Genomic DNA, 57,671 nt, shown 5'->3' on the forward strand with positions numbered 1-57,671 from the left:
CCTAGTCACGAGTCCGGGAAACGACCCCCCTCTGTGTTTCCACCCCCCCTTCCGTTCCTTTAGTTCCGCCCCCCCTGGAGCCCCCCCCCCACGGCTGGGCGGGGGCGCGGGCGCGGCACGGGCGCGGCACGGGCGGGGCCCGTCATGGGCACGGGGTGTCGCGGGCGCGAGGCGTCACGGGCGCGGGGCGTAGCCGATCCGGAAGGTGGCGGCGTCCAGTCGCTCCGGGGTGAGCCGGACGTCGGTCAGCCGCTCGGCGAGTGCGAACGCGGCCTCGGTGTGCTGCGCGTACTCCTCCGTCTCCAGGTCGAAACCACAGGCGGTCAGCAACTCGGGGATGCCGCGGGCTTCGGCGTCCGAGCCGTCCCGCTGGCCGGGGAAGAGCGGCTCGAAGTGCAGTCGCCGGACGCCGTGTTCCCACCAGTGGAAGTGGTCCACGGCGTTGACGTTGCGGAAGTGCGAGACCAGCCGGGTGCCCTCGCCGAGCCGCGGGATCACCGTGTCCAGGGTGCCGAGGTAGCCGTTCGGCTCGATCGCGAGGGCCCAGCCGTCGAGTTCGGTGACCGCGACGAGCAGCCGGTCCTCGGCAGGGTCGAACAGCGCCCCGTCCCCCTCGTCCCCGCCGGCCCCTTCCTCGTACTCCTCGTCCTCGTCCTCGTCGTCGTCCTCGTCCGCTCCGTCCTGGTAGGCGTCCCAGCGGGCCATAACCGCCGTCAGGCCGACGGCGTCGCTCGCCGGCAGCGCGTCGAAGCGGCGCAGCAGCTCGTCGGCCGCGAGGCCCTGGACCTGGGTGAGGCAGTAGGCCTCGCCCAGGTCGGGGTAGCGGTCCTCGAACCAGGTGTAGTCGGTGGCGTGTGCGGTCATGACGGCGATGCTGTCAGACGCCTCGGACAGCGCTCGCCCGGGGCCGTCAGAGCCAGACCGGTTCGTCCGTCCCCCAGCGCCCCGGCGGGCGCGACCAGTCGGCGGGCGCCCCCTCGTACCCGATCGGCGGCAGGGCGTGGCGCAGCCGCCCGTACGCGGAGTCGGTCTCGACCAGCCACCGGGAGGGGTCGTACGGCTCGGGCGAGGCCCCCTGCGGGGTTTCCGGTTCGATGCCGTGCAGCAGCCAGGAGGCCGTGCCGGCGAGGGAGAAGCGCAGGTGGCGGCCGCCGGGGCGGCGGGTGCGCTGGTCGGTGAGGGCGCGCAGGACGGCGGCGGCGATGAGGTAGCCGGTGCCGTGGTCGAGGGCCTGGGCGGGCAGCACGCCGGGACGGCTGCCGGGGGTGGCCTCGTGCCCGGAGCCGGAGCCGGAGCCGGATGCTGAGTCCGAGGCGGCGGTGGCGGACTCGTGGGCGGCGATGCCGACGCCCGCCTGGACCAGGCTGTCGAAGCCGCGCCGTCCGGCCCAGGGGCCGGTCCAGCCCCAGGCGCAGAGCTGGACAAGGATCAGGTCCGGGCGGCGGGCGAACAGCGCGTCGGGGCCGAGGCCGTGGGCGTCCAGGGCGCCGGGGCGGTAGGCCGTGACGACGACGTCGGCGGTGGCGAGCAGCTCCTCGAAGACCTCACGGTCGGCCGGCACGGCGAGGTCGAGCCTGGTTGAGCGCTTGCCGAAGCCGGTGTCGGCGTGGGCGTCGTCGACCTCCGGCAGGCGGGGCGAGTCGACGCGCAGGACGTCGGCACCGAGCAGGGCGAGGGTGCGGGTGGCGACCGGCCCGGCGATCACCCGGGTGAGGTCGAGGACCCGGACCCCGGCGGCGGGCCGGTCCACGGGGGCCTCGCCGAGCGGACGGACCGGCGCGGTCCTGGCGGCGGCACCGATGTCCCCGTGCTCCACGAGGGGGTGCACGGCCGGGCTCACCGGCGCGACGGCAACCGCGAGCGCTCCCGCCTCGTACGCGCGCTCCTGGATCCGCTCGGCCGGCAGTCCACCGAGCGTCTCGGCGAGCTGCTCGGGCCCGGCATCGGCGGCGAGGCCGAGCGCGGAGAGCAGCCGGGTGCGGTGGTGCGGGTAGTTGGCGTGGGTGCGCACCCAGCCGTCGGCGGTGCGCCAGAAGCCGGAATGCGGGGCGAAGGTGACGGGCGTACGGCCGTCGACCGTCAGATGCCGCTCGCTGACGAAGGCGGTGGCGACCGCGCCCTGGTCGACCCGGACCGCGGGGACGGCCGGGACCGCCGGGGCGACCGGGACCGCCGCGCCGCCGCGGTGGGCGGCGAGCTCGGCGGCGGCCAGCGAGCAGACCGCCACGGTCGCACGGGCGAGCCGGCGCACCGGCAGACCGGAGGGCAGGACGTCGTCCGGCCCGTGGAAGGTCACCCGTTCCAGCAGTTCGGGCGGTCCGCCGAGAGCCTCCCAGGCATGGGCCGTGGGGCCGTCGACGGCACCGGGGGTTCCGGTGGTTCCCGTGGGTTCCGTGGGTTCCGTGGGCCCTGTGGGTTCCGTGGGTCTGGTGGATCCCATGGTTCCAGTGGGTCCGGTGGTTCCTGTTGGCAGCGGACGATCGGTCATGCCCCGCATTGTGCTCCGGTTTTCAGGCGGTCGCCGTGACGCCCGCCACCAACATCAGCAGGACCGCCGAGACCACGGTCATCCGGCGGGCCGCCTGCGGGGTGCCGCCGAACCGGCCGCCGAGCCGTCCACTGGCGTGCGCGACCAGCCCGTACACCACCGCGCAGGCCAGCACGTTGAGCGAGCCGAGCGCGAGCACCTGCCCGCCGACCGGCAGTGCGGCGCCCGGATCGACGAACTGCGGCACCAGGGAGAGGTAGAGCAGCAGGCCCTTGGGGTTGAGCAGCGCGGTCAGCATGCTCTGGCGCAGCACCGTCGCGGTGGGCTGCGGCTTGGGCGCGGCCAGGGCGGCGGCGCCCCCGCCCTTGCGCAGCGCCAGCAGCATCATGACGGCCAGCACCAGCAGGTAGGCGGCGCCGGTGAGGCGCAGCACCGGCAGGGCGGCCGGGACGGCGCGCAGCGCGGCGGCCAGGCCGGCGCTGGAGAGCAGGGTGTGGACGGCGTACCCGGCGCAGACCCCGCCGACCGCGATCAGCGCGGCGCGGCGTCCCTGGCCGAGGCCTCGGGCGGCGATGTAGAGCCAGTCGGGGCCCGGGGTGCAGACCAGCAGCAGGTCGACTCCGAGGAAGAGGAGGAGGGCGTGGGTGTCCATGGGCGTGGCGTGGCCTGTCGTGCTCGTCGCGGTGTGGGCCCGGTGGGTCGGCCGGGAGGTGCCCCGGCGATCGGCCGGGGTTGTTCCGGCGATCGACCGGAGGCCTCCCGGCGGTCGGCCGGAGTGCGCCGGAAGTGGGCCGGGAAGGCCCGGCGGCCGGTGCGGTCACTGAAGGTAGCCGGACGGGGCTGGCACGCGATGGCGACTTCCCGCTGGTCGGAGCCGCGTTTTGGCAGAATGTTGCGCCATGGACCGAATCGACCGCAGAATCCTCCGCGAGCTCCAGCAGGACGGGCGCCTGACCAACACCGAGCTGGCCTCCCGGGTGGACCTCACCCCCTCCCCCTGCCTGCGCAGAGTGCGCCAACTGGAGCAGGACGGCGTGATCCGCGGCTACCGGGCGGTGCTGGACGGCGCGGCGGTCGGGCGCGGATTCCAGCCCTTCGTGACGATCACCATGCGTCACGAGGACCAGGTGACGGTCGCCGAGTTCGAACGCCGGGTGGCCGAACTGCCGGAGGTGGTGGAGGCGCACCGGCTGTTCGGCGAGCCCGACTACCTGCTGCGGATCGCCGTGGCCGACATCGCCGCGTACGAGCGCTTCATCACCGACGTGCTCTCCGGCCTGCCGGGCATCGCGCAGGTCAACTCGCACCTGACGATGAAGCAGGTGAAGGCCGACCGGGGGCTGCCGGTCGGCGGGTAGGGTGCGAACCGGGGGGCCCGTGCGACCGTCCGTACGGGGCAGAGCGACGCACCGCGACATGGGGGCTGAATTGCGCGTGATCCGCCGTCTCGACCTGGGGTACTTCGTCCGGCCGGCCGCCGAGGCGGGCGGCCCGGAGCCGCGCGTGGAGCCGGTGCTCGCGTACCTGGTCCGGCGTCCGGAGGGGCTGCTGCTGTTCGACACCGGGATCGGTGGCGGCGAGCCGGAGACCGAGGCGCACTACCGCCCGGTCCGCCGCCCGCTGCCGGAGGCGCTCGCCGCGGCCGGGGTCGCCGTCGGCGACATCGACCTGGTGGTCAACTGCCACCTGCACTTCGACCACTGCGGCGGCAACCCGCTGTTCGCCGGCACCCCCGTCCTGGTCCAGGCGGAGGAGCTGGCCACCGCCCGGCGCGGCGGGTACACCATCGACGCGCTGGTCGACTTCCCCGGCGCCGAGTACCGCGAGCTCGGCGGCGAGGCCGAGGTCTGGCCGGGCGTGCGGGTGCTGCCCACACCCGGCCACACCGGGGGCCACCAGTCACTGCTGATCGACCGCCCGGGCGGCGGCCCGGTCCTGCTGGCCGGGCAGGCGTACGACTTCGCCTCCCAGTACGGGCAGGCGGTGCTCGCCCGGCGGGCGGCGCGCGAGGGCCTGGCCGCACCGCTGCCCGGGTACCGGGCCTGGCTCGACCGGATGGCGGAGCACGAGCCGCACCGCGTGCTGTTCGCGCACGACCACGCGGTCTGGGAGGCGACCGACTAGCCGGGTGCGGGAGCGCCGGCCGCCCCAGGGGGTCGGATCGATCGGAGGATTCGGGTCGAGCCGAAGGTCCAGGTCGGCCTGGAGGTCCAGGCCGACCTGACGGACGGGTCGGGGTCGCCCGGGGCTCAGAAGGTGAAGCGCAGCGAGCGGACCCGGTGGTCGAAGCTGGACGGCACGAGCTGCGGCTCGCCGACCGACCGCACCTCGGGCAGGCGGGTGAACAGCTCGCGGAACAGCGCCGTCATCTCCTGCCGGGCCAGGTGCGCGCCGAGGCAGTAGTGCGGACCGCCGCCGCCGAAGCCGAGGTGGGGGTTGGGCGTGCGCGTGATGTCGAAGGCGTCCGGGTCGGGGAAGACCTCCTCGTCGCGGTTGGCCGAGCCGTAGAACAGCGCGACCTTCTCGCCCGCGCGCAGCAGCGGCCCACCGGATCCGCCCAGTTCGTGGTCGACGGCGAGGGTCCGGTTGAACTGGATGATCGGCGTGGAGTGGCGGACCATCTCGTCCACCGCGCCGCCGAGCAGCCCGTCGAGGTCGGCGAGCAGCAGGGCGCGCTGCTCGGGATGGACGGTCAGCAGGTGCAGGCCGTGGGCCAGCGCGTTGCGGGTGGTCTCGACCCCGGCGACCAGCAGCAGGCTGAAGAAGGCGCCGAGCTCGCGTCCGGTGAGCCGACGGCCGTCCACGTCGGCGGTGACCAGCGCGGAGATCAGGTCCTCCTCCGGCCGGCGGCGGCGCCTGCGGCCGATCCCGGCGACGATGCCCTGCATCCGGGCGAGCGCCCGCAGCCCGCGCCCGGGCACCCGCAGGCGGCGGCGCAGCGGTCGGGCCACCCCGATGTCCTCGGAGGTGCGGTTGACCAGGTCGAGGATGGTGCGGCGCGACCTCTCCGGGATGCCCATCATGGTGCAGATCACCTGGAACGGGAGCTCGGCGGCGACCGCGGTCACGAAGTCCTCCGGCCGCTCCCGCTCGATCCGGTCGACCAGCTCGGTGCTGATCCGCCGGACGTCCTCCTCGACCCGGTCGAGCAGCCGCGGGGTGAACGCCCGCGAGACGATCCGGCGCAGCTGGGCGTGACGGGGATCGTCCAGGTTGACCATCGAGTCTCCGAACAGCAGCCGGACCCAGCGCGCCGGGACGGGGGTGGTCACGCCGGGACCGCTGAGGAAGACGGCGGGGGTGCGGCTGGCCTCGACCACGTCGGCGTGGCGGACCAGGGCGTGGAAGCCCCGGCCGGAGGCGCGGTCGCCGAAGAACACCGGGGCGGGGCGGCTGCGCAGCTCGGCGAAGGCGGCGGCACGGGCGGGGGCCGGCAACTGCCAGAAGCGGGCGTCGGCGAGATCTGTGGACCCGGGCGCGGCAACAGCCTCGGGCTGGGCCGGGGGCTCGGCCGCGTCCGCGGAGCCGGGCGGAGTGGAGGGCTCGGCCGAGTCGGCGGGGGCGGACGTGTCGGCGGAGTCGGCGGAGTCGGCGGCCTCCGGCGAGTCGGTCCGCTCGGCGGGGTCGGCGGGGTCGGCGGGTTCGCCGGGGGCAGCGGCCTCGGGCTGCTCGGCGGCTTCGGCCGGTTCGGCGGCCTCGTTCTGCTCGGCGGCCTCGGCGCGCTCGGCAGGTTCGGCTGGCTCAACGCGCTCGGCAGACTCGGTCGTCTCGGCGGGTGCGGCGGATTCGGCAGGTTCGGCGGTTGCGGCCGGCTCGGCGGCTTCGGTCGGCTCGGCGGGTTCCTCGGCTTCGGCCGGAGCCGCCTCGGTCGGCGCCGCCCCTCTCGGGGCCGTCGCCTGCTGCGGGACGGTCGGCTCCGTGGGGGCAGCGGACTCGGCACTGTCGGCAATGGGCGCCGAGGTATCCGTCGGGGTCTCCAAGGCCGGACCTCCCTGCTTCTGAACGACGTCGTCCCGATACGCACCGTACTGGGTGCTGCACATTAAGTGAGTATGGAATGCGCGCTGTCAAACCGCCCCGATGGTCGTACGAGTGATGGCTCGGTCCGGCGCGCCGGGCCGATGGGCCGGGTTGGGCGGCGGTCCGGGCGGCGGTCCGGCGGGCCGCGGGGCGGGCGGCCGGGCATGGTCTCACGGCACAGAACCGGCCATGACCGGAGGGTGCGGTACGGGCCGGGCAGGGCGGGTGCGACGATGAGTGCCATCGTGATGACCGACCGGATCCGCCTGCTGCGCGCCGTGGTCTTCGCCGCGCTGTGCGTAGCGATGGCCGCCACCGCGCACGTCGCCATGGCCGGGCCCGGGGTCTCGCCGAGGGTGCTGACCGGTGGGTTCGGGGCGGTCCTCGGGCTGACCTGGCTGCTCGCCGGAAAGCGGCGCGGACTCGGGGTGATCAGCCTCTGGATGGTCGTGGCGCAGACCGCGCTGCACCAGCTGTTCGAACAGGCCGGGGCGCTTTCCCGAGGGGGCGGCGGCCTCGACCGACTCGCCGCCACGGACTGGGCCGCCCTCCTGCTCTGCAACCCGGACCGGGCGCCCGGCGGGCTCTCCCCGGTCGAGCTGGCACGGATGGCCGGCATCGACCCGGACGTCCCGCCGCTCACCGGCAGCCTGCGGCCGACGGCGGGAACGCACCACGGGGCGCCGGGCCCGACGGCCGTGCACCCCGACCTGTCCAGGACGACCGGGATGGCAGGCACGACCGGCATGCCCGCAGGGCCGCACACGATGCCGGACGGAACGTTCCACGGTGACGGGTCGTACGACGCGGCGCAGGTTCTGGTCGGCGGTTCGACGCAGGGACCGGCGCACGACATGGCGCACGGGATGTCCCACGGCATGTCGCCGGGGATGACCGCCGCCCACGTGCTCGCCGCGCTGGCGTGTGCGCTCCTGCTCTGGCGCGGCGACGCGGCACTGGTCCGGCTCTTCGAGCTGCTCGGCGCGCTCGGCGCGGTGGTCGCGGGGGCCCTGCTGCTCCCGCTGCTGGCACTGTTCGCGCGCCCCTTCGGCCACCGGGCCCCGGCGCCGCCCCGCCCGGTCGACGACCGGGCCCGGCCGCCCCGGTCGGTGCTGCTCACGCATGCCGTGGTCCGGCGTGGGCCGCCGGCGTTCGCCCTCGCCTGCTGACGCGCCCGCCGCACCCCTTCTCACCCCGGCCGCCTCCCGGCCGTCGGGACTCTCGCGACGGGCAGGTCGCCCTGCCGTACGGCCAAGCCCTTGCGCCGTCGTGCCGCCAGGGCGCGGGCCCGCGTCCGCCGCCGCGCCCCCTCAGGGCCGGCGTGCCGCGCGGCTGCCCCCGGACGCCGACGGTGCCGCGCTGCGCGGTGCCGTCCCCGCCTTCCCCTCGGGACCTTCCCATGCCTCACTTCGACGGCGCACCGGCTCCGGCCGGCGCCCCCGTCCTGCCGTTCCCGCCCCTCCGGGCGCCCTGGCCGCGCCTACCGCTCGACGGCCTGCGGACCGTTCGGAGCACGATCTCCCGGCCGGTCCTCGCCGAGGCCGGCCAGCAGCCGGGCCGACCACTCGGGCGAGGGCCCGTCGGCAGCGCCCGCCCGAACCCGAGCGCGCAGCTGTTCGGCCCGGGCCAGCCACTCCCGGCAGCCGTGGCAGCGCGCGACGTGCTTGTCCAGCCGCACCTCCGGCAGGCCGCTCGGTTCGCCGTCGAGCCGGGCGGACAAAGCTGTCCGAAACTGCACGCATCTCATATGACCATCGTCCCGCACGGCCGTGATGCCGGGACCGGCCGGGTGGGGGGCCACCGTGGATGACGATCAGCTCACCGCGCTGGCACTGACCGCCCGCTCCGGACGGGCGGCCGACGTCGAGGCCTTCGTCCGGGCGACCCAGCGGGACGTCTGGCGCTTCGTCGCCCACCTGACCGACGTGCAGTCCGCCGACGACCTCGCCCAGGAGACGTTCCTGCGCGCCCTGCGCGGCCTGCCCGCGTTCGCGGGGCGCTCCTCGGCCCGGACCTGGCTGCTGTCGATCGCCCGGCGCACGGTGATCGACCGGTACCGGATGGCCGCCGCCCGGCCCCGCTGCGCGGCACTTCCGGACTGGCAGGAGGCGGCGGAGCGGCAGGGTGGCACACCGACGGCCGGGTTCGAGGACGGCATCGCGCTCGGCGATCTGCTCGACCGGGTGCCCGCCCAGCGGCGGGAGGCCTTCGTGCTGACGCAGGTGGTCGGCCTGAGCTATGCCGAGGCGGCCGAGGTCGCCGGCTGCCCCGTCGGAACGGTCCGTTCGCGAGTCGCCCGCGCCCGGGAGGAACTGGTGGCCCGCCTGCGCGCCGCCGAGGCCGGGGAGCTCGCGACCGCCTGCTGAGCGGCGGGAGGACGACGGGCCGTCGGCGGGCGGGCGGGCGGGCGGGCGAGCGAGCGAGCGAGCGGCGAACGATCGACAGCCGACGGCGAACAACCGACAGCGGACAGATGACAGCGAACAGATGACAGATTTCGAAATCTGTCATCTGTTCGCTGAAAGTTGTCACCTGCGCCGCACCTCCGCAAGAAATCCCCCAGGTGTTCGGAACCGGAGCCCCTGCGCCACCGACTGCTGTACCGGACCCCGCCGCCGAGGCGGCGTCCGGTCCGGCAGCACGGGAGACGGAGGGACTTCATGACAGTGCAACCACCCCCGACCACCCAAAATCTGACGAACCATCAGCACGAGCCGGTGGACCGCTGGAGCCTGGTGGTGGCCGCCGGCCTGCTGTCCTTCGTCGCGATGCTCGACATGAACGTGGTCAACCTCGCGCTCACCGACATCTCGGCCGGTCTGCACGTCTCCCCCGGGGTCGCCCAGTGGGCCGCCCTCGGGTACCAACTTCCGCTCGTCGCCCTGCTGTTGCCCGCCGGACGATGGCTGGACCAGGTCGGCACCCGCTCGGCCCTGCTGCTCGCCGTCGGCTGCTTCGCCCTGTGCAGCGTGCTGGCGGCCTGCGCCCCGTGGGCCGGGTGGCTGATCACGGCACGGCTGTTCCAGGGCGCCTTCGGGGCCGTGCTCTTCGTCCTGATGCCGGTGCTCGCCGCCACCTCCGTCCGGCCCGAGCTGCGCGGCCGGGCGATGAGCGTGCCCGCGACGCTCGGTCCGCTCGGCGCCGTCACCGGGCCGGTGCTCGGCGGGCTGCTGCTCGACCACCTGGGCTGGCGGGCGATCTTCCTCGTCAAGCTGCCGGTCTGCCTGGCCGCCGTCCTGATCGTGCGGCGCCACGCCCCGCGCCGCGGCGGGCTGCGACCGCCCGACCGGTCCTCGCTAGGCGACGCCGCGCTGATCGGCGCCGCCGTGGCCGCCACCCTGCTCGGGCTCACCCTGGCCCCGCGGACGCCGCTGTGGCTGCTGCTCGCCCTGCCCGCCGTACCGCTGGTGCTGCTCTGGCTTCGCCGCCCGGGCGGCCGGCCGGTGGCCGAGGTACTTCGGGCCGCCGGGACCGCCGGCGCCAACGCCTCGGTGCTGGCCCTCGCCGCCGGATTCGCGGCCTGCCACTACCTGCTCGCCCAGCACCTGCGCGGACCCCGGGGCGAGAGCGCCACCGCCACCGCACTCACCATGCTGGCGTTCCCGCTCGGCATGGTGCTGGCCGGCCGGGTCGGCGGCCGGCTGGCCGACCGCTGGGGCGCCCGCCCGACCGCGCTCACCGGTGCCGCCGTCACCGCCCTCGGCCTGGCCCTGCTCGCCCCGCTGGACCCGAGCTGGTCCGCCCTCGACATCGCCGCGCGACTCGCCCTCGCCGGCGCCGGGATGGGCCTCAACGGCGGCCCCACCCAGGCCCTGGTGATGTCCGCCTCCCCGCCCGGGAAGCTCGCCACCGCCGGCTCCGCCGTCCAACTCGCCCGCAGCCTCGGCTTCGCGCTCGGCCCGGCCCTCGGCACCGCCGCCGCGCTCGCCGCGCCCCACGACACCACCGGGACGCGCGCCGGGATCGCCCTGGCCGCCATGGTCGCGGCCACCGCCGTCGCCCTGCTCGCCCCGCACCGCCGCCCCGAGGCCTGAGCACCCCGCACCGCCCGCCCCGCATCGGCCCCCGCTCCGCCCCGCATCCACAACACGCCCCAACACACCGCATCGGCCCGCATCGCCCCGCATCGAAGGACCCCCCAGATGACCGACACGAGCCCCGCCTCGATTACCGACTCGATCACCGACACGGCCACCGCCCCGGCCGCCACCGCCGACGACGAAGCCCCGCGCTGCCCGTACGGGTACGACCGGCTCCCCTCCCCCGTCCCGCTGTACGGCCCGGCGTACAAGCGCGACCCGTACCCGCTCTACCGACGGATGCGCGAGGCCGGGCCGGTGCACCGGGTGGAGTTCCCGAGCGGCATCCACGCCTGGCTGGTCACCGGCCACCGGGCCGCCCACGCGGCCCTCAACGACCCCCGCCTTGGCAAGAACCACACCCTGGGCAACGACAATTGGCGCCGCCTCGCGTCGATCATGCCCGAGCCGCAGCACTCGCAGCTCCAGGTCCATCTGCTCCACCAGGACCCGCCCAAGCACACCTCGATGCGCCGGCTCGTGCTCGACGCCTTCGCCCCGCGCCGGGTGGAGTCGCTTCGCCCCCGGTTCCAGGAGCTGGCCGACGCGCTGGTGGACGAACTGCCGCAGTCCGGCGGCGCGGACCTGGTGGCGGGCTTCGCGGCCCACTACCCCTTCCGGGTGCTCGCCGAAGTCATCGGCCTGCCGCCTGAGTTGGCCGAGCGCTTCGACCGGGACTGGGGCAAGGTGGTCCAGCCGGTCGGCCCGCAGGACCCCGGCCGACCGGCGTACGAGGCACGGCTGCGCGGCCTCCAGACGTACATCGCCGATGTCGTCGCCCGCAAGCGCGTCGACTGTCGGGAGCCCGGCTGGGTGGCCCGGGAGGACCTGCTGGGCCGGCTCGTCCACGCCCATGACGCGGGCGAGTTGAGCCGCGCGGAGCTCGACTCGATGGTCTTCCAGCTGCTGGTCGCCGGGCAGGAGCCGGTCACCAACCAGATCACCACCATGCTGGTCACCCTGCTGCGCCGCCCCGAGCAGCTCGCCCGGCTGCGCGAGGGCGTCGACGAGCCCGACCGACTCGCCCGGGCGGTGGAGGAACTGCTGCGCCACGACGCCGCGTTCGAGCTCACCACCTGGCGGTTCTTCGCCGAGGACAGCGACCTGTTCGGCACCGTCGTCCCGGCCGGCGACTCCGTGATCGTCTCGCTCTGCGCCGCCAACCGCGACGGCGAGCAGTTCCCCGATCCCGACCGCCTCGACCTGGACCGCACCCCCAACGCCCACCTGGCCTTCGGCCACGGCATCCACTACTGCCCCGGCGCCGCACTCGCCCGGGCCGAGCTCCAGGTCGCCCTCGCCACCCTGCTCACCCGGCTGCCCGGCCTGCGCCCGGCCGAGGCGCCCGGCGACGGTCTGGCGGACCTGGCCTGGGTTCCCGCCGTCCTGGCGCGCGGAGTGAACCGGCTGCCGGTCGCCTACGACCAGCGCCGCTGACCCCCGGGCGCCTCGCACCCCCGGGGCACATCGCACCCCCGATCACACGCCCCCCGATCACGCACCCCCGATCACACACCCCGGCTCCGACCGCCCGGAGCCCGACACCTGACACCCGAAGCCGCACCGCACCACCTTCCGTGGAGGACCCCCATGCCGCCCGTCGGCACCGCCCCTGCCGCCATCACCCCTGTCACCGCCGTCTCCACCGCCACCGACCCCGCGGACCGCCCCTCGGACCGCCCCGCGGCCGAGCGGCTCGCCGCCCGCGTCCTCGGCCTGCTGCTGCCGCACCGCCGGGCCGCGGACCCGGAGCTCGACGCCCGCCCGGAGCACTTCCCGCTCCAGCTGGCCCAGTTGGCGGACTTCATCACCGCCGGCGAACCGATCGTCCTGACCCTGCCCGGCTTCCCCTGCAAGTCGCCGAACCCCGCGAAGGTGCTCGGCCACCTGCCGGACGAGGGCGAACGGCTGTCACTGACCTTCCTCGACGGGCTGTGCGCCGAGATCGGCCGTCTGTACGCGCCCGGCGCCCGGATCCTGATCTGCTCGGACGGGCACATCTTCGGCGACCTGATCGACGTCCCGGACGACCACATAGACGCCTACTCGGACGCCCTGACCGCCATGATCGCCCGCGATGGCCTGACCCGCCTCGACACCTTCGACCTGCGGGCCGTCCTCGGCGACCTCCCGTACGACGAGAAGCGCGCCCGGGTGCACGCCCGGTACGCGCCGAGCGTCGAGGAGTTGCGCGAACAGGTGCTGACCGAGGAGGAGACCCTGCGGCTCTACCGGGGCATCACCCGCTTCCTCACCGAGGACACCGTCGGCTTCACCGGCACCCGCTCCGCCCTCCAGCGGGAGTGCCGCCGCCGCGCCTACGGCGTGATCCAGCGCAGCCGCGCCTGGGGCGAGTTGATCGCCGAGCACCATCCGCGCGCCGTCCGGCTCTCCATCCACCCGCAGCCGGCCGGGGCGTCCAAGTTCGGCATCCGGCTGCTGGCGGCGGCCGACGCCTGGATCACGCCCTGGCACTCCGCTGTGCTCCACCGCGCCGGCGGCGAGCGCGAGTTGCTGCGCAGCGCGGAGGCCGCGCGGCTCGGCCGGCTGGTCCTGCGGGACGGTCGGCCGAGCCACTACGAGTGCCACTAGCAGGAGCGCCGGTACGGGCTACCGCCCCGGCACGGCCGCCTGCGCCGCTGCCGGGGACCGGTGGTCGAAGGCGATCAACGGATCGCCGGTGAGGGGGTGTTCGACCACTGCCGCCCGTACGCCGAAGACCTCGGCCAGCAGCTCGGCGGTCAGCACCTCGCGCGGTGTCCCGGAGGCCACCAGGGCGCCGCCGTGCAGGACGTGCAGCCGGTCGCAGACCGAGGCGGCGGCGTTGAGGTCGTGCAGGGCGACCAGGGTGGTGCGGCGCTGCTCCCGGAGCAGGGCGAGCAGCTCCACCTGGTGCCGGACGTCCAGATGGTTGGTCGGCTCGTCCAGCACCAGGACGTCCGGCTGCTGGGCGAGCGCCCGGGCCAGCAGCACCCGTTGCCGTTCACCGCCGGAGAGCTGGGCGAACCGTCGGTCGACGGCCTCGGCCATGCCGACCCTGGTCAGCGCCTCGGAGGTGATCCGGTGGTCCTCGGCGTCGTCGGCCGCGAAGGCCCGCTTGTACGGGGTGCGGCCCATCGCGACCACCTCGCGGACGCTCAACTCGAAGTCCCCGCCGCGCTCCTGGGGCAGTGCCCCGATGTGCCGGGCGGACTGCGCGGGCCGCAGCTCCGCGAGGTCCCGCCCGGCCAGCAGCACCCGGCCGGCGCTGGGCCGCAGGTGCCGGTAGACGGTGCGCAGCAGGCTGGACTTGCCACTGCCGTTGGGTCCGACCAGTCCGGCGATCTCCCCCTCCTCGGCGATCAGGTTGGCCCCGGCCAGCACCGTCCGGCCGGCCAGGGCGACGCTCAGGTCCTCGACGGCGATCCTCAACTGCGCTCCAGTCGTCGATCCAGCAGGTAGAGCAGGGTGGGGGCGCCGAGGACGGCGGTGACCACGCCGATCGGCAGTTCCTGGCCGTCCAGGGCGGTGCGGGCCACCGTGTCGACGACGACCAGCAGCAGCGCCCCGGTGAGCGCGGACAGCGGCAGCAGCCGCCGGTGGTCGCCGCCGACCAGCAGCCGGCACACGTGCGGCACCATCAGCCCGACGAAGCCGATCGCCCCGGAGACGGCGACCAGCACCCCGGTGAGCACACTGGTGACCACGAAGACCTCGCGGCGCAGCCGGGTGACGTCCACGCCGAGCCCGGCGGCCGTCTCGTCGCCCATCAGCATCGCGTTGAGCCCCCGGGCGCGGGCCTGGAGCAGGGCCAGTCCGAGCGCCACGGCGACGGCGGGGACGGCGAGTTGGGCCCACACGGCGCCGCCGAGGCTGCCCATCAGCCAGAACAGCACGCCCCTGGTCTGCTGCTCGTCGCGGGTCTGCAGGACCAGGTAGCTGGTGATGCCGCCGAGGAACTGGGCGATGCCGATGCCCGCGAGGACCAGCCGCAGCGGCGAGAAGCCGCCACCGCGCCGGGCCATCAGCCAGACCAGCGAGAACGCGGCGAGCGCGCCGGCGAACGCCGCCAGGGAGACGGTGAGGCCGAGCGCGCTGCCGAAGGAGAGCTGGAGCCCGAGGGTGGTGCCGAGGACGATGGCGGCGACCGCACCCAGCGAGGCGCCGGAGGAAATGCCGAGCAGGTAGGGGTCGGCGAGCGGGTTGCGGACCAGGGCCTGCACGGCGGTGCCGACCAGGCCGAGTCCGGCGCCCACCACGGCCGCCAACAGGGCGCGCGGGACGCGCAGTTGCCAGACGATGAGGTCGCGGGTGCCGGGTTCGGGGGCCCGGCCGGTGAGCCGGCGGGCGACCACCGACCAGACCTCGCCGGGCGGGACGTCCACCGAGCCGAGCGAGACGGCGACGGTCAGCGCGAGCACCAGGGCGACGGCGAGGGCGGCGGCCAGCGGCCCGGCCCGCAGGGTGCGGGCCGGGCGGGCTTCGCCGCGCTCGTTGCGAGCGATGGCCGATGTCACCGGCTACTGCCCGCTCTTAGCGGGGTCGGGGCTCTTCGCGGGGTCCGGGCTCTTCGCGGGGTCCGGGCTCTTGACGAGGTCCGGGTGGACGGTGGCGGCGATCTGCCGGACGGCCTCGGCGTTGCGCACCCCCGCGATGGTGGTCACCTCGGAGCCGAGCCGGACGAAGTGCCCCTCCTGGACGGCCTTCAGGCCCTGGGTCGCGGGGAAGCCCTTCAGGAAGGCCTCTGCCTCGTCGAAGGCCTTGCGGGTGGCCTCCTCGCTGCCCCGGTTGCGCACGGCCAGCTGGATCCAGTCGGGGTTCTTGGCGACCACGTCCTCCCAGGAGCCGGGCTTGAAGTCGGCGTCGCAGTCGGCGAACACGTTGCGCGCCCCGGCCTGGGTGATCACGGCGTTGGCGACCTGCCGGCCGCAGACCGCCACCGGCTGCTTGGTACCGGCGTCGAAGTCGAAGACGAAGTAGCTCGGCCGCTGCCCCTCCGGCACGGCGGCGAGCGCGGTGCGGACCTCGCCGAGCTGCTTCTCCATCCCGGCGACCAGTTCCTCCGCCCGCGCGGCGGTGCCGGTCACGGCGCCCAGCCGGCGGACGTCCTCCTCGATCCCGGCGAGGTCGGTGCGCGGCGCCTTGGCGGCCTTCGGCGTCCCGGCGCAGGCGGTGGAGAGCAGGTACACGTGCTGGATGCCGGCCGCCGCGTACTCCTCCTCGCTCGGCCCGGTGGCGCCACCGCCCATCATCGGCATCGCGCCGAAGGTGTCCACGTAGAGGTCGGCGCCGGAGCCGAGCAGCTTCTCCTTGGGTATGCCCTTGTCCCCGAGCACCGGCACCTTGGCGCCCTGCTCGGCGACGGCGGCGGGCAGGGTGCCCTTGCCGGGCGGGAAGCCGGTGCCGATAACCCGCTCGCCCGCGCCGAGTTGGAGCATCAGCTCCAGGCCGGCGGCGTTGCTGGTGACGATCCTGGCGGGCGCCTTGGCGATGCTGGTCTCCTTGCCCGCGCAGTCGGCGACCTTGACGGGGAAGCCACCGCCCGGGTCGTCCCGGACGGTGACGGAGGCGCTCGGCCCGCCCCCGGTCCCGCTTCCGCAGGCCGTGGCGAACAGGGCGACGGCGGCTGCGATTCCGCAGGCGACGCGAGGGCGCATGACAACTCTCTCCTGGTCGGTGACCGTGCTCGGTGACGGTGCTGGTGACCGCGCTGGTGACCGTGCTCGGTGCTTGTCGTGGGTGGTCGTGGGTGGTCGTGGGTGGGTCGTGGCTGGTCGTGCCGAAGGCCCGTACTGCGGACCCGGACCAGGTAGTCGGGCGGCCGGGCCGATGGGTTCCCCGCGATTCGCGACCGGTCGTCGTCGGCGCGCCCCCTCGCCCCGGAGCCGGACGTAGGCTGGCCGGATGGCCGCCCCCACCGTCCCGCGCGACGACCTCGACCTCCCCGTCCGGCTCGGGCCGCGTCCGCCCCGCCGGGTGGTCTCGCTGGTGCCCTCGCTGACCGAGGCGGTCGCCGCCACCGCGCCCGGGCTGCTGGTCGGCGCCACCGACTGGTGCAGCCACCCCGCCGACCTGTCCGTCACCCGGATCGGCGGCACCAAGAACCCGGACGTCCCGCGCATCCTCGCGCTCGCACCGGACGTCGTCCTCGCCAACGACGAGGAGAACCGGCGCCCCGACCTGGACGCGCTGCGGGCGGCCGGCGTCCCGGTCTGGGTCACCGACATCCGCACCCTGGACGACGCCCTCAGCTCCCTGCACCGGCTGCTGACCACCGCCTGCGGACTGCCCAGGCCGCCCTGGCTGGACGAGGCGGAGGCGGCCTGGGCCCCGGTCGGGAGCGGCGGAACTCCCGCGCTGGGCGACGGCCCGCGGACCGTCGTGCCGATCTGGCGCCGCCCGTGGATGGTCCTCGGCCGCGACACCTTCGCCGGGGACCTGCTGCGCCGCCTGGGCCTGCGGCTCGTCCACGCCGACCACCCCGAGCGCTACCCGGCCGTTCCGCTGCCCGAACTGCTCGCCTGCCGACCCGAGTTGGTCGTCCTGCCGGACGAGCCGTACCGCTTCACCGCCGAGGACGGCCCGGAGGCGTTCCCGGGCACGCCGGCGGCGCTGGTCAGCGGACGGCACCTGACCTGGTACGGCCCCTCGCTGGTGACCACCCCCGCCGTGCTGCGGCAGGCCCTCGACCACCCGTACGGTCCGGGCGGCGGAGCGGGCGCCTCGTAGGACGACCGCCACTCACCGACGGCCGCCGGTGACACCGGGCTACGAGGGTCGAGCGAGGGCGGGAGGAAAGCGCCGGCTGAGGGCGGGTGCCCCGGAACGTGACAGGGCCCGGGACGCGTGTTCGCGTCCCGGGCCCTGCGGCAGTGTGGCCTTGCCGGCTTGTTTCGTCAGCCGCGCGCGGCGGTGACGGCGGCGCCCAGCGCCTCCTTGATCCGGGGACCGAGGCGGGCGAAGCCCAGCTCCTTCATGGCCGCCCGCAGCAGTTCCTCGTCGGTCCGCTCGACGCCGTCGCCGTCCACCCACCGCACGACGGCGAGCAGCTCGTCGGCGGAGTAGGCGGTCACGGGGCGACCGGGCGTGAAGTCCGGCTTCACGGGACGGACGTCGGCCTCCGGCTCGGCGGCGGGGGCTTCGGCAGCGGCGACGGGCTCGGGCTCGGCCGCGACCTCAACGGCGGGCTCGGGCTCGGGCGCGACGGCAGGCTCCTCGGCCTCGACCACCGGCTCCGCCGCCTCCACGGCAACAGCCTCGGGCTCGGCCGCGACCTCAACGGCGGGCTCGGGCTCGGTGACCGGCTCGGGCTCGGCAGCCGCCTCGGCGACCACGGCCTCAGCCGTCTCGGCCTCGGCCTCGGCCTCGGCCTCAACGGCAGGCTCGTCCACCTCCGCGGCCGGCTCGTCGACGGTGGGCTCCACCGCGACAGCCACCGGCTCGACCTCGACCTCAGCCTCGGCCGCGACCTCGGCGGCACTCTCGGCAGTCTCGATCGCCGGCGCATCGGTCTCGGCGGCGGGCTCCTCCACCACGTTCGCCTCAGCCTCGACGACGTCGATGACCTCGGCGGTCGGCTCCTCGACGGCGGGCTCCGTCACCTCGGGCTCCGTCACGACGGGCTCAGGCTCGGTCTCGGCCACCGGCGCGACCTCGACCACGGTCTCAGCCTCGGCCGCAACCTCAGCGACCGGCTCCTCGGCCACGACCTCGGCGGCGGGCTCCTCGACCTCAACGGCCTCAACGACCTCGGCGGCCGGGTCGGCCTCCGGTTCCGTCTCCGCCGGGGTCTCGTCCACGGCCTCGGCCAGGGCGGCGGTCGCGGCCGCCACCAGGTCGTCGGCCGCCGGGGAGGGCGCCGGGAGGGTGACCACCGCGGCCTGGGCCTCCTCGTCGGCCTGCTCCGTCGCCGGCTCCTCGGCCACGACACCCGTGTCCGACGGCGTCTCCGCCTCGACCTCGGCCTCGACCTCGGCCTCTGCCTCAGCCTTGACCTCGGTCGCGGTCTCGGTCTCGACCTCAGGCTTGACCTCGGCCTCGACCTCGGCCTCTGCCTCAGCGGCCGCGGGCGCCGTGGCGGCCTCGTCGGCCTCCTCCGCCGGAGCGGTCGCCGGAGCCGGGGCCTTCTCTCCCAGCCCGTCCCGCTGCCCACCGGCCAGCGCCTGCAGGGCAGCCGCCTCGGCGTCAGCCAGGTCCGCCGACTCCTCGGTCCCGGCCTTCTCGGCCACAGCCTCCTCGGCACCGGCCTCGCCGTCGACCTCAGCAGCGGCCTCGGGAGCGACCTCGTCCGTCGCCTCGGCAGCGTCCTCGGCCTCGGGCTGCTCCTCGATCGCCGCGTCCCCCGTGGCGATGGCCTTCTCCCCGAGCCCGTCCCGCTGCCCGGCGACCAGCGCCTGGCGGGCCGTGTACGCGGCCTCGGCGGCGCGGCGGTCGGCCTTGGCTGCGGCGAGTTCGGCGAGCAGGTCGGCGAGGCCGGCCTCCTCCAGGCCGACCCGCAGGCCGCGGATGGTGGGCAGGCGGTAGAGGGTGCCCTCGTCGGCGGCGAGCCGCTCGACCAGGTCGATCAGCTCGGCGAAGGGCAGCCCGTCCAGGTCGTGGTCGGGCAGCAGGCGGGCGAGGCCGCGCAGGCCGGTGTTGATCGCCTCGAAGGCCTGGGCGGTGCGGTCGACCAGGGCGCCGTCGCCGGGCACTCGCGGGAGGGTGCCGGCCGGGGCGAGCGCGGCCCAGGCGCGGCGCTCGATCTCGGCGGAGGTGAGGGCCTCGTGCAGGTCCTCCCGGCGGATGCGGCGATCGGTGGCGAGTGCGACGGCCTGCTTGCGCAGCGAGCGGCCGCGCAGCCAGGAGAGCTTGACGCCGTTCTCGCGGCGCCAGGTGCTGTCGGCGGTGGCTGCGGCGAGGGCGCCGAGGTCGGCGTCGTACGCGGCGGGGAAGAGGGCCGTGGAGGTGCGGTGCACCCGCTGGAGCATCTCGACCAGCAGCACGGTCTTGGCGACGGTGTCGGGCTCGTCCAGCTTGACGTCGGCGGCGAGGGCGGTGACGGCCTCCCACGTCTGCTGGAGGTCGCTGCCGCGCAGTTCGGCGAGGGCCGTGGAGGCGGCGCGAGCGTCCTCGGGGGTGGCGACGGTGTCGACGGCCGCGTACCAGGCGTGGGTCTCGGCGGTGAGCGTGAAGGCCCCGAGCTCGGCGTAGCGGCCGAGGTCCTCGCGGAGGTCGGGCTCCGCGGCGGCGTCCTGGGGGTCCTTGACGTCTGCGGCGTCGGCGACGTCCGCCGGGTCGGCTGCGTCGGCGTTGCGCGAGTGAAGCACTGTCATGTGAGGTCCGGTTCTGGGCGACGACGGCGGGGCTGGCGGCGAGGGGGCGGCGGACCGGTTGCGCGGGGTCGCCCCTGAGGCGGGGCTGGGGGGCGCGCGGGCGGGCTGCCGGTTGTGGACGCCCAGAATACGGGTGCCCGTTCGAGGCTTGCACGCACCCACCGCCCCGACGGGCGGGTGTCGTGTGCCATACCGCCCGCCTGGCCGCCACTCGGGCGGTCCGCCCGGGTGGTCGGGCGTTGGTCCGGACGGGTGTCTCCGCTGCTCACGGCTCCTCCTCGCGACTCCTCCTCGCGGAACCCACCGCAGCTGTTCACCGCAGCTGTTCACTGCGGCTGTTCACTGCGGCTGTTCACCGTGGCTGTTCACCGTGGCTCCTCGCACGGCCCTCCGACAGGCGGCTCCGGCCGACGGCCGGTGCGGCCGCCGGTGCGGCCGTTGGCGCGGCCGTCGCGACGGCTGTCGGGAGGGCCCTCACGACGGCCCTCGGCCCGACGGTGGCCCCGGCGGAACCGCTCCATCGGCACCTCCCGGACGCCACGTCCCCGTACCGGGCCCGGCCGGCCGGGCGGCGGCCGGTAGCCGGCCCGGCCGAGGGCCCGCAGATCGACCGGCGCGAGGTATTCGCTGAGCGCGGTGCGGTGCCACCACGCGCCGGTTTCCCGCAGTTCGCGCCAATCGGTGAACCGGTAGAGGTAGAGGGTCGCCCGGACGTGGGTCGGCGGGGCGTCCGGGAAGGGGTTGTGGCGCAGCAGGCGCAGGGTGGCCCGGTCGCCGGACAGCAGGCGGGCGACGAAGGGGAGGAACCAGGGGCGGGCGTAGGCGGAGGAGATGCCGGCGAACCACATCAGCCAGTCGAGCCGCAGGTGGTAGGGCGCGAACTGGCGCGGGCGGCGGCGCACGTCGCCGGGCTTGCCCTTGAAGCCGTACTCGCGCCAGACGGTGTGCGGGGTGAGCACCGTCTCGTCGGTGCCCTCGACCACCACCTCCTGGCGGAACCGGTTGACACTGCCGAAGGCGCCGTAGGTGTTGACGAGGTGCAGGCGGTTGAAGGAGCGGTTCATGGCCTGGCCGCGGGAGATCATGTTGCGCACCGGCCAGTAGCTGAGCACCAGGACGGCGGCGGTCAGCGCGATCACCAGCACCTCGTACCAGACCGGGGTGCCGGGGTAGGCGCGGGCGTGGACGGGCAGGCCGAGGCGGGCCGGTTCGACGGCGGCGAGGGCGAGGGCGATGGTCAGCCAGTTGAGCCAGGCGAAGTTGCCGGACGCCACCAGCCAGAGCTGGGTGGCGATGACGGCGCAGGCCGCGCCGCTCGCGACCGGCTGCGGCAACAGCAGGCCGACCGGTACGACGAGTTGGACGAAGTGGTTGACGGCGGCCTCGACCCGGTGCAGCGGGGCGGGCAGGTGGTGGAAGAACCAGCTGAGCGGCCCGGGCATCGGCTGGGTCTCGTGGTGGTACTGGAGGCAGGTCAGGTCGCGCCAGCAGCTGTCGCCGCGCAGCTTGATCAGTCCGGCGCCGAACTCGACCCGGAAGGCCAGCCAGCGCATCAGCCACAGCACCAGGGTGGGCGGGGCGGTGTCGGCGTCGCCCAGGAAGGCGGCGAGGAAGCCTGCTTCGAGCAGCAGGGACTCCCAGCCGAAGGAGTACCAGGTCTGCCCGACGTTGACGATGGAGAGGTAGAGGGTCCAGAGCACCGCCCACAGCAGGATCGACGTCCAGAGCGGGACGGCGTCACCGAGCCCGGCCGCGACGGCTGCGGCGAGCGCGGCGCCGCTCCAGGCGACGGCGGCGAAGAACCGGTCGCTGTAGTGGAGGTGGAACAGGCCGGGCGACCGGCGGAACGGGACCCGGGCGGTGAAGCGGGGCACCGGCAGCATCCCGTCGGCGCCGATGAGCGCGCGGAACTGCCCGGCGGCGGCCAGGAATCCGATCAGGTAGAGGGCGGCGAGCAGGCGTTGGACGAGCAGCCGGCTCAGCCAGTAGTCGGGGGCGGCGAACCAGTCCATGCGGCCCATGCCTACCATCCGGTGCCCCGGGCACGGGCCCGGTCGGGGCGGCGGAGCGGGGAGGGTTCACCCGCTCGGCCCGGGCGGCGGGCCTCCGGCAGTGCCGGGCGGACACGGACGAGCACGGGAACGGCACCCGGCGGGCGCCCGGCGGGCTCCCGGCGCCGGACGGCGGGCTCCCGGCGCCGGACGGCAGCGTGACGGGGTCCTCTCCACGGGGGTGAGAGGCGCCCCGCCACGGTGGTGGACGGTCCGCACCCGGCCGGGGTTCAGACGGGCAGGCCGGGTCCGGCCCCGCCGGCGACGGCGGAGCGGCCGGGCACGGAGGCGCCGCTCTGCTGGAGCCGGTCGACGAGCAGGGCGGCCAGCGTGCCGAGCTCCTCCTCGGTGCGGGACTGGGCGGTGATGTCCATGCCGACGGTGAGGACGCCGTTGATCCGTCCGGTGAGCGCGGCCCGCAGCGGGGTGCAGGTGAAGCTGAACACCTGCCGTCCGCGTTGCGCGTCGGGACGGGCGGAATCGATCCGGACGCCGTCGAGGACGGCGGTGCGACCGGTGTGGTACGCCTCCACGACGGTCTGTTCGAGGCCGGCGGCGCCGAGCTGCGGGTAGGCGGCGCCGATCGTCCCGTAGGCCGTCGGCGCGCCGAAGGTGTCGGTGTGCTGGGCGTTGGCGTACCGGATCTCCTGGGCCGGGCCCTCGGTGAGCATGATGGGGAACGGCGAGCCGTCGAAGGCGGCGAACATCTCCTGGCGCTGGGCGAGCAGGCTGTCGCGCAGCCGGATCTCGGAGAGCAGCGCCTCGGCGAGGTGCTGGATGTCGCGCAGCCGCTCGCGCCCCCACTGCCGGGGTTCCCGGTCGAGGACGCAGACCGTGCCGATGACGGTGTTGGTGTCGTCGACGAGCGGGGCGCCGAGGTAGGCGCGGACGCCGAGTTCGTCCACCACCGGGTTCCCGGCGAACCGGGGGTAGGCGAGGATGTCATCGAGGGCGAGGGGGGAGCGCTGGGCGACGACGTGCGGGCAGAAGCCGTGGCTCAGCGGCATCTCGCGGGTGGGGAGGTCGAACGCGATGCCGCGGTCCGCCCAGGACGATCCGTCCTCGGCCCTGACATCGGTCGAACTTGGCGGAATGTAGAGCCCGCGGAACATCTGGCGTTCGTCATTGATGAAGTTGACCATCGCGATGGGAGCGCGCGTGATACTGGCTGCGAGGTGGGCGAAGCGGTCGAAGGCCTCGTCCGCGGACGGGTCGTTGAGCCCGAGGCCGCGCAGCCTGCGGGTTCGCGCGGACTCGCCGGAGGCACCCGGGAACTGGCCTTGAGTGCTCATCACATCAGTCATGGCGCACATGTAACCAGACATCAGAACAGCCGGACCGTCCCGATCGACCGTTCCTCAGCCTTGCCGATGGCCCGTCAAAACTGCACGTGAACGACCGGTCGACGGACCGTCACGGAAGCGAAGATCGATTCCCGGCCGGGGCCGGGGCGAAACCCCTCCGGACGGGGACGGGCCGAATCGCGCCAATCCAAGATCGACTCTGGGCTGCCCCGGCACCCCATACAACAATGAGCCCTGCCGAAGACACGGACGATGCCCGCCACCGGGACACCGCCCGGTGACGCATGCGCCGATCGCACCGGGGCGACCGGCCGGAACTCCCGCACACCCACCGCCCCCCGCGGGGTTGCCGGAGCGGCATCGACGGCACGAACGGAGGCACGGCACCGCACACACCGAGAGGACCGGAGCATGGCGATGGACTACTTCACCGACGACCGTCACGAGGAGCTTCGCGCCGAGGTCCGTGACTTCGCGGAGAAGGAGGTGCGTCCGCGGGTGGCCGGGATGGAGGCCGAGCGGAAGATCGAGTTCGAGCTGGCCCGGCAGATCGCCCGCCAGGGCTGGATCGGCGTGACGATCCCGCGGGAGTTCGGCGGCCTCGGCCTGGGGCACGTCGCCAAGACCGTGATCATCGAGGAGCTGGCCCGGGTCAGCGGGGCCGCCGGCTCGATCGCGCAGGCCTCCCAGCTGGGCGTGGCCAAGGTCCTCCACTACGGCTCCCAGGCCCAACGCCGCAAGTGGCTGCCGAAGTTCGCCTCCGGGGAGTGCCTGCCGACCATCGCCGTCACCGAACCGGAATCCGGCGGGCACGTGCTCGGGATGACCGGCACGGCGGTGCGCGACGGCGACGAGTACGTGCTCAACGGCCGCAAGTGGTTCGTCGGCAACTCCCACATCGGGGACGTGCACGGCGTGGTCCTGCGCACCGGCCAGGGCAGCCGGGGCCTGTCCGCCTTCCTGGTCGAGAGCGACCGGCCCGGGTTCCGCACCGGCTCCCCCGGGTCGCAGAGCGGGCTGCACGGCTTCAGCTTCGGCGAGATCCTCCTGGAGGACTGCCGCGTCCCGGCCGGCAACCGGCTCGGCCGGGAGGGACAGGGGCTGGACGTCGCCTACTCCTCCTCCACCCTCTACGGCCGGATCAACCTCGCCGCCGTCGCGCTCGGCATCCACACCGCGATCGTCGAGGACACCGTCCGGTTCGCCGGGGGACGCGTCCTGTACGGCCAGCCGCTCAGCCAACTCCCGAACATCATGCTCAAGCTGGGCGAGATGCAGTCCCGGCTGATGACCGCCAGGCTCGCCGCCTACCACGCCTCCCACCTGCTCGACCACGGCCGCGCCTGCGACGCCGAGCTGATGAACGCCAAGCTCATCAACACCGAGTACGCACTTGACTCCGCGCGCAACGCCATGGAGATCCACGCCGCCCGCGGCCTCCAGCCCGAGTTCGGCATCGAGCGCTACCTGCGGGACGCCACCCACGTCTACCCGCCGGCCGGCACCTCGGACGTCCAGCGGCTGCGGCTCGGGCAGTTCGCCTCCGGCACGTACGGCAAGCAGTGGTCGGCGGAGCTGTCCGACCTGACCAGCTGGGCCTGGAGCGAGCTCGCCGCCCAGCGGGAGGCCTCGGTGGAGAAGCCGCCGGGGAGGGGCGGACGGGTGCTGCCGATGCCACTGGCGGGCTGAGGCCCCGCCCGCCACAACGACACTTGACCTGTTCCTGGCGAATTCCCCGGGGGGCTGTCCCCGCCCTCCGGGAACCGTCGGCACCATCGGGGCGAGGGCCGCGAGCTGCGGCGATGCACCGGCGGACCCTCCGGCCCGAACCCCGTTCCGACGCCATCGGCCCATCGGGCCGGGCCAGTTGATATTGCGTCGACGCCGCCCGGGGCTGATAGCGTTCCGTGCCGTCGACGGCCGTGCTGCACCGCGCCGGAGCAGTGACAGCACGTCACCGGCTCCGGCACCCCCGGCCCCGACTCCCTGAAGCCCGGCCGCGCCGTACGGGATCGACCCCGCCGCTCGGACCCACCGGTCCGGACCGGCGTCCCGGTCCCGCGACTCGGCCCTGCAGCAAGGAATCAGATGCCAGGCATACCGGCCCCCCGCACGGGCCACCGCGCCGGCCGGTCCGGCTCGCTCCGCGGCCCGCTCCTCTCCCTCGTACTGGTCCCCGGCCTGGGCCTCGCCGCCGCCTGGGGCTACGCCGCCTACCTGCTGCGCGACTCCGGACAGCGCACCGCACTGCTGGCCGGCAGCGCGGCCGTCGCCCTGGTGCTGCTGATCAGCCTGGTCCGTGGCGTCCGGACCGCCTGGGCCCTGTCCGCGCGGCTGTCCGGCCTGCGGGCCGACACCTTCGCGCTCGCCGAGCAGGAGATCCCCGAGGTGGTCGGACGGCTGCGCGCCGGGGAGCAGGTGCCCGCCCCGGCCGTCTGGGCACCCTCCCGGCGGGCCGGCGACGACGTCCAGCAGACCTCGGAGGGCCTCGCCGCCGTCCGCCAGGCCGCGATCGCCGCCATCGTCCACCAGGCCCAGGGGCGCGAAGGGACGAAGAAGGTCTTCCTCAACATCGCCCGGCGCACCCAGATCCTGATCCACCGGCAGATCAGCATGCTGGACGCGCTCGAACGCGAGCACGAGGACCCGGAACTGCTGCGCGAACTGTTCGCGGTCGACCACCTGGCCACCCGGATGCGGCGCAACGCCGAGAACCTGGTCATCCTCGGCGGCGCCCTGCCCGCCCGGCGCTGGCGCAACGCCGTGCCCATGGTCAACGTGCTGCGCAGCGCCGTCTCGGAGACCGAGAGCTACTCCCGGGTCGTCGTCCACGGCGTGCCGCGCGTCTCGCTCGACGGGCAGGCCGTCGCCGACGTCATCCACCTGGTCGCCGAGCTGATCGAGAACGGCACCACCTTCTCCCCGCCGTACACCCAGGTGCAGGTCTCGGCTCAGGAGGTCGCGGAGGGCCTGGCGGTCGAGGTCGAGGACCGCGGGCTCGGCATGACCGAGCAGGAGTACCAGCGGTTCAACGCGTACCTGGCCGACCCGCCCGAGCTGGACGTCTCCGCGCTCGGCGACGACCTGCGGCTCGGCCTGTTCGTCGTCGCGCGCCTCGCCTCCCGGCACGAGGTCCGGGTCTCGCTGCGGCCGTCCCCGTACGGCGGCACCCGGGCGGTGGTGCTGGTGCCGTCGGCGCTGCTGGAGCAGGCCGGACACCCGGCCGCGGTGCCCGGGCTGCCGTCGGGGGCCCGGATCACCCGGGCTCCGGTGTCCGAGGGGCAGGCGGGGCAGGCGGGGCAGGCGGGGCAGGCGGGGCAGGCGGGGCAGGCGGGGCAGGCGGGGCAGGCGGGGGCCGAGGACGGCTCGGGTTCCGGTTCCGGTTCCGGCTCCGACGGCCAGTCCGGCTCCGGTTCAGGTCCCGGGCCCGGGCCCGACGGCCTCGGGCCAGGACCGTCGGACGCGGCGGCAGAGGGGCTCGGCGGGCCGCTGGGCGGGGTCCAGCAGGCTCCGGGGCCCTTCGGCCTCCCCGGGGCTCCCCCTGTCCCCTACGCCACGGACGGCCCCCGCACGGGCGCCGCAGGGCTCGGCGATGTCGCCGGTGCTGCTGGTGTCCCCGGTGCTCCCGGGGTCGCTGGTGTCGCCGGTGTCACCGGTGCCGTCCGCGCCGATGTGCCGCCCGCCAACGGGGGCTTGGCGGTCGGCGCCGAGATCCCCGGGCTGCCCGGCGCCGTGGTCGTGCCCCGGCCCGTACTGCCGCGCATGTACGACCTGTCGGGCAGCCCCACGGGGGGACACACGGCCGGACTGCCCGCCGTCAGCCGCGCCGACGGCCCGGGGACCGACCCGGGGACCGGCCCGAAGGACGACACGGGCGATGGCCCGGACCGCGGACCGAGCGCGCCCCGGGTCCTGCCGCGGCGGGCCCTCGGCGCCGGGTCGGACGTGCCCCGGGGCGAACAGTGACGACGCGGCGCACCGGACCCCTGCACGATCACCACCGGACGCCGAGCGGGCCCGCCGGGCGGCGGCTCACCCCGTTCCCGCACACGAGACCCGAAGCCGCCGGGCGGCGGCGAGGCCCCGGCCCGGGTGGCCCGCCGGCCCGAGCGAACGGGCCGATTCCGCCTCAGGCCTTGGTGTGGACCGGGTGGAGCTCGGCGAGCGACCCGACCAGGGGGGCCAGCTCGGGGACCTCGGTGGCCTCGGCCAGCGTCGCCTCCAGGGCGGCGTCGTGCACCGGCCGGGCGGCCGTCAGCAGGTCACGGCCCTCGGCCGTCAGCTCGGTGTAGATGCCGCGCCGGTCGTCCGCGCAGAGGAAGCGGCTGAGCAGGCCCCGGTCCTCCAGGCGGCTCACCAGCCGGGTCGTCGCACTGCTGCTCAGCGCCGCCGCGCGGGCCAGCTGCTGCATCCGCATGTGCCAGCCGTCCTGGCGGGAGAGCGCGTCCAGCACCGTGTACTCGACCACCGAGAGCTTGAACTCGGCCTGGAGCGCCTTCTCCAGTGCGGTGTCGATCATCCCGTGCAGCGCGGCGAGCGTCCGCCAGCCGCTGGCCCGGACCTCGGCCGCATCGTCGCGGATTCCCATGGCTCGCCCACCCTTCCGTCGCGCTGCTCGTGCCGTGTGCCGGACGAGGCCCCGTGCGAGGTCTCGTACCGGCTCTCGTACGAGGTCTCGTCCTGTGTCTTCCTACGACAAGTATGCCAGTTGGCGCGGAATACCGGTCTGTGCAAATAGTTCGACTCATACCCCGGGCGCTCTCCCCTGCCGGCCTGCCGTGGAAGTCCCCTCACCCCTCCCCGGACCAGGCCGCCGCGCACAAGGCCGTGGCCAGCTCCTCGGTGTAGGAGGCCGCCGCCAGCCAAGCGGCGGCGAAGGCCTCGTGGTCGTCCGTGACGATCCGGCCGAAGACGTCGCGCTGCCGGTTGGCAGCGCAGGCCCGCAGAGCGTCGAGGAGCTCGGCGGCCGTGGCCAGCCCGGCGGCGCGCAGCAGCGCGCGGTCGGCCGCCGCCGAGGCCTCGCTCGGGGCGAGGGCGTGCCGGCCAGTGGTGACCGTCTGCTCGACCCGGCGCCCGAGCACGTGGACGGGCGGGCCGTACGGCGCCGGGGCCGTCGGCCCGTCCGCCGGCCCACCGACCGGGCCGGGCCCCGCGAGGTCGGCGGTCTGGAGGCGTTCGAGGCCGAGATTGACCCGGCCCGCCCGGGCCGCGGGCAGGGCGAGTCGGTCCGGCGTGCCCGGGGGCGTGCCGATCGCGAGTAGGCGCAGCTCCGGACGGTCCGCGCGCTCCAATCGGCCGATCACCCACAGCCGCAGCCCGGGCGCGGTGGCGAGCAGCGCGAGGTTCGCCCGGAACGGCAGGTCGGGGTGTTCGTGCGCCGGGCGCAGGACGATCACCGGACCGCCCGAGCCTCCCGGACCGGCCTCCGCCGGATTGTCCTCTGCCGGGCTGTCCGCGGCCCCCTCGGCCGGGCCGCCCGCCGTGCAGCGCGCCAGCAGCTGCGGCGTCCCGCCCGGGCCGGTGGGGGCGGTACCCAGCAGGGTGACGTCCAGGAACAGCAGGTCGCTCCCGGCCGGGCGGCTCTCGTACGGCTGTTCCTGCGCCGCGAGCGCCCGGGCCACCTGTGCGGGAGCCGGTTCGGACCAGAGCCGGGCGGCCGGCTCCGCCGTCCACGCCGTGCCCGCCGCACGCACCGCCCGTACCGAGGCGCCGGCGCCCAGTCGGCCGCCGGTGGACCTGGTCGCGCCCTGGACGGCCAGCCCGGCCCGGCTCAACTCGCGGTGGCTGAGCGCGGCATCACCCAGGCGGACCGTCCGGTTGCCCGCCCCGACCGCCTGCGGGGCGGCGGCCGACGCGTCGTCGTGCGGCATCACCTCGGCGATCGTGCTCAGGCGCCCGTTGGCATCCACCGCCCAGCTGACCGCGCCCGCGTGCGTCGCCGTCAGCACCGGCTCGGCGAACAGGCCGTAGAGCCGCAGGCCCCCCTCTTCCCGGTAGGCCTGGCGCGCGGTGCCGCGCAACTCGGCAATCGGGGCGACGCCGGCGGCCAGGGCGGTGGTGAGGCCGAGCAGTTCGCGCTGGCCCGCCACCAGATCCACCAGGCGGTGGTCCGGCGCGCCGGAACGCGCTGCCCGGACCCTCGTCGCGACGGTGACCGCCGCCGAGGCCGGGCGGTGCAGGCCCGCGAGGCGTGCCCGGTGGGCGGCGCGCAGCAGCTCGGCCTGGGAGACGGCGCCCGCCCCGCTCACCCCGGCGGCCAGGACGGCGGCCGCGGCCGCGTGGAGGTGGCGGACGGCGGCGAGTTCGACGGTGGTGAGCGGGGCGGGGGCTGGCCAGTCGGCCGGCGCCCCGGGGGTTTCCGGGGCTCCTTCCCGGCCTTCCGCGGCCATCGACCCGGTGCCGCCGTCGGGCGCGGGTCCGGCCCCGGCCACGGCCACGGCCACGGGCCCGGCCTCGGTCTCGGGATCGAGCTCGACCTCAGGCTCGGGCTCGGCCTCGGCGAGCGGGCAGAGGGTGACGGCGGCGGCCCGGTGCACGCAGGCCGGGGCCAGCAGGCAGCCGCAGCGGACGCCGGCCTCCACCACGACCACCCCACCCGGGGCGTGCAGCACCAGCAGCGTCTCCTCGTCCACCTCCACCCGCCACTCGTCGCCCTCCCGGGCCACCGGCCGCTCCGCCAGCTTCGCCGCCGCACCGTCCAGCCGCTTCTGCAGCCGGGCGCTCAGCCCTGCCACCACCTCGGCGACCACCTCGGGCCGCACGCCCGGCCAGTCGCTCGTCCGTGCCGTCGCGCTCATCGCACCTTCTCCCCCACCCAGCGGGCCAGTTCCAGCGGGCTCAACGCCGCCACGGGCATTCCGGCCGCGACCAGTTGGCCCGCGACCGCCTTCGAGTAGCGGGCCGTCCCGGTGTCGTCCAGCGCCGCGCAGCCGAGCAGGTGCACGCCGGAGTCCACCAGCGCCCGGGTCTGGGCCAGCAGCCCGCCGATCGGCCCGCCCTCCTCGAAGTCGCTGACCACCGCGATCAGCGTGCGGGACGGCACCGTCACCAGTTCCCGCGCGTAGCGCAGCCCGCTCGCGATGCTGGTGCCGCCGCCGACCCTCACCTCCAGCAGCAGGCTCAGCGGGTCGTCCACCCGTGCCGTGAGGTCCAGGACCTCGGTGGAGAAGGCCACGAAGTGGGTGCTCAGCGAGGGCACCCCGGCCAGGATCGAGGCCGTCAGTGCGGCCCACACCGTGGAGGCCTCCATCGACCCGGAGACGTCCACGACCAGGATCAGCCGCCAGTCGTTGGCCTGCCGCGCCCTGGTCCGGAAGACCGGGCGCTCGGGCACGATCAGGGTGCCGCCGTCCGGCCCGGGCCGGGCGGTGGCGAGGTTGGCCCGGATGGTCCGGTCCAGGTCCAGCCCGCCGCCCGGGCGGCGGGACGGGCGCGGCACGGCGATCCCGGTCAGCGCCGGGCGCAGCCTGGTGGCCAGCTCCCGGTTCAGCTCGTCCACCAGCCGCCGCACCAGCGGGCGCAGCCGGGCCACCCGGGCCTCGGGCAGACCGCCCGCGTGGTCCAGCACGGTGCGCAGCAGCTCGACGGAGGGGCGGACGGCGGCGGGGTCGATCGTCTCCAGGACGTCGGTACGGCCCTGGGCGACAGCGGCGGCCAGCACCTCCTCGCGCACGCCGGGGCCGAACAGCGACTCCAGCTCCTCGGCCCACTCCCGCACGCCGGGGTACGGGGCCTCGCGGCCTCCCCTGCCGCCCCGGCTGTCCAGGCCCGGGCCGGAGCCCTCGCCGTGGCCGGTGCCGTACAACTCGTCCAGGGCCGTGGCGAGTCGGGCACCGCGACCGGTCAGGCCGCCGTCGCCGGGGCGGCCGAGGAGCAGCCGCCAGCGCTCGGCGGGGGCGAGGGCGCGCGGCGTGGTGGTTGTGGTCGTAACGGCCGCGGCGGTCGTGGAAATCGTGGCGGTCGCGGCGGGGAGCCGGGTGGGAGGCCGCTCCGAGGCCGTGGCCGGCGGCGCGACCGCCGGGATGTCGGCCGCCGCCGGGGGCAGGAGGCCGCGGCGGGCGAGGGCCGCCCGTGCCGCGAGGTCCGCCCGCACCCAGCCGGCGAGCACGGCCGGGCCAGCCTCCTCGGGCAGCGCGGCGAGCCGGGCGCCCAGGCTCTCCTCGACCAGGGCCAGCAGCCGGTCGCGGGCGGCCGGGCTGAGCGTGTCGAACCCGCCGCGCAGGGCGGGCAGCCGGTCCAGGAAGGCGTCGTCGGGCAGCGAGGCAACCCGCTCCAGCAGCGGCTCCAGTGCCTGCGGCGCGGAGTCGAACAGCCCCTCCGCCGCCGTCAGCAGACCGACCAGCGCCCGCCCGAGCGCCTGTCGCGTCTTCGGGCCGGTCGCACCGTCCACCCAGGAGGCGGCCCGGCCGCCCAGCACCTCGGCCGGCTCCTGCCCGAGCAGCACCCGGACCGCACCGGCCGCGCCCCGTACCAACGGGCTCCCCCGCTCGGCGAGTTCGGCCAGCGTGTACGCCAGCCGCACTCCGCCGAGCCGGTCCGCCCGCCGCACCAGCTCGACCAGCGCCCGCGCGTCCTGCGGATCGTCCGACCCGCCCACGCCCTCCAACTGCCGCACGGCGGCAGTGGTGAGCACCTCCCCGGCCGCGGCGAGCCCGGGCCGACCCGCCGGAACGGCGGAGGCGGGGGCGGACGTCTCCCCTCCGGCCGGGGCGTAGCCGGGGAAGTGGCCCGCGGTCAGCCGGTCGACGAGCGCCAGGGCATCGAGGAGGTCGGGCAGGGTGGCGGAGGTGGGGAGGACGGTGGTGAGTTGGGCGAGGCGGGTCTCGGCGAGGGCGGGGAGGGCGCAGGAGGCGGCGGCGGTGAGGCCGTCGATGATCTCGCGCGGGGTCGGCCGGTCGGTGAGGCGGGCGCGCAGGGCGCCCTCGGCGGCCTGCGCGGGGGTGACACCGCGGGTGCCGGCGACGGTGAGCATGGCGGCGCTGGCGGGGGTCCAGTGCAGGCGCCAGCGGGTGCCGAGGGTTTCGGTGCCGCCGGCGCCGGTGGTGGCGACGGACTCGGCATAGGGGACCTCGCAGACGGTGAGCCGGTGCAGGAGGATCTCGCGGCGGCGGTCGAGGTCGCTGCGCAGCGGGTCGAGGCGCAGGTCCCGCGGGCCGGGGTCGGCGGGGCCTGGCAAGCCGAGGCCGGCGAGGAGCGTCTCGACGGCGGGGGCGAGTCCGCTGCGCGGGGCGGCGGGGGTGGGACGGCCGGTGCGGGTACCGACCAGCACCTGTTCGAGGGCGCGGGCGACGGCCCGGCCGCGGCCCAGGGGTTCGCCCTGGGCGAGGACGGTCTGCACCGCTTCGACGAGTTCGCCGCGGCCGGGGGCGGCGTGGCCGCGCAGCCGGGCGAGGTCGCCGGCCAGGCGGACGATCTCGCGGGCGTCGGCCGGGCCGCTGGGGTGGTCCTGGCTGCGCAGGGCGGCGCAGATCCGGACGGCGGTGGTGGTGAGCGCCTCGGCGAGGCGTTCCGGGTCGCCGCCGGCGTCCAGGACGGTGTGCTGCCACTCCGGGTCGCGGATGCCCGCCGGGTAGCCGGAGCGGGCGTCGAGCAGCGGGTAGGTGTACGGGATCAGGGACAGGACGTGCCCGGGGTCGTCCGGGGGCGGCGGCTCCTCGGCGGCGAGGGGACCGTCCAGCAGGGCGGGGGCGTGGAAGGCGCCGATCACGGCGGCGACCCGGCGCCCGCCGGCCGAGGCGTCCTGGATGCGGGCCCGCATCCAGGCCTCGCGGCGCAGGTCGTACGGGTCGACGCCGGGGCCGCGCTCGGCGTCCCGGCGCAGTGCCCAGCCGACCAGCAGGGCGGCGCGCCGGACGGCCTCCGGGGAGGAACCGGGGGCGGCCGTCTCGACCAGACGGTCCCACAGGTCGTCGTCGGCGTCCCGGCCGGTGAGGCGGTGGCGCAGCGCGTCGGCGACGCCGGGCGCTTCCGGGCCCCCGTCGGTGCGCCTCGACTCCCCGGCCCGCTCCCCGGTCCGCTCCGCGGCCCGCGCGCCGGCCCGCGCGGCGGCGCGGTGGGCGAGCGGGAGGTCGCAGGCGATGGCCTCCACGCCGTTGCGCCGGGCCCAGCGCAGGGCGGCGAGTTCCGGGGAGAAGTCGGCGAACGGGTAGAAGGCGGGCCCGGCCGCCTCCTCGGGCCCGGTCGGGGCCGCCGCGAGGGCGACCGGGGCCAGGGTGGCCTCGTCGGCGAGCCGGCCGAGCCAGGGCTGGAACTCGGCGGGCAGCTCGACCAGGACGGCGTCCGGCCGGGCGGCGTCGAGCAGCGCGGGGACGACCGCGCTGAGGGACGGCGCGTGGTGGCGCACGCCGATCAGGTGGGGCCCGGGGCGGCCGGTGCCGGAGGCGGCCAGCCGGTCGGCCTCGGCCCGGACCGTCCGGTCCGCGTCGTCCGGGCGGGGGATCTCCGCGCTGCTCATCGGATCAGGCCTCCAGTGCCGAGCGGAGGTCCCACAGGGTGCGCCAGGTGGCGGCGCCCTGTTCGGCGCGGCGGCGGACCGGGCCGTCCCAGTAGCCGAGCAGCCGGGCCGCGTCGGCCGGCTCGTCCTTGCGGACCACTCCGAGGAGCTGGCCGGGCAGCCGGCCGAGCAGGTCCCCGCCGTCGGGCAGGTAGGCGGCGCTGACGCCGAGCGAGGTGGCGACGGAGACCGCCTCGGCGGTGCTCATCACGGTGGACGGGCGTTCGACGTCCCAGCCCTCGGTGGAGCGGCCGGTGCGCAGGTCGCGGAACGCGGTGACCAGGGCCTCCAGGACGGCGTCGTCCACGGCGTAGGCGGCGCCGGCCCGGGCCACGGCGGCGGTGGACTGGCGGCGGACCAGGTCGACCTCGGCGGCGAGGCTGCCGATCGGGCCGACCGTCTCGAAGTTGAAGCGCCGCTTGAGCGCCGCGGACATCTCGCTGACGCCCTTGTCCCGCAGGTTCGCGGTGGCGATCAGGGTGAAGCCGGCCGCGGCGTGCAGCTGCCCGTCCGGGGTGCCGGCCAGTTCGGGGACGGCGATGCGCCGTTCCGAGAGCAGCGAGACCAGGGCGTCCTGCACCTCGGGCAGGCAGCGGGTGACCTCCTCGACCCGGGCGACCGCGCCGGCGGTCATCGCGGTGAGCACCGGCGAGGGGACGAGGGCCTCGCGGCTGGGCCCCTTGGCGAGCAGCAGGGCGTAGTTCCAGCCGTACTTGAGCTGGTCCTCGGTGGTGCCGGCGGTGCCCTGGACGGTGAGCGCGCTGGTGCCGCAGACGGCGGCGGCGAGCAGCTCGGAGAGCATGGACTTGGCGGTGCCGGGCTCGCCGACGAGCAGCAGGCCGCGCTCCCCGGCGAGGGTGACGACGCAGCGCTCGACCAGGGCGCGCTCGCCGACGAACTTCGGCTCGATGACCAGGCCCTTGCGCCCGGCCTTGAGCTTCTCGCCGCCGCTGCCCATCACGAAGGTGACCACGGCGCGCGGGGTCAGCCGCCAGCCGGGCGGGCGCGGGCCGCTGTCGTGGGCGGCCAGGAACTCCAGTTCGGCGGCGTACTTCTCCTCGGGCGGGACGGTCTGCCGGTCCGCGGCGGCGACGGTGGCAGTCGCGACGGTGGTGGTCGCGCCGGGGTTGGTCTCGGTGGCGGTCATCCGCGGGCCTTCCTGCGCTTGCTGGTCCGGAGCTCTTCGTAACCGGGGGCGTCGCCGTCGACGGTCCGCTGCCAGGCCCGGGCGAACAGCTCGGGGACGGGCAGGGGGACCAGCGCGGGCCGGTGGGTGTGCAGTTCGTACAGGGCGGCCTTCCAGGTCTCGGCCGGCAGTGCCGGCGCCTTGGCCTCCTGCCAGCCGCCGGGCAGGAAGAGGCTGCGGCCGGCCCGGGCCCGCTTGGCCTCCAGCACCAGGCCGGTGGCGGCGAGTTCGGCGCGGGCCTTCTTCAGCCGGGCGGGCTTCCAGCCCGTCCAGCGGGCGGTGTTGCGGTCGGTCGGGTCGGGCAGGGCGAGCAGTTGGAGGTAGAGCGTGGCGGCGTCCTCGCCCAGGTCGTGGGTGCGGGACACCTCGGCGACCAGCTCGGGGACGGACAGCTGCGGGTTCTGCAGCCAGGCGGGGCCCTCGCCGGGGGCCGGCGCCACCGCGGCGGAGGCGGCCAGCCGCTCCGGCTCGCCGCGCAGCACGGACTCGATGGCCAGCCGCTCGGCCTGGTACCAGTAGCTGTTGGAGAGCCCTTCGAGCAGTTCGAGCAGTGGGTCGTCCGGTCCGGTGAGGGCGGCCGGACGCAGCCAGACCCGCTCCGTCTCCTCGTGGTACGGCGTCAGGACGAGTGCCGGTCCGCAGTGGACCAGCCCGTCCCGGTCGCCGCCGCCCTCGGCGGGCAGGCCGAAGTGGGTGCGCAGGACGGCGGACAGCGAGGTGCCCTTGGGGGTGCGCACCAGGTCGAAGTCGAGCAGCAGCTCAGGGTCGGCCAGGCGGTCGCGCAGCGCCTCGGCGGCCGTGGGCAGCAGCGGACGCAGCGGACTGTCGGCGGGCAGGTGGTAGGCGAGCCAGCGCAGTGCGGCGATGGTGGAGCTCAGCGCGCTCCTCTCGGGGACGGCGGACTCGTCCTCGGGTGCCAGCCGCGGTCCGGCTCCGCCCACGTCGATGAACCGGAAGCCGGTGCGGCCGGTCAGCCACGGGGTGTGGGCGGGGTTGAGCACCGCCTCGACGGTGTCGATGGACACGCCCTGGACGGTGGCCAGTGCCTCCTCGGGGAGGGTGACGAGGCGTCCGAAGCGCCGGATCCACTCCTCGGCCCCGGCGGCGAGGTCGGGGCCGTCGGTCCACAGGGTCTTCGGGTCCGCGGGCAGCAGGGCGCCCCAGACGGCGGCGAGACCGGTGTGGTCGTGTCCGCGCAGCCACGTCCGGGCGGCCTTGACATCGGCGGCCTTGAGCCCGAGTTCGGCGGGCACGGCGATGTCGTTCCAGTACAGCAGGCCGGACGGCGGGCTGAGCAGCAGCGCGGAGCGGGCGGTGCCGATGCCGGTGAGCCCGCTGAAGGCCTCGGCCCCGGCCCGGTCGTACGGGACGGCGCCGCGCAGGGCGGCGACCCGACAGAACTTGGCGACCCAGGCGGCGTCGACCAGTTCCCCGGTGTCGCGCTCCTCGACCGTGGTGAAGTGCGCGACGGGCCCGAACTCCCCGCTCGGGTCGTGGTCGACGGCGAGCCAGTGCACCCAGCCGTCGGCGGACTGCCGCTGGTGGCCGATGATGACGACGGTGCGGCCACCGTGCCGCAGCACCTCGCCCTCGCGGGGCGTGACCGGCCGGGTGCCGGTGGCGTTCGGCGCCGCCGGCACCTGCTCGGCGAGGACGATCTCGCGCAGGGTGGCGCCGCGGTCGGCCAGCGGGCCCCTGGTCAGCTCGCCGAGCAGCAGGACCAGCGAGGAGCGGTGGGCCGGGTCGGTGAACGGCGAGGCCACCGCGTGGGCCAGCGCGTGGACCCGGCCGAGCAGTTGAAGCCAGCCGTAGCTGACACTGCCGTTGCGCAGGGTGACGGTGACGGGGGTGCTCCAGCCCTCGCCGTCGGCGGCGGGCGGGGCGGCCAGCACCCCGGTGACGGCACGCAGGTTGTTGAGCACCCACCAGTGCGCGGCGGAGCCCCAGTTGTTGCCGAAGCCACCGATCTCGGGCAGCACGGCGCGCACGGCGTCGCGCAGTTCGTGGTCGCGCCCGTGCTCGGGCTGCCACTCGGTGTTCTGCTTCGTGCTCGGGCGCTCGGCCTCCGGCTGCGGGGCGAACCGGGCGATCCGGTCCAGCAGGTCGGCGGCGAGGCGGGCGAGGCCGGCGACGCCGGCCAGCAGCCGCTGGTCCGCGATGCCGGGCAGGATCGCGCCGACCTCCGGGACGGGCAGGGTGCGCGGGGTGCGCCGGGCGAGCGGACGGCGCACGCCCTGGACGGTGAGCCAGCACTGCTCGTCCTCGGGGACCGGCTCGGTGTCGGTCGGCCAGGCGGCGTCGATCAGCCGGGCGGCCTGCTCGGAGGTGACGCCGCGCAGCACCGTGGAGCCGGCCTCGTCACGCGGGCGCAGGGCGTGCCAGTGCGGGAACGGCGGAACGAGCGGGGTGCCGGCGGCGGAGAGCTCACCGGCGTGGCAGGGGTGCAGGTCGACGGTGCGGTCGGCGCGGTCGGTGAGGTCGGGCAGGTTGAGCGAGAAGTGCTCGCCGGAGGTGTGGCTGACCACCGGGGCGGCCGCGCCCGGCAGGGCGAGCCGGCCGACCGGGACGGTGTCCGACCGGTGTCCGGACAGCGGCAGCACGATGCGCTGCCCGTCGGCCGTGAAGGTGGTGACGGCCTTGTGGGGCTCGACCCTGGCCCAGCTGCCGAGCACGGTGCCGTCGGTGCCGAGCGGGGTCCGCTCCAGGCCGGGCTGCAGCGGCAGCAGCCAGGTGCTCTTCCGGACGAGCCGGCCGGCCTGGGCGGTGGCGGCGATCACCGGCGGTTCGGCGGCGCGGCCGAGGGCGCCGGTGGCCGGGTCGAGTTCGCGCAGGACGGCCTCGCCGTCGGAGGCGTGGCGCACCGTCCAGTAGCCGGTGCCGTCGCCGAGGACGGGGTGCTCGTCGGGCATCCGGGTGTCGCCGGCGTGCAGCGGGCGCTCGCCGGTGGTGCGGCCACCGCCGGGCAGCTGGAGCGAGGGCGGCTCGGGTTCGCGGTCGCCGTAGTAGTAGCCGGCGATGGTCTCGCCCTCCAGCTCGAACCGCTCGTCCGGGCGGCTCGACCAGTAGGCGAGCTGCTTGCCCTCGTGGGACCAGACGACCAGCAGTTCGCCGTCGACCAGGCGCAGCCGGATCCGGTTGCGCTGGTGCAGCTCCTCGGGCAGCCGGAGGGTGTGCTCCAGCACGATGCCCTCCGGGCCGACCACGACGGCCCGGTCGAGGCGGGCGAGGATCAGGTGCGGCCAGGCGTCCTCGACGACCAGGCCGCTCAGGCCCGCGCCGCCCAGGCTGGGGACGGGGTGCTGCGGGGCGTCGTCGGCGGGCGGGTCCGCGATCTTGCCGAGTGCCTCCTCCAGGGCCGGCCAGCCGAGTTCGTCCAGGATGCCGGCCCGGAGGGCGTCGGTGAGCAGCGCGGCGACGTCGAGGGCGGCGACCCGGTCGGCGACGGCCGGCGCGACCGTCCGGACGGCGGTGCGGTGCTGGGCGAACGCGCGGACCAGGTCGGCGGCGGCGGCCAGGCCGCGGGCGGCGAACAGCTCCTCGGAGCGCTCCTCGGCCCACTCGGCGAACAGCTCGTTCAGCAGCGGCAGGGCGGGCACCTCGCGCTCGGCGGCCGTCTTCCAGGCGGCCGGGGCGGCTCGGCGCAGCAGCGGCCGGTAGCGCTCGTCGGCGCCGACGGCGGTGAGGGCGGGACTGTCGGGGCCGCACTCCGAGACCCAGTCGTGCAGCTCGATGCCGAGGCCGTCCGGCGGACCGGCCACCGGCACGCCTTCGGTGAGCAGCAGGTCCAGCAGGTCGATCCTGGTCCGGCTGGCGCGGATGCCGGTGTGGAGGTCCACGGGGACGGCGTCGGCCTTGAGCCGCTCGACCATCCGGCGGGCCAGCGCGAGGGTGTCCGGGCAGCTGGGCCGGCTGCGCCAGCCGCGGCCGTGGTGGTTGCACCAGCGCTGCAGCCAGGCGGCGGCCGGTTCGGCGCCCTCGGGGCGGGGGCCGGTGAGCAGGTCCTCGGCGCCGGTCTCGGCGAGCAGCGCCAGCCAGGCGGTGTCGTGCGCGGCCGGTTCGGAGGAGGACGGGTCGGGCAGCAGTTCCAGCAGGCGGGTGCGGACCGCCCCGTCGCTGCGGCCGAGCTCGACCAGCGCGCCGTGCCAGGACTTCCAGAACGCGGCGGGCGCCCGCGTGACCGCCGGGGAGTCCAGCAGCTCGGCGAGCAGCGCGCGTTCGTGCTCGGCGCGGTCCAGCCCGGCGGCCTTGATCAGCGCGCGGGCGTCCTCGGCGACCCCGGCGTACGGGGCCATGCCCGCCGCGGAGCGCTCGGTGCACAGCTGGCGGAAGCGCTGCCAGGCGGTCAGCGGGTCGAGCCGCTGGGCGAGCTCCTTGACGTACTGGCGCAGGGACTTGACGGTGAGCGCGCCGGCCAGGGCGAACTCCAGGAAGACGGCGCGCAGCCGCTCCTCGTCCACCGCCAGGCCGTGGGTGCGCTCGGCCTCGCGGGCCTTGCCGAACCATGCGGCGGCGTAGGTCCGGTTCTCGTGGCGCAGGAAGATCCGGCCGACCTCCTCGCAGAAGGTGGGCAGGAAGTGCGGGACGGCCCGGCCGAGGCGGACGGACAGCTCGTCGAAGCCGTCCTTGGCGGCGCCGGGCTTGGAGGCGGCCTGGCGGGCGAGCCGCTCCAGCTCCTTGACCAGGGCGAGCGCGTGGTGTCCGTTGGCCGGGTCGTGGACCAGGGCCCAGGCGGGGAAGCCGAGCGCCTCCTGGCGGACCTGGCCGACCTCGGCGGGCGCGGCCTCCGGCGCCAGGCCGAGGAAGTCGAGGGCGAGGTCCTCGGCCGGGCCGAGCGCCCCGGGGACGAGCCGGACGATCCGGCGCCCTTCGAGCGCGGGGTGGGTGTAGCCGCGGGCGGTGAGGACGTCGGCGGCGCTGTCGGGGCGGCCGGCCCCGGGCAGGGTGCCGGGCGGGAGCACGGCCCCGGCGTCGAGCAGTTCCTCAGGCGTCGCGGTGGTCGGGTGCGCGGTGGTCGGGTGCGCGGTGGCGGTCATGCGGCTTCCTCCCCCTGGATCGTGCGGCCGGCGTACAGGGCGGCGGCCATCCGCATGCCCTCGGACCAGGCGACCGGTCCGACCTCGGTGAGCGGCAGGGCACGGCCGTCGGGGCCGGCCCAGCTGAGCGCGCCGGTCTCGCACGCGTCGTACTCGTAGTAGTCGCCGACCCAGACCCGGGCCTCGACGGTGCGCCCGCCCTCGGTGACCGGCTGGACGGCGGAGCCGCCGCGGACCCGGCAGCCGAGCCGGGTGCAGCGCCCGACCAGCTCGCGCAGCTCCCGGTAGCGACCGCCGGCGTAGGTGGTGACCTCGCTGTCCGCCGGCAGCTCCGCGGGCCGGTGCCAGACCTCGCGGTAGAGCTGCTGGACACGCTGGGAGACGCCGAGTTCGACGGCGAACTCGCGCAGCTCGTCGAGGTCCTGGAGCAGGACGGGGTGCGGTATCAGCACCTCGCCGTCGGTGAGGCGCACGGTGTCGCCGTCCAGGTCGACCAGGCCGAGGCCGCGCTCGGCGTCGACGCCGCGCAGGAAGCCGGCCACGGAGCCGTCCGTGGTGGTGACCACGAGGTCCTTCAGGACGCCCTGCCAGGCCTCGTCCGGCCACACGGCGGTGAGCACGGCGGCGGGCACCGGCAGCGAGCGGACCATCCAGCGCTCGACGTCCTCCAGGCAGCGGCGCTCGTGCGCGGCCAGCCACTCGGCGAGCTGCTTGAGCTGGACGACCACGCGGTCGTCACCGAGCTTCGACGGCAGGGACTTGAGGTCGCGCCCCGCCGCGTTGCGGCACGCCACCCTGCCCTCCCCGTCGAGCGCGACGCGGTACCCTCCCGCGTCCGTCTCCACCCATGCCACGGCCGTACTCCTCCCACCGGGAAACACATGTCGATCGCCTGCTGACCAGCGATGCGAGGAACGTAGCGAGGCCCACTGACAACGCGACGGGCGGGGTGAACTCGGGCCGTGACATGCAAAGTTCAAACCACTCGAACGAGTGATCGAGGAGGCGAAAAAAGCGGGGCGGCTGCTCGAAAGCAGCCGCCCCGCCCGTCCCTCCGCCCCGCCCGCCCCTCCACCCCGTCAGACCGACGGCGCCCGGGGCACGATCACCGGCGCACCGTCGCCCGGCGCCGCGAGCACATGGCTGTCGATGTCGTACAGCGCCCGCACCAGCGGCGCGTCCACCACCTCGCGCGGCGGCCCGCAGGCCACCACCGCGCCGTCCCGCAGCGCGACCAGCAGGTCCGCGTAGCGGGCGGCCGCCGCGAGGTCGTGCAGCACCATGACCACCGTCCGCCCGCCCGCCGCGACCCGGCGGACCAGCTCCAGCACCTCCACCGCGTGCCCGAGGTCGAGCGCGCTGGTCGGCTCGTCGAGCAGGACCACCGGGGTGTCCTGGGCGAGCACCATGGCGAGCCAGCAGCGCTGGCGCTGGCCGCCGGAGAGCCGGTCGAGGCGACGGTCGGCGAGGTCCTCCACACCGGTGGCGCGCAGGGCCTCGGCGGTCAGCCGCTCGTCCTCCGCCGACCACTGGCGGAACAGCCCCTGGTGCGGATGGCGGCCGTAGCGGACCAGCCCGGCGACGGTCACCGCCTCCGGGGCCTGCGGACTCTGCGGCAGCAGCGCGACCCGGTGGGCGGCCTGGCGCGGGCGCAGCCGCCACACGTCCTCGCCGCCCACCAGGACCCGCCCGCCGTCCGGGCGGTGCAGCCTCGCGACGGACCGCAGCAGGGTGGACTTCCCGCAGCCGTTCGGGCCGACCACCGCCACCACCTGTCCGGCCGGGACGGTGAGGTCGACGCCGCCGAGCACCGGGCGCCCCGGCCCGTAGCCGGCGCTGAGCCCTTGGATGGTCAACTCCATGGCAGTCCCCCTGGTTCGACGTGCGCTCAGTTGCCGCCGAGTGCCTTGGCGAAGTCGCCGATGACGACGTCGGCGGCGAGCGGGCCGCCCCGGGTGGACCAGACCGAGCCGTCCACGGTGACGGCGTGGTTGTTCTTCACCGCGCCCAACTCCTGGTAGGCGGGCTTGGACTGGACGTCCTTGAGCGCGGCCTTGCCGTCGTCGGTCAGGGTGGACAGGAACAGCCAGTCGCCGTCGATCTCGTTGAGCTTCTCCAGGCTGAGCGCCGGGCTGTGCGCGTTGCCGTCCTTGTCCTGCGCGGCCGGGCGGGTCAGGCCCATGTCCAGGGCGACGCCGCCGGCGAACTGCTTCTTCTCCATCCAGCTCGGGCCGGTCGGGTTCCAGCGCACGATGGAGACGGCGGCACCCTTGTTCTTGGTGAGCTCGGCGCCCGCCTTGGCGGCCTTGGCGTCGTAGTCGCCGATCACCTTGTTGGCCTGGTCGAGCTTGTTGACGGCGTTGCCGATGCCGCGGAAGGCGAGCTTCCAGTCGTCCGTGGGCGCCATGGTGACCAGCGTGGCGGGGGTGATCTCGCGCAGCTGCTTGAGCACCTGCTCGTCCTGCATGTCGCCGGCCAGGATCAGGTCGGGCTTGGCGGCGATCACCTTGTCCATCACGGGCTGGAGCAGGTTCCCGACCACCGGGATCCCCTGCACCTTGTCCTTGAGGTACGCGGGCGGCTCGGCCAGTCCCTGGCCGTTGGTGATGCCGACCGGCTTGACGCCCAGGGCGAGCACCGCGTCCAGGTCCTCCTGGGTGAGGGTGACGATCCGCTTGGGCTCGGCGGGGACCTCGACGGCCTTGCCGGTGGCGTCCTTGACGGTGCGCTTGCCGCCGGCCGCGTCCGTCGCCGGGGAGGCGGCCGCGGAGGAGCCCGAGGACGAGGAGGAGGACGAGGACCCGGAGGAGCCGCAGCCGGTGAGCAGGAGCGCGGCCGCCCCGGAGACGGCCAGCGCCTGGGCCGCACGGCGGCGGACGGGGCTGAGCGGGCGACGGGCGAACGGCATGGGTGCCTCCGGGCAACGGTGGTACGGAAGTTGAGCGGCGTCCGAGAAGTTCGACGGGACGGGGGTGCCCCACGGGACGGGCTCGGCCATTAGGTTAGCCTTACCTTATGACATTCTCGCAAGCCGGCGTCCGCGCGGCGCCCCCCGCCACCGCGCCGGATTCGCCGCCACCGGGCCGGCGGAGCCGTCGGCCCGAGGGTGCCCGCCCCACCTGGCCGGCCGTCACGGCGGCGGCGGTCCTCCTGCTCGCCCTCGCCGCGCTCTCGCTGTCGGTCGGCGCCGGCGAGGTCGGCCCCGGGCGGGTGCTGGACTACCTGCTGAACCACGACGGCGCCCGCGCCGACGGCCGACTCGCCCTCGTCGTCGGCGACCTGCGGCTGCCGCGCACCCTCACCGCCCTGCTCGTCGGCGCCGCACTCGGCGTCGCCGGGGCACAACTGCAGTCCGTCACCCGCAACCCGCTGGCCGAGACCGGCCTGCTCGGCGTCAACGCCGGCGCCTCGCTGGGCGTCGTGCTCGGCATCGCCGTGCTCGGCGTGCAGACCTCCTTCGGCTACCTCGCCTTCGCCTTCGGCGGCGCGGTGCTCGCCAGCACCGTGGTGCTGCTGGTCGCCAGCAGCCGGGGCGGCGGATCGCCGATGCGGCTGGTGCTCGCCGGCTCCGCCGTCGCGGCGATCTTCCGCGGGCTCACCGACGTGCTGATCGTCAACTCCCCCGAGGCGTACGAGCGGTACCGGGTGTGGGTGCTCGGATCGCTGGCCGGGGTGGAAGGCTGGACCACCCTGCGCCAGCTCGCCCCGGTGCTCGGCGCCGGGTTCCTGCTCGCCGCCCTCACCACCCGTCCGCTGACCGCCCTCGCCCTCGGCGACGACCTCGCCCGCGGCCTCGGCCACCGACCCGGCGCCACCCGGGCCGCCGTCGCCGTCGCCGTCACCCTGCTGACCGCCTCGGCGGTCGCGCTGGCCGGGCCGATCGCCTTCCTCGGGCTGCTCTCCGGCTTCCTCGCCCGCACCGTCGCCGGCCCCCGGATCGGCCGACTCACCCTGCTCGCCGCGCTGTTCGGCGCCACCGTGCTGACCGGCGCGGACGTGCTCGCCCGGGTGGTGGCCCGCCCCTTCGAGGCGCCGGTCTCGGTGATCGTCGCGCTGATCGGCGCCCCGGCCCTGATCGCGATCGTCCGCTCCCGGCACTCCGCCGCCCTGGCCATGGCCGACCCCGCCGAGTCCACGCCGGCCGCGCGACGCGGCGAACCGGCGCCGCCCAAGCCGGACTTGACCCTGCGGCACGGAACATGGTCGCTGCTGCTGCCGCGCCGGGCACTGCTGGCCTCGCTCGGCCTGGCCGCCGCCCTGCTGGCCGCCGTCGTGGTCTCGGCGCACGCCGGACAGAGCGAACTCGACCTCGCCCGCACCTTCCAGGCCGTGTTCGGCTACGGCGACCGGCTGGACGTCCTGCTGGTGCAGAAGTTCCGGCTCGGCCGGATCGTCGCCGGACTCGCCGCCGGCGCCGCCCTCGGCCTGGCCGGCTGCCTCACCCAGACCCTCGCCCGCAACCGCCTGGCCACCCCCGAACTCCTCGGCGTCAACGACGGCGCGACCGCCGCCGTACTCATCTCCGCCAGCACCGCGGGCACCTTCGGCGCCTGGTGGGCCGGACCGCTCGGCGCACTGGTCGCCGTCCTGGTCGTCACCCTGGCCTCCGGCGGACTCGGCGCGCGCGGCTACCGGATCCTGGTGGTCGGGCTCGCCATGTCGGCGCTCGCCTCCGCCGTCATCCAGGTCGCGATGGCCCGGCGCTCGCTCAACTCGGCCGGATCGCTGTACATCTGGACCAACGGCAGCCTCAACGGACGCGACCTCGCCGTCGCCACGCCCGTCCTGATCGGACTCGCGGCACTGGTGCCGGTCGCGCTCGCGGTGGCCCGGCGACTGGCGGTGCTGCGCTTCGACGACAGCGTCGCCTCCGCACTCGGCGTCGACCCGGGCCGGGTCCGACTCGCCTGCCTGCTGCTGGCCGTCGCCCTGGCCGGGCTCGCGGTCGGCGTCTGCGGGCCGGTCGGCTTCGTGGCCCTGGCCGCGCCGGTGATCGCCGGACGGCTGGCCGGGCCCGCGCGGGTCCCCGTGCTCGGCTCCGCCCTCACCGGCGCCCTGCTCGTCGTGCTCGCCGACACACTGGGCCGAGTGCTGTTCGCCGGGGTGGAGATCCCCGTCGGCATCGTCACCACCGTCCTCGGCGGTCCCTTCCTGCTCTGGGTGCTGCTCGGCCGCAAGGGCAGCCCCGCCTAAGCCTTTTGGAGTCACTGTTGTGGAAACCCCGCTCGTCGCCCTCTGCCCCGACGACCCCGCCTACCGCCTGGTCACCTTCACCCATCACGACGGCGACTGCGACGGCGTGCTCGCGCTGCTGCACACCGTCACCGACAAGGACCGCCACGCCGGTGACCTGACGCCACATCTGATGAAGCGTCAGTCGAATGGGATGTGGGCGATCACCTACCGGCTGCGCGAAGACCACCGCGCTTCCTACCAGCTGTACCCGTTCCACGGCGAGGCCCCCGGCACCACCCGGCCCGACTGGCTGCGCGTCCTCGACCAGGCCCGCCCCGACCCGTACGACACCGAGCCCCGGCTGCCCGCCCGCGACGGCCGCCACCCCGCCTCGGTGCTCAGCCTGCCCGCCGCCCCCGCGCAGCCGTACGTGGCGCGGCGCGAAGGCGTGCCGCGCGGACGGACGCTCGCCCACACGGTCGCCGGCCGGCGGGTCGACGTCCACCTCCCCGCCGGCCACCGGGCGGACTGCGGCCCGTACCCGGTCGCGGTACTGCTGGACGGCGAGATGTGGGGCGAGGTGCTCTCCGTCGGCGACACCCTCGACAACCTGACGGCCGACGGCGCCATCCCGCCCACCGTCACCCTGCTGGTGCACACCATGGGGCCGAAGCGCCCGGACGACCTGAGCTGCAACCCGGCCTTCATCGACCTCCTCGCCGACCGCCTGCTGCCCTGGGCCGCAACGGAGTTCGGCGCGAGCGGCGACCCGGCCGCCACCGTGATCGCCGGCCAGAGCGCGGGCGGCCTCACCGCCGCCTACGCCGCCTACCGCCGCCCGGACCGCTTCGGCAACGCACTCTCCCAGTCCGGCTCCTTCTGGTGGCCCGACGAGACCGAGTTCGACGCGGGCAGCGAATGGCTTACCCGGCGCTTCGCCGCCGAGGAGCGGCGCCCCGCCCGCTTCTGGATCGAGGTCGGGCTCCAGGAATGGATGCTCCTCGCCCAGAACCGCCACCTGCGCGACGTCCTCACGGCCCGCGGCTACGACCTCGCCTACCGCGAGTTCAACGGCGGCCACGACTACGCGTGCTGGCGCGGGGGCCTGGCCGACGGGCTCGCGCACCTGCTCGGGTCACCCGAGGGAATGGTTTCGGGCTGATTCGCATACCTCCAGGCCATCGGGCGTCTAGCGTCGAACTTCGCACCGATCGGCCTGGAGGTATCCCGTGAACGCGCCCTCGTCCGCCGCGCCGCCGCCGATGTCGTGGAAGTACTGCGGCAACCAGATCAAGCTGTGGCGGACACGCGCGGGTGTCAGCCGCGAGGACCTGGCCACCGAGGCCGGGTACGGCATCGAGAGCCTGCGGTCGATGGAGGCCGGGCGGCGCAAGCCCTCGATGCACCTGCTGCAGGTGGCGGACGACATGTGCGACGCGAAGGGGATCCTGGTGGCGGGGGCGCAGTTCCTGGTGCCGGAGAAGTATCCGCAGTTCGCAGAGGAGTACATCCGGAACGAGGAAGAGGCGCTGGTCATCAACTGGTATGAGAACCAGCTCGTTCCCGGCCTGCTTCAGACCGAAGCGACGGCCAGAACCATCATCGATGGTCGTTGGCCCCCACTTGACGACGAGACCGTCGCTGCGCGGGTGGCCGCCCGTCTCGAACGTCGAGGGTTGCTGAACATTCAGACCAAGGCGTTCAACTTCGTGATCGAAGAGGCCGTCCTGCGCCGCCGCCTCAGCACGGAGGAAGCCCACACCGAGCAGCTGCGGCACCTCATCACGGTCGGCAAGCAACGCAACGTCGTCATCCAGGTCGTTCCCTCGAAGGGTTTCCATCCTGGCTTGGAAGGACAGCTCATCCTCCTCGACCTGCCCGAACACCAGCGAATCGCCTATGAGGAGGGCCAGGCTGGCGGGCGGCTGTACTCGGACATCGACAAGGTACAGCTCCTGAGCCAACGCCATGAAAGGATCCTCCGACAGGCTCTCACTCCGGAGAAGTCGGCCGGGTTCATCAACAAGCTGGTGGAGGATCAGTGAATCGCGAGTTGGTCTGGTTCAAGTCCAGTCACAGCGGGAGCGAGGGTGGCGCCTGCATCGAGGTCGCTTCCACTCCGGGCACCGTCCGCGTCCGCGATTCCAAGGACAAGACCGGCCCCCAGCTCACCTTCACGACCGAGGCTTGGGCCGAATTCATCGGCAAGCTCGTGGAGGAGCTATGAACACCGAACTGGCCTGGTTCAAGTCCAGCCACAGCGGAACCGAAGGCGGCGCCTGCGTCGAGGTCGCTTCCACTCCAGGCACCGTTCATGTCCGCGACTCCAAGGACAAGACCGGGCCCCAGCTCACCTTCAACCCGACCGCCTGGGCCGACTTCGTGCAGCTCGCCCGAGACGTCACTCCTCTGGACCGCTGAAGCCGCCGCCAAGGCCCCCGTGCTAGCGTCCCCGGGGCGGTGCAGCGGCGCCGGCCCCGGACGAGACGTGCGCCGTACCCGGCCTGCCAAGACGACGCACTGTGGAGGCGTCATGGCCGCTGCCGGTGCACCGATCGCCCGTCCGCTGGACGTGCGGTGGATCCACGGTTCCCCGTCCGCCAAGCACAACACGGACCCGGACATCCAGGTCCACGAGTACGACGAGCACACCGTCATCCTGCGGCAGAACAAGGCGATCAACTACGAGGCCCCGTTCCTGTTCCTGCTCTTCGGGGCGGAGCGGGCGGTGCTGATCGACACCGGGGCGACGGCCGAGGCCGCGTACTTCCCGCTGCGCGCGACGGTCGACGCGCTGGTGGAGGCGTGGCTCGCCCGCAATCCCCGGGACGGCTACGGGCTGCTGGTGCTGCACACCCACCCGCACGGCGACCACGTCGCGGGCGACGGCCAGTTCGCCGACCGACCCGCGACCACCCTGGTCGGTGCCGATCTGCCCACCGCCTGGCCGTACTTCGGCTTCGACCGGGACGAGGAGGCCGTGGCCCTGGTCGACCTCGGCGGCGGGCGGGTGCTGAAGTGCCTGGCCACGCCGGGGCACCACGAGGCGGCCGTCACGTACTACGACCCCTGGACGGGCTTCCTGCTCACCGGAGACACCGTCTACCCGGGGCGGCTGTACATCGACGACTGGCCGGCCTTCCGACGGACCGTCGAGCGGCTGGTGGCGTTCGCCGGGAGCCACCCGGTGACGCACGTGCTCGGCTGCCACATCGAGATGACCCGCGAGCCGGGCGTCGACTACCCGATCCGCACCACCCACCAGCCCGACGAGCCCCCGCTCCAGCTCACCCCCGCCCACCTGGACCGCATCCGGGCGGCCGTCGCCGAACTCGGTGACCGGCCGCGCCGGTACCCGCTGGACGACCTGATCCTCTGGCCGAGCGAGTGAACTCCCCGGGCCCCGCGGCCGATCAGTCCCGGTAGGGGACCAGCCGGGTCAGGTCCAGCTCGAAGTCGAAGGGCGCGGGGATGCGGAGCTTCTCGCCGAACTCCCGTTCCGTCCTGGTGTGGTAGCGGTCGCGGTTGGGTTCGGAGAACAGGGTCACCGTCTTCTGCCGGGGGTCCACGATCAGGTAGAGCGGGAAGCCCATCCGCGGGTAGTCGCGGACCTTCCCGCTCCAGTCGTTGTCGGGGTTGGACGGCGAGGCGATCTCGACCGCGATCAGCGCCAGGTCGGCGGGGATCTCGCGGCCCAGCTCGATGATGTCCTCGGGCAGGTAGGTGAGGTCCGGGTTGCGGACGGAACCGACCTCCGGCGAGGAGAGGTCGCTGTTCCCCGTCGGGAAGTAGCCGGGAGGACAGTGTGCCTCGAACTGGCGCTGGACGATCGCCAGGTTGAGCTGGTGAATCGATGACGGTGACGTCTGCATGACGATGATGTCACCGGACAGCTCGACCTTGTAGCCGTCCGGCAGGCTACGACGGGCCTCTTCGAGCAGACGGTAGTGCTGAGGGTTCATGGGCTCTCCTCCGGTGCTCCGACCACCGTAGGGCAGTCGGAGCACCGGAGGACCACGAACCGCACCGGCGTCATTCCTCCGGCGGCGGGCCCGGGGCCTCGGCGGGGAGGCGGGCGGCCAGCAGGGTGCCGGCGGCGACCAGGGCGGCTGTCAGCAGGAGGGCGAGGCGGTACGGCCCGACACCCGTGCCGTCGCCGAGCGCACCGATCAGCGCGGCGGTGGCCGCGATGCCCAGCGCCCCGCCGAGGGTGCGCAGGATGGTGAACAGGCCCATCGCGCGGCCCATGGCGGGCGGCGGGACATCGGCGAAGCCGGCGATCTGGACGGTGAGGACGGCGGTGCCCAGGATCAGGCCGACGCAGAACATCAACACCCGTACGGCCCACGGGTTCTCGGCGAAACCGAGGGAGGCGAGGACGACCGCCGCCAGCAGCAGGCCCGGCAGGGCGAGCCGGCGCGGACCGAGCCGGGGCAGCAGGCGGTCGACCACCTGGGAGGCGGCCATCAGGCCGATCGCCTCCGGGAAGACGCTCAGCCCGGCGTCCAGGGCGGTGGCGCCGCGCGCCGCCTGGTAGAGCAGCGGCAGCACGAACAGCGCGCCCATCAGCCCGGCCGAGGTCAGCAGGGCGAGCCAGCTCGCCGCGCCGAAGGTGCGGTCGGCGAGCAGCCGCAGGTCCACCAGAGGTTCGGGGGCCCGGAGTTGGTGCCGTACGGCCGCCCCCAGCAGGGCCAGGCCGAGCAGTCCGCCGAGGGCCACGCCCGGGGAGGTCCAGCCGTGCGCCGGGCCGAAGCCGAGGGCGTAGGTCAGCAGGCCGAGGCCGGGCGTGGCGAGCAGGAAGCCGGTGGTGTCGAAGCGGCCGGCCGGGGGCTCCTGTTCGTCGCGCAGGCCGACCAGCCCGAGGAGCACGGCGGCGACCCCGATCGGCACGTTGACCAGGAACAGCCAGTGCCAGGAGAGGTGTTCGGTGAGGAAGCCGCCGAGCGGCGGCCCGAGGGCGGGCATCAGCGCGGTCGGGACGATCAGGATGCGGCCCAGGCCCGCCCGCTCGTGCGGGGCGAAGGCCCGGAACAGCAGCGTCATCCCGACCGGGGTGAGCAGCCCGCCGGCCACGCCCTGGACGGCCCGGGCCGCCGACAGCGCGCCCAGGCCGGGTGCCGCCGCGCAGAGCGCGGAGGCGAGCGTGAAGGCGGCGAGCGCGCCGAGGAAGACCCGCTTGACGCCGTACCGGTCGCCGAGCCAGCCGGCCACCGGCAGGCCGAGGGCGAGGCCGACCAGGAAGGCGGTCTCCACGGCGTTGGCCGCCGAGACGGGCCGGCCGAAGTCCTCGGCGATGCTGAACAGCGCCGGGTTGACGATCGTCGAGTCCAGGCCGTTCATGCACATCGCGGCCGTGTAGACGACCACCACCGCGGGGCGCCCCCCGAACAAGGGGGGCGCCGGGGCCTCGGCGCCGGGGGTGGCGGGAGGGGTCACAGGGTGGTCCAGTTCGCGGTGATCCACTCCAGGGCGGCCTGGCGCTCGCAGGGGCCGTGGGCGATGCTCCAGCCGGCCGGTACGGCGGCGAAGGCGGGCCACAGGGAGTGCTGTCCCTCGGGGTTGACGAGCGCGAGGAACTCGCCGTCGGCGTCGAAGGGGTTGGCGGGGGCGTCACTCATCGGTGGTCTTCTCCATCGTCGGTCTTCTTCGGGAGGTCGGCGAGGTGGTCGGCGATCACGCTCGCGATGTGCGCGATCGGGGCGGGCAGGGTCATGTCCTTGTGGGAGCAGGCCACGTTCGTGTTGGCGATCCGGCCGGACACGTACGGCTCCCAGAGCTCGGGCACCAGGGTGTCGTCGATGGTGTCGACGGTGGCGCGGAAGAACAGCACGTCGCCGTCGAAGCGGCGGTGGTCGTAGCCGCGCACCAGGTGGTTGGTGTTGAGGTAGATCTCGTTCAGCGCGGCCACGGTGGCCTCGTCGAGCCCGGCGAGCGGGCTGCCCTCGCGGCGCAACAGCTCGGTGACGGGGCCGAGTTCGAGCGGACGTCCGTCGAGGTCCTCCGGCCCGAAGCCGCCCATGGTGAGCAGCGCCTCCAGCGCCTCGGCCTGGTCCGGGACGGGCAGCTCGCGGAAGCCCTCGGCGGGGTAGGCGTCCAGGATCGCGAGCAGTTCCACGTCCTGGCCGAGTTCCTGGAGGCGGACGGCCACCGCGTGCGCGATGATCCCGCCGGTGGACCAGCCGAGCAGCCGGTACGGGCCCTCGGGCTGGACCTCGCGCAGCCGGTCGGCGTAGTGCACGGCCAGCTCCTCCAGGGTGCCGGGCAGCGGCTCGGCAGCGGTGGCGGCGCCGACGCCCTGGGCCTGGAGGCCGTAGATCGGCACCTCGCCGGGCAGGTTGCGGATCAGTCCGGTGTAGCACCAGCTGAGGCCGCCGGCCGGGTGGACGGCGAACAGCGGGCGCTGCCGGCCGGGGGCGACGGGCCGCAGCGGGAGCAGCACGTCCAGGGCGTCGGTGTCCGGTGCGCCCGCCGCGAGGGCGGCGTCCAGGGCGGCCACGGTGGGCGCCTGGAACAGGGCGCCGATGCCGACCTCCAGTCCGAGCACCTCGCGGATCCGCCCGGCGAGGCGCACGACCAGCAGCGAGTGCCCGCCGAGCGCGAAGAAGTCGTCCTCGACGCCGACCGAGGCCACGCCCAGCACCTCGGCGAACAGTTCGCACAGCTGCTGCTCGCGCGGGGTGCGCGGCGGGCGGCCGGCGCCCGCGGCGGGGGCCTCGGGGGCGGGCAGGGCGCGGCGGTCGAGCTTGCCGTTGGCGGTCAGCGGGAGGCGGTCGAGCAGGACGACGGCGGAGGGCACCATGTGGACGGGCAGTTCGGCGGCGGCGTGGGCGCGCAGCTCGTCCGGGGCGGCGCCGTCGGCCACCGCGTAGCCGACCAGCCGCTTGTCCCCCGGCACGTCCTCCCGGACCACCACGGCGGCGTCGGCGACGGCCGGGTGCGCGGCCAGCACGGCCTCGATCTCGCCGAGTTCGATCCGGAAGCCGCGCAGCTTGACCTGCTGGTCGGCGCGGCCGAAGTACTCCAGCACGCCGTCGGCGCGGCGCCGGGCGAGGTCCCCGGAGCGGTACATCCTGGTGCCGCGCTCGCCGAACAGCTCGGCGTACGGGTCGGCGACGAAGCGGGTCGCGGTCAGCTCGGGGCGGCCGAGGTAGCCGCGGGCCAGGCCCGCCCCGGCCACGTACATCTCACCCGTGACGCCGGGCGGGACGGGCTGGAGGTGCTGGTCGAGGACGTAGACCCGGAGGTCGGGGATGTTGACGCCGATGGTGCTGCTGCTCCCGGCGGCGGCGCTCGCCCGGTCGAGGGCGATGTACGAGACGTGCACGGTGGTCTCGGTGATGCCGTACATGTTGACCAGCACGGGGGCGTCCTCGGCGTGCCGGTCGTACCAGTCGTCCAGTCGGGCGAGTTCGAGCGCCTCGCCGCCGAACACCACGTAGCGCAGGGCGAGTTCGCTGCCGGGACGGTCCCGGTCGGCGGCACTGAGCTGGTAGAAGGCGGACGGCGTCTGGTTGAGCACGGTGACCCGTTCGCGGGCGAGCAGTTCCAGGAAGGCCGCCGGGTCCCGGCTGACCAGGTGCGGGACGACGACCAGCCGGCCGCCGTGCAGCAGGGCGCCCCACAGCTCCCAGACCGAGAAGTCGAAGGCGTAGGAGTGGAACAGCGTCCACACGTCCTCGGCTCCGAAGCCGAACCAGTGGTCGGTGGCGCCGAACAGCCGGACCACGTTGCGGTGGGTGACGGGCACGCCCTTGGGCCGGCCGGTGGAGCCGGAGGTGTAGATGACGTAGGCGGTGTCCTCGGCCCGCAGCGGGCGGGTGCGCTCGTGCTGGGCCAGCGGGACGGCCGGGTGGCGCTCGGACTCCGGTCCGTCGACCAGGAGTTGGCGCACCTCGTGGGCGGGCAGCCGGGGCGCGGTGGCCCGGTCGGTGAGCAGGGCGGCGGGGGTGGCGTCGGCCAGCATGTAGGCGAGCCGTTCGGCCGGGTAGTCGGGGTCGAGCGGCAGGTACGCGGCGCCGGACTTGGCCACCGCCAGCAGGGCGACGACCAGTTCGAGCGAGCGCGGCAGGGCGAGCGCGACGATGGTGCCGGGGCCGATGCCCTCGGCGGCCAGCAGCCGGGCCAGCCGGTCGGCGCGGGCCCCGAGTTCGGTGTAGTCGAGCTGCTCGCCCTGGTAACCGACCGCGACGGCGCGCGGGTTGGCGGCGGCGGCCGCCTCGAACAGTTCGGGCAGGGTGGCGTCCGAAGCCGTCTCCACCGACGGGCCGTTCCACTCGACCAGGGCGCGCAGCCGCTCCTCCTCGCCGATCAGCGGCAGCCGGCCGATCGGGGTGTCGGGGGCGCTCGCGGCAGCGGTGAGCAGCCTGGTCAGGCGCTCCGTGAGCGCGGCCGCGGTGGCGGCATCGAAGAGGTCGGTGCGGTACTCCAGGAAGCCGCCGATGCCGCCGCCTCGCAGTTCGCCGGCGTTGAGGGTGAGGTCGAACTTGGCCGTACCGCTGGGGATCGCGGCGATGTCGGCGGTGAGGCCGCCGCCCAGGGCGATCCGCTCGTCCGGGCGGCTCTGCCAGGCGAGCATCACCTGGAACAGCGGGTGGCGGGCGAGCAAGCGGGCCGGGTTGAGCTCCTCGACCAGCCGGTCGAAGGGCAGTTCGGCGTTCTCGTGCGCGGCGAGCACGGTGGCGCGGACCCGGGCGAGCAGCTCCCGGAAGGTGGGGTCGCCGGACGTGTCGGTGCGCAGCACCAGCGAGTTGACGAAGTAGCCGACCAGTGCGGCGGTCCGCTCGTCCTCGCGGCCGGCCACCGGGGTGCCGACCGGGACGTCCGTGCCGGCGCCGTGCCGGGTGAGCAGGGCGGCGAGACCGGCCTGGACGGCCATGAAGACGGTGCTGCCGGCGGCCCGGGCGAGCCCGGCCAGGGCGCTGTGCGCCTCGGCGCCGAGCGCGAAGGGAACGGTGGCACCCCGGTGGCCCGCCACGGCCGGGCGGGGGCGGTCGAGGGGCAGCTCCAGCTGGTCGGGCAGTCCGGCGAGCGCGGCACGCCAGTGCTCCGCCTGCCGGACGGCGAGCGCGCTGGGCGCCTCGGTGGTGCCGATCCGCTCCCGCTGCCAGGCCGCGTGGTCGGCGTACTGGACGGTGAGCCGCGGCAGTTCGGGGTCCAGTCCGGCGATCCTGGCGGTGTAGGCGGCAGCCAGGTCGCGCAGCAGCGGGGTGGTGGAGGCGCCGTCGCCCGCGATGTGGTGGAGCAGCAGGAGCAGGGTGTGCCGCTCCTCGCCGCCGGTGGGCGGGGTGGATCCGCCGGCCGCGGCGGGCCCGGTGAACAGTGTGGCGCGCAGCGGGGGTTCGGCGGTCAGGTCGAAGGCGTACCGGACGGCCTCGGCCAAGTCGCCGGTGCCGTCGTGGAGTTCGATGCCAGCGGCGGTCAGGATGCGCTGGTACGGGCTGCCGTCCGCCTCCTCCCCGTAGACGGTGCGCAGGACTTCGTGCCGGGCGACGAGGTCGCCGAGGGCGAGGGTGAGGGCGTGCCGGTCGAGCGGGCCGGTGAGGGTGAGCGCCAGCGGGATGTTGTAGGTCGGGCTGGGGCCTTCGAGGCGGTGCAGGAACCAGAGGCCGCGCTGGGCGGGCGATAGCGGCATCCGCTCGGTGCGCGGCACGGGCACCGGGACGGAACGCCGCTGCTCGGGCTCCGCGGCCGGGCCGGCCGCCCCGCCGAGCAGGGCCGCGAGGCCGGCCGGGGTCGACTGCCGGAACACGTCGGCGAACCCGACCGGGGCGGCGAAGGTGTCGCGCAGCCGGGCGGCCAGGCGGCCGGCGAGCAGCGAGTGGCCGCCGAGGTCGAAGAAGGAGGCGTCCCGGCCGGGCGCCTGCGGCAGACCGAGGACCTCGGCGAACAGGCCGCAGACCAGTTCCTCCTGGGGCGTGGCCGCCGCCGTGCCCTCGGTGGTGACGGCCGGCTCGGGCAGGGCGCGGTGGTCGAGCTTGTCGTGGGCGGTGCGCGGCAGTTCGTCCAGCAGCAGGACGGCCGCCGGGACCATGTGCGCGGGCAGCCGGGCGGCGAGCGCGGCGCGCAGCCCGTCCGGGTCGGGCCTGCTGCCGCTCTCCGGAATGGCGTAGCCGAGCAGCCGCTTGCCCTGCGGTCCGGGCCGGGCGATCACCACGGCCTGGGCGACGCCGGGCAGTGCGGCGAGGACGGCGGCGATCTCGCCGGGTTCGATCCGGAAGCCGCGGATTTTCACCTGGTCGTCGGCCCGGCCGAGGAACTCCAGGGTTCCGTCGGTGCGGCGCCGGGCGAGGTCGCCGGTGCGGTACATCCGGCCGCCGGGCGGGCCGAACGGGTCGGCGAGGAAGCGTTCGGCGGTGAGGTCCGGGCGGCCGAGGTAGCCGCGGGCCAGGCAGGCCCCGGCCACGTACAGCTCGCCGGTGACGCCGTCGGGGGCGGGGCGCAGCGAGCCGTCCAGGACGTAGGCGCGCGAGCCGCGCACCACCCGGCCGCGCGGGGCGCCGTCCGGGCCCGGGGTCCAGGCGTAGGCGTCGACGGTGGTCTCGGTCGGGCCGTAGAGGTCGACCGGGTGCAGGCCGGGGACGGCGGTGAGGCGCTGCCAGAGAGCGGGCGGGGTGGCCTCGCCGCCGACCACGAGGACGGACGGGCGGTGCCGCCCCTCGTCCAGGATGCCTTCGGCGAGCAGGACTTCGAGGTAGGAGGGGGTGAGGTCGAGGTAGTCGATGCGCTCCCGGTCGAGGTGCGCGGCGAGCGCGGCCGGGTCGCGGTAGGTGGCGTCGTCCAGCAGGTGGAGCTCGTGGCCGTGGACCATCCAGAGCACCGGGTCCCAGGAGGCGTCGAAGGCGAAGGAGGCGCTGTGGGCGACGCGCAGCCGCTCCCGGCCGGTGCGGCGTACGGCGGGGGCGATGTGGTCCTCGCCGAGGCCGGCGTGCAGGTTGGCCAGCGAGGCGTGGGTGACCACCACGCCCTTGGGGCGGCCGGTGGAGCCCGAGGTGTGCAGGACGTAGGCGGGCTGGTCGAGTCGCGGGGCGGGCAGGGCAGGCACGGGCTCGCGGTCGAACCCGGGCTCACCGCTGGGCCCGGCGTCGGCCGCTTCCGGGCGGACGGTGGGCAGGCCGGCGGGCAGGTCGAGCCCGGCGAGGGCCTCGGCGGTGGCGACCGCGCAGACCGGGCGGGCGTCGGCCAGGACGGCGGCCAGGCGCTGCGCGGGGTGGGCGAGGTCGAGCGAGACGCAGGCGCCGCCCGCCTTGAGGACGGCGAGCATCGCGACCAGGGTGTCGGTGCCGCGCGGCAGGGCGATCGCGACCGGCGCTCCGGCCCGGACGCCCAGGGCGGTCAGGCGGTGGGCGAGCCGGTCGGCGGCGGCGTCGAGCTGCCGGTAGGTCAGCGCGCTCGAACCGGAGCGGACGGCGACGGCGTCCGGGGTGCGGGCGGCCCGGGCGGCGAACAGCTCGGGCACGGTCCGCTCGGCCGGGGGCTCGGTGCGGCCCTCGGTGGCGCGGCGCAGGCCGTCCGGGTCGAGCAGGTCGATCCGGGCGATCGGCGTCCGCGGGTCGGTGAGCAGCAGCTCGGTGAGGGCGTCGAGGTAGCGCAGCAGGCCGTCGCGGTGGGCGGCGAGCGAGGCGGGCCCGTAGCGGGCCGGGTCGGCGTCGATGACCAGGCGCAGCGCGCCGTCCGGGCCGGGCGAGACGTTCAGGGCGAGGTCGTCCACCGGGCCGGCGGCGAGGTTGCGGACGGTGCCGGGCAGGCCGGCCAGGTCGAGGTCGCTCTCGAAGGCCTTGATGTTGACCATCGGGCCGAACAGGGCGCGGCGGTCGCCGGTGCGGCCGAGGTCGCGGCGCAGTTCCTCCAGGGGGTAGCGCTGGTGGCGGCGGACGGCGCGCAGCTCGCGGACCACGGCGCGCAGCAGCGCCTCGGCGCTGTCGGCGGGGCGCACGGCAAGGCGCAGCGGGAGCACGTTGGCGGCGGCCACGGGGGTGCGCAGGGCGGCCGGACCGCGCCGGTTGGCGAGCGGCAGGCCGAGGACCACGTCCTGGGCGCCGGTCAGGCGGTGGAGGTATCCGGCGGCGGCGGCGAGGAGCAGTTCGGCCCAGGTGGCGCGGACGGCGTCGGCGGCGCGCTCCAGGCGGTCGCGGGTGCCGGCGGGCAGGTCGGCGGTGAGGCGGACCGCCTCGCCGGGCACGACGTCCCGGTCGGCGGCGGCGGGTTCGGGGGTTCCCGGGAGTGCGGCCGGGGTGTCGGCGACGGCGGGTTCGGGGGTTCCCGGGAGTGCGGCCGGGGAGCCGGCGGCGGCGGGTTCGGGGCTTCCCGGGAGGGCGGCCGGGGTGTCGGCGCCGGCGGGTTCGGGGCTTCCCGGGAGGGCGGCCGGGGTGTCGGCGCCGGCCATCCGGGCGGACCAGTGGGCGCGGTCGGCCTCGTACTGCGCGCTCCCGCGGTACGCGGCCTCCTCGGCGGCGGCCTCGGCGAGTCCGGCGAAGGGGTTCGGGCCGGGTTCGGCTCCGGTGACGCGGGCGGCGTAGAGGGCGGCGATCCGCTCGCCGAGGAGGGTCAACGCGTA

39 protein-coding genes and 1 riboswitch (1 of these 40 running past the window's edge) are annotated in these 57,671 nt (G+C 75.3%); of the genes, 16 read left to right on the forward strand and 23 right to left on the reverse strand.

The features are described 5' to 3' along the window. Positions 1-174: 174 nt before the first annotated feature. The 3 genes from ACFVGO_RS07085 to ACFVGO_RS07095 form a co-directional block, all read right to left on the reverse strand. A complete protein-coding gene (locus tag ACFVGO_RS07085) occupies positions 175-864 on the reverse strand; it encodes a DUF6461 domain-containing protein (RefSeq protein ID WP_359900398.1) in 690 nt (229 codons plus the stop codon). A gap of 46 nt (positions 865-910) precedes the next feature. Continuing rightward, positions 911-2,296, reverse strand: a complete 1,386-nt coding sequence (locus ACFVGO_RS07090) for a CoA transferase (RefSeq protein WP_380631007.1) — start codon at positions 2,294-2,296, stop codon at positions 911-913. Positions 2,297-2,510: 214 nt separating this feature from the next. Further along, the gene (locus ACFVGO_RS07095) at positions 2,511-3,140 is read right to left on the reverse strand and encodes a LysE family translocator (RefSeq protein ID WP_359900394.1); all 630 of its coding nucleotides are present in this window, start codon (positions 3,138-3,140) and stop codon (positions 2,511-2,513) included. Positions 3,141-3,387: 247 nt separating this feature from the next. Between ACFVGO_RS07095 and ACFVGO_RS07100 the strand changes: the two genes are divergently transcribed. Next, positions 3,388-3,846, forward strand: coding sequence for an Lrp/AsnC family transcriptional regulator (locus tag ACFVGO_RS07100; RefSeq protein WP_316524654.1), 459 nt, complete (start codon positions 3,388-3,390; stop codon positions 3,844-3,846). A 58-nt stretch (positions 3,847-3,904) separates the two neighbouring features. Continuing rightward, entirely contained in the window at positions 3,905-4,612 is a 708-nt protein-coding gene (locus ACFVGO_RS07105; protein WP_359900392.1) for an N-acyl homoserine lactonase family protein, read from the forward strand. Between the two features lie 125 nt (positions 4,613-4,737). Here ACFVGO_RS07105 and ACFVGO_RS07110 read toward each other — a convergent pair whose 3' ends face one another. Beyond that, a complete protein-coding gene (locus ACFVGO_RS07110) occupies positions 4,738-5,925 on the reverse strand; it encodes a cytochrome P450 (RefSeq protein ID WP_380348458.1) in 1,188 nt (395 codons plus the stop codon). An 816-nt stretch (positions 5,926-6,741) separates the two neighbouring features. Here ACFVGO_RS07110 and ACFVGO_RS07115 point away from each other — a divergent pair. Beyond that, positions 6,742-7,677 (forward strand): hypothetical protein, encoded by a 936-nt coding sequence (locus tag ACFVGO_RS07115; protein WP_380631008.1) that lies wholly within the window; start codon positions 6,742-6,744, stop codon positions 7,675-7,677. A gap of 311 nt (positions 7,678-7,988) precedes the next feature. On the opposite strand, the gene ACFVGO_RS07120 is transcribed toward ACFVGO_RS07115, so the two are convergent. Further along, a complete protein-coding gene (locus ACFVGO_RS07120; protein WP_359900389.1) occupies positions 7,989-8,255 on the reverse strand; it encodes a zf-HC2 domain-containing protein in 267 nt (88 codons plus the stop codon). Between the two features lie 55 nt (positions 8,256-8,310). Between ACFVGO_RS07120 and ACFVGO_RS07125 the strand changes: the two genes are divergently transcribed. The 4 genes from ACFVGO_RS07125 to ACFVGO_RS07140 all read left to right on the forward strand — a co-directional run bounded on the left by ACFVGO_RS07125 (position 8,311) and on the right by ACFVGO_RS07140 (position 13,179). Then, complete coding sequence (locus ACFVGO_RS07125) at positions 8,311-8,874, forward strand: sigma-70 family RNA polymerase sigma factor (protein WP_380348373.1); 564 nt, start codon at positions 8,311-8,313, stop codon at positions 8,872-8,874. Positions 8,875-9,225: 351 nt separating this feature from the next. Then, on the forward strand, positions 9,226-10,542 hold the full coding sequence (locus ACFVGO_RS07130; RefSeq protein WP_380631009.1) for an MFS transporter: 1,317 nt from the start codon (positions 9,226-9,228) through the stop codon (positions 10,540-10,542). A gap of 108 nt (positions 10,543-10,650) precedes the next feature. After that, positions 10,651-12,024: a cytochrome P450 gene (locus ACFVGO_RS07135; protein ID WP_380631010.1), complete on the forward strand. Its 1,374-nt coding sequence runs from the start codon at positions 10,651-10,653 to the stop codon at positions 12,022-12,024. 153 nt (positions 12,025-12,177) lie between these two features. After that, entirely contained in the window at positions 12,178-13,179 is a 1,002-nt protein-coding gene (locus tag ACFVGO_RS07140) for an L-tyrosine/L-tryptophan isonitrile synthase family protein (RefSeq protein WP_380631011.1), read from the forward strand. A gap of 18 nt (positions 13,180-13,197) precedes the next feature. Here ACFVGO_RS07140 and ACFVGO_RS07145 read toward each other — a convergent pair whose 3' ends face one another. Genes ACFVGO_RS07145 through ACFVGO_RS07155 form a run of 3 tightly spaced genes read right to left on the reverse strand, consistent with a single transcriptional unit; the run spans position 13,198 to position 16,223 of the window. Further along, complete coding sequence (locus ACFVGO_RS07145; RefSeq protein WP_359900381.1) at positions 13,198-13,998, reverse strand: ABC transporter ATP-binding protein; 801 nt, start codon at positions 13,996-13,998, stop codon at positions 13,198-13,200. Beyond that, entirely contained in the window at positions 13,995-15,083 is a 1,089-nt protein-coding gene (locus ACFVGO_RS07150; RefSeq protein ID WP_359900379.1) for an iron ABC transporter permease, read from the reverse strand. Before ACFVGO_RS07150 ends, ACFVGO_RS07145 begins: the two co-directional genes overlap by 4 nt. 3 nt (positions 15,084-15,086) lie before the next feature. Continuing rightward, entirely contained in the window at positions 15,087-16,223 is a 1,137-nt protein-coding gene (locus ACFVGO_RS07155; protein ID WP_380631012.1) for an ABC transporter substrate-binding protein, read from the reverse strand. Positions 16,224-16,470: 247 nt separating this feature from the next. Between ACFVGO_RS07155 and ACFVGO_RS07160 the strand changes: the two genes are divergently transcribed. Beyond that, positions 16,471-17,295 (forward strand): helical backbone metal receptor, encoded by an 825-nt coding sequence (locus ACFVGO_RS07160; protein WP_380631013.1) that lies wholly within the window; start codon positions 16,471-16,473, stop codon positions 17,293-17,295. Positions 17,296-17,462: 167 nt separating this feature from the next. Here ACFVGO_RS07160 and ACFVGO_RS07165 read toward each other — a convergent pair whose 3' ends face one another. From ACFVGO_RS07165 to ACFVGO_RS07175, 3 genes are all read right to left on the reverse strand, one after another. After that, positions 17,463-19,877, reverse strand: coding sequence for a hypothetical protein (locus ACFVGO_RS07165; RefSeq protein WP_380631014.1), 2,415 nt, complete (start codon positions 19,875-19,877; stop codon positions 17,463-17,465). Between the two features lie 365 nt (positions 19,878-20,242). After that, a complete protein-coding gene (locus ACFVGO_RS07170; RefSeq protein WP_380631015.1) occupies positions 20,243-21,889 on the reverse strand; it encodes a lipase maturation factor family protein in 1,647 nt (548 codons plus the stop codon). A 269-nt stretch (positions 21,890-22,158) separates the two neighbouring features. After that, a complete protein-coding gene (locus ACFVGO_RS07175; protein WP_380631016.1) occupies positions 22,159-23,232 on the reverse strand; it encodes a GAF domain-containing protein in 1,074 nt (357 codons plus the stop codon). Between the two features lie 411 nt (positions 23,233-23,643). Here ACFVGO_RS07175 and ACFVGO_RS07180 point away from each other — a divergent pair, with 411 nt between their 5' ends. Both ACFVGO_RS07180 and ACFVGO_RS07185 read left to right on the forward strand, forming a co-directional pair. Beyond that, the gene (locus ACFVGO_RS07180) at positions 23,644-24,921 is read left to right on the forward strand and encodes an acyl-CoA dehydrogenase family protein (RefSeq protein WP_380348387.1); all 1,278 of its coding nucleotides are present in this window, start codon (positions 23,644-23,646) and stop codon (positions 24,919-24,921) included. A gap of 399 nt (positions 24,922-25,320) precedes the next feature. Next, positions 25,321-27,198 (forward strand): ATP-binding protein, encoded by a 1,878-nt coding sequence (locus tag ACFVGO_RS07185; protein ID WP_380631017.1) that lies wholly within the window; start codon positions 25,321-25,323, stop codon positions 27,196-27,198. A gap of 163 nt (positions 27,199-27,361) precedes the next feature. Here the strand turns inward: ACFVGO_RS07185 and ACFVGO_RS07190 are convergent, their stop codons facing one another. The 8 genes from ACFVGO_RS07190 to ACFVGO_RS07225 all read right to left on the reverse strand — a co-directional run bounded on the left by ACFVGO_RS07190 (position 27,362) and on the right by ACFVGO_RS07225 (position 42,851). Next, positions 27,362-27,820, reverse strand: coding sequence for a MarR family transcriptional regulator (locus tag ACFVGO_RS07190; protein WP_359914760.1), 459 nt, complete (start codon positions 27,818-27,820; stop codon positions 27,362-27,364). Between the two features lie 202 nt (positions 27,821-28,022). Beyond that, the gene (locus tag ACFVGO_RS07195; RefSeq protein WP_380631018.1) at positions 28,023-30,029 is read right to left on the reverse strand and encodes a hypothetical protein; all 2,007 of its coding nucleotides are present in this window, start codon (positions 30,027-30,029) and stop codon (positions 28,023-28,025) included. Then, positions 30,026-33,685 (reverse strand): DUF5682 family protein, encoded by a 3,660-nt coding sequence (locus ACFVGO_RS07200; protein WP_380631019.1) that lies wholly within the window; start codon positions 33,683-33,685, stop codon positions 30,026-30,028. Before ACFVGO_RS07200 ends, ACFVGO_RS07195 begins: the two co-directional genes overlap by 4 nt. A 4-nt stretch (positions 33,686-33,689) precedes the next feature. Continuing rightward, complete coding sequence (locus tag ACFVGO_RS07205) at positions 33,690-34,871, reverse strand: AAA family ATPase (RefSeq protein ID WP_380631020.1); 1,182 nt, start codon at positions 34,869-34,871, stop codon at positions 33,690-33,692. Continuing rightward, positions 34,868-39,943: a hypothetical protein gene (locus ACFVGO_RS07210; RefSeq protein ID WP_380631021.1), complete on the reverse strand. Its 5,076-nt coding sequence runs from the start codon at positions 39,941-39,943 to the stop codon at positions 34,868-34,870. Before ACFVGO_RS07210 ends, ACFVGO_RS07205 begins: the two co-directional genes overlap by 4 nt. Further along, positions 39,940-40,797, reverse strand: coding sequence for a DUF4132 domain-containing protein (locus ACFVGO_RS07215; protein ID WP_380348398.1), 858 nt, complete (start codon positions 40,795-40,797; stop codon positions 39,940-39,942). Before ACFVGO_RS07215 ends, ACFVGO_RS07210 begins: the two co-directional genes overlap by 4 nt. Positions 40,798-41,022: 225 nt before the next feature. Continuing rightward, on the reverse strand, positions 41,023-41,805 hold the full coding sequence (locus tag ACFVGO_RS07220) for an ABC transporter ATP-binding protein (protein ID WP_380537831.1): 783 nt from the start codon (positions 41,803-41,805) through the stop codon (positions 41,023-41,025). Between the two features lie 26 nt (positions 41,806-41,831). After that, positions 41,832-42,851, reverse strand: coding sequence for an ABC transporter substrate-binding protein (locus tag ACFVGO_RS07225; protein ID WP_380631022.1), 1,020 nt, complete (start codon positions 42,849-42,851; stop codon positions 41,832-41,834). Between the two features lie 107 nt (positions 42,852-42,958). Between ACFVGO_RS07225 and fhuB the strand changes: the two genes are divergently transcribed. The 6 genes from fhuB to ACFVGO_RS07255 all read left to right on the forward strand — a co-directional run bounded on the left by fhuB (position 42,959) and on the right by ACFVGO_RS07255 (position 48,509). Next, entirely contained in the window at positions 42,959-45,136 is a 2,178-nt protein-coding gene (fhuB, locus tag ACFVGO_RS07230) for a Fe(3+)-hydroxamate ABC transporter permease FhuB (protein ID WP_380631023.1), read from the forward strand. 19 nt (positions 45,137-45,155) lie between these two features. Next, a complete protein-coding gene (gene fes / locus ACFVGO_RS07235) occupies positions 45,156-46,280 on the forward strand; it encodes an enterochelin esterase (protein ID WP_380631024.1) in 1,125 nt (374 codons plus the stop codon). A gap of 67 nt (positions 46,281-46,347) precedes the next feature. Next, positions 46,348-47,163, forward strand: coding sequence for a Scr1 family TA system antitoxin-like transcriptional regulator (locus ACFVGO_RS07240; protein WP_380348405.1), 816 nt, complete (start codon positions 46,348-46,350; stop codon positions 47,161-47,163). Then, a complete protein-coding gene (locus tag ACFVGO_RS07245; RefSeq protein WP_380348406.1) occupies positions 47,160-47,345 on the forward strand; it encodes a DUF397 domain-containing protein in 186 nt (61 codons plus the stop codon). The genes ACFVGO_RS07240 and ACFVGO_RS07245 overlap by 4 nt, the downstream gene beginning before the upstream one ends. Beyond that, positions 47,342-47,539 (forward strand): DUF397 domain-containing protein, encoded by a 198-nt coding sequence (locus ACFVGO_RS07250; RefSeq protein WP_380631025.1) that lies wholly within the window; start codon positions 47,342-47,344, stop codon positions 47,537-47,539. The genes ACFVGO_RS07245 and ACFVGO_RS07250 overlap by 4 nt, the downstream gene beginning before the upstream one ends. 33 nt (positions 47,540-47,572) lie before the next feature. After that, a riboswitch (guanidine-III (ykkC-III) riboswitch) is annotated at positions 47,573-47,640 on the forward strand. Between the two features lie 11 nt (positions 47,641-47,651). Beyond that, entirely contained in the window at positions 47,652-48,509 is an 858-nt protein-coding gene (locus tag ACFVGO_RS07255; protein WP_380631026.1) for an MBL fold metallo-hydrolase, read from the forward strand. Positions 48,510-48,531: 22 nt separating this feature from the next. On the opposite strand, the gene ACFVGO_RS07260 is transcribed toward ACFVGO_RS07255, so the two are convergent. From ACFVGO_RS07260 to ACFVGO_RS07275, 4 genes are all read right to left on the reverse strand, one after another. After that, the gene (locus ACFVGO_RS07260) at positions 48,532-49,080 is read right to left on the reverse strand and encodes a Uma2 family endonuclease (protein ID WP_359904305.1); all 549 of its coding nucleotides are present in this window, start codon (positions 49,078-49,080) and stop codon (positions 48,532-48,534) included. A 70-nt stretch (positions 49,081-49,150) separates the two neighbouring features. Then, the gene (locus tag ACFVGO_RS07265; RefSeq protein ID WP_380631027.1) at positions 49,151-50,554 is read right to left on the reverse strand and encodes a DHA2 family efflux MFS transporter permease subunit; all 1,404 of its coding nucleotides are present in this window, start codon (positions 50,552-50,554) and stop codon (positions 49,151-49,153) included. Further along, positions 50,551-50,736: an MbtH family protein gene (locus ACFVGO_RS07270; RefSeq protein ID WP_380631028.1), complete on the reverse strand. Its 186-nt coding sequence runs from the start codon at positions 50,734-50,736 to the stop codon at positions 50,551-50,553. The genes ACFVGO_RS07265 and ACFVGO_RS07270 overlap by 4 nt, the downstream gene beginning before the upstream one ends. After that, positions 50,733-57,671 carry the 3' portion of an amino acid adenylation domain-containing protein gene (locus tag ACFVGO_RS07275; protein ID WP_380631029.1) on the reverse strand. The gene runs 459 nt beyond the window's last position, so the window shows 6,939 of its 7,398 coding nt (coding positions 460-7,398); the start codon falls outside the window, past its right edge; it ends in the stop codon at positions 50,733-50,735. Before ACFVGO_RS07275 ends, ACFVGO_RS07270 begins: the two co-directional genes overlap by 4 nt.

The organism is Kitasatospora sp. NPDC057738, from assembly GCF_042798815.1.
Lineage (GTDB): Bacteria > Actinomycetota > Actinomycetes > Streptomycetales > Streptomycetaceae > Kitasatospora > Kitasatospora lactacystinica.

Bases quoted from the DNA above. Each gene is read 5' to 3' on its own strand.
- ACFVGO_RS07185 (WP_380631017.1), top strand. From the start codon at position 25,321: ATGCCAGGCATACCGGCCCCCCGCACGGGCCACCGCGCCGGCCGGTCC.
- ACFVGO_RS07180 (WP_380348387.1), top strand. From the start codon at position 23,644: ATGGCGATGGACTACTTCACCGACGACCGTCACGAGGAGCTTCGCGCC.
- ACFVGO_RS07190 (WP_359914760.1), bottom strand. From the start codon at position 27,820: ATGGGAATCCGCGACGATGCGGCCGAGGTCCGGGCCAGCGGCTGGCGG.
- ACFVGO_RS07175 (WP_380631016.1), bottom strand. From the start codon at position 23,232: ATGACTGATGTGATGAGCACTCAAGGCCAGTTCCCGGGTGCCTCCGGC.
- ACFVGO_RS07165 (WP_380631014.1), bottom strand. From the start codon at position 19,877: ATGACAGTGCTTCACTCGCGCAACGCCGACGCAGCCGACCCGGCGGAC.
- ACFVGO_RS07225 (WP_380631022.1), bottom strand. From the start codon at position 42,851: ATGCCGTTCGCCCGTCGCCCGCTCAGCCCCGTCCGCCGCCGTGCGGCC.
- ACFVGO_RS07095 (WP_359900394.1), bottom strand. From the start codon at position 3,140: ATGGACACCCACGCCCTCCTCCTCTTCCTCGGAGTCGACCTGCTGCTG.
- ACFVGO_RS07255 (WP_380631026.1), top strand. From the start codon at position 47,652: ATGGCCGCTGCCGGTGCACCGATCGCCCGTCCGCTGGACGTGCGGTGG.
- ACFVGO_RS07115 (WP_380631008.1), top strand. From the start codon at position 6,742: ATGAGTGCCATCGTGATGACCGACCGGATCCGCCTGCTGCGCGCCGTG.
- ACFVGO_RS07250 (WP_380631025.1), top strand. From the start codon at position 47,342: ATGAACACCGAACTGGCCTGGTTCAAGTCCAGCCACAGCGGAACCGAA.
- ACFVGO_RS07160 (WP_380631013.1), top strand. From the start codon at position 16,471: ATGGCCGCCCCCACCGTCCCGCGCGACGACCTCGACCTCCCCGTCCGG.
- ACFVGO_RS07200 (WP_380631019.1), bottom strand. From the start codon at position 33,685: ATGAGCAGCGCGGAGATCCCCCGCCCGGACGACGCGGACCGGACGGTC.
- ACFVGO_RS07155 (WP_380631012.1), bottom strand. From the start codon at position 16,223: ATGCGCCCTCGCGTCGCCTGCGGAATCGCAGCCGCCGTCGCCCTGTTC.
- ACFVGO_RS07210 (WP_380631021.1), bottom strand. From the start codon at position 39,943: ATGACCGCCACCGCGCACCCGACCACCGCGCACCCGACCACCGCGACG.
- ACFVGO_RS07140 (WP_380631011.1), top strand. From the start codon at position 12,178: ATGCCGCCCGTCGGCACCGCCCCTGCCGCCATCACCCCTGTCACCGCC.
- fhuB (WP_380631023.1), top strand. From the start codon at position 42,959: ATGACATTCTCGCAAGCCGGCGTCCGCGCGGCGCCCCCCGCCACCGCG.
- ACFVGO_RS07105 (WP_359900392.1), top strand. From the start codon at position 3,905: ATGGGGGCTGAATTGCGCGTGATCCGCCGTCTCGACCTGGGGTACTTC.
- ACFVGO_RS07100 (WP_316524654.1), top strand. From the start codon at position 3,388: ATGGACCGAATCGACCGCAGAATCCTCCGCGAGCTCCAGCAGGACGGG.
- ACFVGO_RS07270 (WP_380631028.1), bottom strand. From the start codon at position 50,736: ATGAGTGACGCCCCCGCCAACCCCTTCGACGCCGACGGCGAGTTCCTC.
- ACFVGO_RS07260 (WP_359904305.1), bottom strand. From the start codon at position 49,080: ATGAACCCTCAGCACTACCGTCTGCTCGAAGAGGCCCGTCGTAGCCTG.
- ACFVGO_RS07205 (WP_380631020.1), bottom strand. From the start codon at position 34,871: ATGACCGCCACCGAGACCAACCCCGGCGCGACCACCACCGTCGCGACT.
- ACFVGO_RS07120 (WP_359900389.1), bottom strand. From the start codon at position 8,255: ATGAGATGCGTGCAGTTTCGGACAGCTTTGTCCGCCCGGCTCGACGGC.
- ACFVGO_RS07195 (WP_380631018.1), bottom strand. From the start codon at position 30,029: ATGAGCGCGACGGCACGGACGAGCGACTGGCCGGGCGTGCGGCCCGAG.
- ACFVGO_RS07220 (WP_380537831.1), bottom strand. From the start codon at position 41,805: ATGGAGTTGACCATCCAAGGGCTCAGCGCCGGCTACGGGCCGGGGCGC.
- ACFVGO_RS07085 (WP_359900398.1), bottom strand. From the start codon at position 864: ATGACCGCACACGCCACCGACTACACCTGGTTCGAGGACCGCTACCCC.
- ACFVGO_RS07170 (WP_380631015.1), bottom strand. From the start codon at position 21,889: ATGGACTGGTTCGCCGCCCCCGACTACTGGCTGAGCCGGCTGCTCGTC.
- ACFVGO_RS07135 (WP_380631010.1), top strand. From the start codon at position 10,651: ATGACCGACACGAGCCCCGCCTCGATTACCGACTCGATCACCGACACG.